The 49274-nt window shown below is 61.8% G+C and carries 34 protein-coding genes and 2 pseudogenes; 14 read left to right on the forward strand and 22 right to left on the reverse strand.

Going from position 1 to position 49274, the window contains the following annotated elements:
- Positions 1-565: 565 nt before the first annotated feature.
- From ssuE to AWB81_RS24570, 9 genes are read right to left on the reverse strand one after another with little or no spacing between them, the layout of a single operon-like run.
- The gene (gene ssuE / locus AWB81_RS24530) at positions 566-1195 is read right to left on the reverse strand and encodes an NADPH-dependent FMN reductase (protein ID WP_235025897.1); all 630 of its coding nucleotides are present in this window, start codon (positions 1193-1195) and stop codon (positions 566-568) included.
- Entirely contained in the window at positions 1189-1470 is a 282-nt protein-coding gene (locus AWB81_RS24535) for a 2Fe-2S iron-sulfur cluster-binding protein (protein ID WP_062639147.1), read from the reverse strand. The genes ssuE and AWB81_RS24535 overlap by 7 nt, the downstream gene beginning before the upstream one ends.
- A gap of 53 nt (positions 1471-1523) precedes the next feature.
- On the reverse strand, positions 1524-2279 hold the full coding sequence (locus AWB81_RS24540; protein WP_062639148.1) for an iron-containing redox enzyme family protein: 756 nt from the start codon (positions 2277-2279) through the stop codon (positions 1524-1526).
- Positions 2276-3640: an ATP-grasp domain-containing protein gene (locus AWB81_RS24545; RefSeq protein WP_062639149.1), complete on the reverse strand. Its 1365-nt coding sequence runs from the start codon at positions 3638-3640 to the stop codon at positions 2276-2278. The genes AWB81_RS24540 and AWB81_RS24545 overlap by 4 nt, the downstream gene beginning before the upstream one ends.
- Before the next feature lie 6 nt (positions 3641-3646).
- On the reverse strand, positions 3647-4891 hold the full coding sequence (locus AWB81_RS24550; protein ID WP_062639150.1) for an ATP-grasp domain-containing protein: 1245 nt from the start codon (positions 4889-4891) through the stop codon (positions 3647-3649).
- Positions 4888-6015, reverse strand: a complete 1128-nt coding sequence (locus tag AWB81_RS24555; protein WP_062639151.1) for a pyridoxal phosphate-dependent aminotransferase — start codon at positions 6013-6015, stop codon at positions 4888-4890. Before AWB81_RS24555 ends, AWB81_RS24550 begins: the two co-directional genes overlap by 4 nt.
- 10 nt (positions 6016-6025) lie before the next feature.
- A complete protein-coding gene (locus AWB81_RS24560; RefSeq protein WP_062639152.1) occupies positions 6026-6901 on the reverse strand; it encodes a phytanoyl-CoA dioxygenase family protein in 876 nt (291 codons plus the stop codon).
- 19 nt (positions 6902-6920) lie between these two features.
- On the reverse strand, positions 6921-8303 hold the full coding sequence (aroA, locus tag AWB81_RS24565) for a 3-phosphoshikimate 1-carboxyvinyltransferase (RefSeq protein ID WP_062639153.1): 1383 nt from the start codon (positions 8301-8303) through the stop codon (positions 6921-6923).
- Between the two features lie 23 nt (positions 8304-8326).
- Positions 8327-9346: an N-acetyltransferase DgcN family protein gene (locus AWB81_RS24570; RefSeq protein WP_235025898.1), complete on the reverse strand. Its 1020-nt coding sequence runs from the start codon at positions 9344-9346 to the stop codon at positions 8327-8329.
- A gap of 469 nt (positions 9347-9815) precedes the next feature.
- Between AWB81_RS24570 and AWB81_RS24575 the strand changes: the two genes are divergently transcribed.
- Together AWB81_RS24575 and AWB81_RS24580 are read left to right on the forward strand one after the other, a co-directional pair.
- Complete coding sequence (locus AWB81_RS24575; protein WP_062639155.1) at positions 9816-10901, forward strand: LLM class flavin-dependent oxidoreductase; 1086 nt, start codon at positions 9816-9818, stop codon at positions 10899-10901.
- Complete coding sequence (locus AWB81_RS24580) at positions 10891-12177, forward strand: MFS transporter (RefSeq protein WP_235025899.1); 1287 nt, start codon at positions 10891-10893, stop codon at positions 12175-12177. Before AWB81_RS24575 ends, AWB81_RS24580 begins: the two co-directional genes overlap by 11 nt.
- Before the next feature lie 172 nt (positions 12178-12349).
- On the opposite strand, the gene argP is transcribed toward AWB81_RS24580, so the two are convergent.
- Positions 12350-13306 (reverse strand): HTH-type transcriptional regulator ArgP, encoded by a 957-nt coding sequence (argP, locus tag AWB81_RS24585; RefSeq protein ID WP_235025900.1) that lies wholly within the window; start codon positions 13304-13306, stop codon positions 12350-12352.
- A gap of 1436 nt (positions 13307-14742) precedes the next feature.
- Between argP and AWB81_RS45825 the strand changes: the two genes are divergently transcribed.
- Entirely contained in the window at positions 14743-14892 is a 150-nt protein-coding gene (locus AWB81_RS45825) for a hypothetical protein (RefSeq protein WP_159938932.1), read from the forward strand.
- A gap of 54 nt (positions 14893-14946) precedes the next feature.
- On the opposite strand, the gene AWB81_RS24595 is transcribed toward AWB81_RS45825, so the two are convergent.
- Positions 14947-16347, reverse strand: a complete 1401-nt coding sequence (locus tag AWB81_RS24595) for an ATP-binding protein (protein ID WP_062639157.1) — start codon at positions 16345-16347, stop codon at positions 14947-14949.
- Positions 16344-18005, reverse strand: a complete 1662-nt coding sequence (locus AWB81_RS24600) for an FAD-dependent oxidoreductase (RefSeq protein ID WP_062639158.1) — start codon at positions 18003-18005, stop codon at positions 16344-16346. The genes AWB81_RS24595 and AWB81_RS24600 overlap by 4 nt, the downstream gene beginning before the upstream one ends.
- Positions 18006-18730: 725 nt before the next feature.
- Here AWB81_RS24600 and AWB81_RS24605 point away from each other — a divergent pair.
- Positions 18731-20143, forward strand: coding sequence for an ATP-binding protein (locus AWB81_RS24605; protein ID WP_062639159.1), 1413 nt, complete (start codon positions 18731-18733; stop codon positions 20141-20143).
- A gap of 394 nt (positions 20144-20537) precedes the next feature.
- Here the strand turns inward: AWB81_RS24605 and AWB81_RS24610 are convergent, their stop codons facing one another.
- Positions 20538-23279 carry an MGH1-like glycoside hydrolase domain-containing protein gene (locus AWB81_RS24610; RefSeq protein WP_062639160.1) on the reverse strand — a complete coding sequence of 914 codons (2742 nt, stop codon included), beginning with the start codon at positions 23277-23279 and terminating at the stop codon, positions 20538-20540.
- On the opposite strand from AWB81_RS24610, the gene AWB81_RS48340 reads away from it, so the two are divergent.
- Positions 23278-23406: a hypothetical protein gene (locus tag AWB81_RS48340; protein ID WP_268811764.1), complete on the forward strand. Its 129-nt coding sequence runs from the start codon at positions 23278-23280 to the stop codon at positions 23404-23406. The two genes, AWB81_RS24610 and AWB81_RS48340, sit on opposite strands and share 2 nt — an antisense overlap.
- Here the strand turns inward: AWB81_RS48340 and AWB81_RS48520 are convergent.
- Positions 23406-23482, reverse strand: a pseudogene (locus AWB81_RS48520) (amylo-alpha-1,6-glucosidase); the annotation flags it as partial. The gene AWB81_RS48340 and the pseudogene AWB81_RS48520 overlap by 1 nt on opposite strands.
- Before the next feature lie 180 nt (positions 23483-23662).
- Between AWB81_RS48520 and AWB81_RS24615 the strand changes: the two are divergent.
- Complete coding sequence (locus tag AWB81_RS24615) at positions 23663-24955, forward strand: D-amino acid dehydrogenase (RefSeq protein ID WP_062639161.1); 1293 nt, start codon at positions 23663-23665, stop codon at positions 24953-24955.
- 650 nt (positions 24956-25605) lie between these two features.
- Here AWB81_RS24615 and AWB81_RS24620 read toward each other — a convergent pair.
- Both AWB81_RS24620 and AWB81_RS24625 read right to left on the reverse strand, forming a co-directional pair.
- A complete protein-coding gene (locus AWB81_RS24620; RefSeq protein ID WP_062639162.1) occupies positions 25606-27765 on the reverse strand; it encodes a response regulator in 2160 nt (719 codons plus the stop codon).
- A 9-nt stretch (positions 27766-27774) separates the two neighbouring features.
- The gene (locus AWB81_RS24625; protein ID WP_200822544.1) at positions 27775-33807 is read right to left on the reverse strand and encodes a HAMP domain-containing protein; all 6033 of its coding nucleotides are present in this window, start codon (positions 33805-33807) and stop codon (positions 27775-27777) included.
- Positions 33808-34637: 830 nt separating this feature from the next.
- Between AWB81_RS24625 and AWB81_RS24630 the strand changes: the two genes are divergently transcribed.
- The gene (locus AWB81_RS24630; protein ID WP_062639177.1) at positions 34638-35117 is read left to right on the forward strand and encodes a low affinity iron permease family protein; all 480 of its coding nucleotides are present in this window, start codon (positions 34638-34640) and stop codon (positions 35115-35117) included.
- 128 nt (positions 35118-35245) lie between these two features.
- On the opposite strand, the gene AWB81_RS24635 is transcribed toward AWB81_RS24630, so the two are convergent.
- Positions 35246-36193, reverse strand: coding sequence for a LysR family transcriptional regulator (locus AWB81_RS24635; RefSeq protein ID WP_062639163.1), 948 nt, complete (start codon positions 36191-36193; stop codon positions 35246-35248).
- 171 nt (positions 36194-36364) lie between these two features.
- Between AWB81_RS24635 and AWB81_RS24640 the strand changes: the two genes are divergently transcribed.
- Entirely contained in the window at positions 36365-37582 is a 1218-nt protein-coding gene (locus AWB81_RS24640) for an FAD-dependent monooxygenase (RefSeq protein WP_062639164.1), read from the forward strand.
- 385 nt (positions 37583-37967) lie between these two features.
- Here AWB81_RS24640 and AWB81_RS24650 read toward each other — a convergent pair whose 3' ends face one another.
- Together AWB81_RS24650 and AWB81_RS24655 are read right to left on the reverse strand one after the other, a co-directional pair.
- The gene (locus tag AWB81_RS24650; RefSeq protein WP_062639166.1) at positions 37968-39857 is read right to left on the reverse strand and encodes a TRAP transporter large permease; all 1890 of its coding nucleotides are present in this window, start codon (positions 39855-39857) and stop codon (positions 37968-37970) included.
- Complete coding sequence (locus AWB81_RS24655; RefSeq protein WP_062639167.1) at positions 39854-40882, reverse strand: TRAP transporter substrate-binding protein; 1029 nt, start codon at positions 40880-40882, stop codon at positions 39854-39856. The genes AWB81_RS24650 and AWB81_RS24655 overlap by 4 nt, the downstream gene beginning before the upstream one ends.
- Positions 40883-41073: 191 nt before the next feature.
- Between AWB81_RS24655 and AWB81_RS24660 the strand changes: the two genes are divergently transcribed.
- The 4 genes from AWB81_RS24660 to AWB81_RS24675 all read left to right on the forward strand — a co-directional run bounded on the left by AWB81_RS24660 (position 41074) and on the right by AWB81_RS24675 (position 44759).
- Entirely contained in the window at positions 41074-41982 is a 909-nt protein-coding gene (locus AWB81_RS24660) for a LysR substrate-binding domain-containing protein (protein ID WP_062639168.1), read from the forward strand.
- A gap of 180 nt (positions 41983-42162) precedes the next feature.
- Positions 42163-43521: an NAD(P)H-dependent oxidoreductase gene (locus AWB81_RS24665; RefSeq protein ID WP_062639169.1), complete on the forward strand. Its 1359-nt coding sequence runs from the start codon at positions 42163-42165 to the stop codon at positions 43519-43521.
- A 36-nt stretch (positions 43522-43557) separates the two neighbouring features.
- Complete coding sequence (locus AWB81_RS24670) at positions 43558-43869, forward strand: putative quinol monooxygenase (RefSeq protein WP_062639170.1); 312 nt, start codon at positions 43558-43560, stop codon at positions 43867-43869.
- Positions 43866-44759, forward strand: a complete 894-nt coding sequence (locus AWB81_RS24675) for an NAD(P)-dependent oxidoreductase (RefSeq protein ID WP_200822545.1) — start codon at positions 43866-43868, stop codon at positions 44757-44759. The genes AWB81_RS24670 and AWB81_RS24675 overlap by 4 nt, the downstream gene beginning before the upstream one ends.
- Positions 44760-44988: 229 nt before the next feature.
- Here AWB81_RS24675 and AWB81_RS24680 read toward each other — a convergent pair.
- The 3 genes and pseudogenes from AWB81_RS24680 to AWB81_RS44875 all read right to left on the reverse strand — a co-directional run bounded on the left by AWB81_RS24680 (position 44989) and on the right by AWB81_RS44875 (position 47254).
- Positions 44989-45562 (reverse strand): annotated as a pseudogene (locus tag AWB81_RS24680) (dihydrofolate reductase family protein).
- Positions 45563-45834: 272 nt separating this feature from the next.
- Positions 45835-46320 (reverse strand): DUF4440 domain-containing protein, encoded by a 486-nt coding sequence (locus tag AWB81_RS24685; protein WP_062639171.1) that lies wholly within the window; start codon positions 46318-46320, stop codon positions 45835-45837.
- Between the two features lie 13 nt (positions 46321-46333).
- Positions 46334-47254, reverse strand: a complete 921-nt coding sequence (locus AWB81_RS44875) for an MBL fold metallo-hydrolase (RefSeq protein WP_143753535.1) — start codon at positions 47252-47254, stop codon at positions 46334-46336.
- A gap of 362 nt (positions 47255-47616) precedes the next feature.
- Between AWB81_RS44875 and AWB81_RS24690 the strand changes: the two genes are divergently transcribed.
- Both AWB81_RS24690 and AWB81_RS24695 read left to right on the forward strand, forming a co-directional pair.
- On the forward strand, positions 47617-48564 hold the full coding sequence (locus tag AWB81_RS24690; RefSeq protein ID WP_235025901.1) for a Vgb family protein: 948 nt from the start codon (positions 47617-47619) through the stop codon (positions 48562-48564).
- Between the two features lie 124 nt (positions 48565-48688).
- Complete coding sequence (locus AWB81_RS24695) at positions 48689-48895, forward strand: hypothetical protein (protein WP_062639172.1); 207 nt, start codon at positions 48689-48691, stop codon at positions 48893-48895.
- The last annotated feature ends 379 nt before the right edge of the window (positions 48896-49274 follow it).

The following is a 49274-nucleotide window of genomic DNA, read 5'->3' on the forward strand; positions in this document are numbered from 1 at the left end:
CCATGGCCCGAATGCTCACGTCCTGCAGTCGTAGGCTTGCGATGGCGAGGCGTTCTTCAGGTTGAAGGTGCTGGTATGAAGTAGTTTTGTCGGGCATTGCAACACCTTATACGAAATAAGTGTTGCACCTCACTTTTGAGGCCGCCTTGTGAAAAACATTTGGAAACCGAAGTCCCTACAGACCTCCCGAAATATGCTCGGAGTATCTACTCGTTGGGATGCTATAGATTGCCGCGCAGCACGGCGTCACCGTGTTGCTGATTCAATAAGGGGTGAGCGACCGACCGCGTTTGATTCTCCCCTGTCCGATGGGAAACTGGAGGAGACGTTCGAGCGTCCGCATTACAACTGGGTCGAAAGCCATCCAGCGGTCATTCGATCGGCTGGTTCACTCCGAAACCCGCCCGATACTTAGCACGCGGTTGTCGGACATTGCCGACATTGGGCCGGGTTCTACGTCAGCGATGTAGCGGATTGCTGTCAATGGCGGCATGGAGGAGCCCGACGGCAGCTTCCTGCATCAACGAATTCACGCGAATACTGCGGTCGTTCCCCCGTTGTCGCCTCAACGCACGAAAAGATCCGCTTCTTGAGCTGGTCTCTCGTTGCTCATGCGACGGCCGTCGCGCAAGCTGCGCAGCGCCGCGGCATCGTCGAGCGCGTGTACCAGCGACTCGATCGCGTCGGCAAGCCGATGTTTAATCGCATCGGTTACCGCGTAGGTGCCGTCGACCAACAGCATGTCGCGCTCGGTCGCGAACACGTTGTCGAGCAAGTGGCGCGCGCCGAGCGAGGCCAGCACCGGCTTCAATGCGTAGTCGAGCGCCAACAGGTGGGCAAGGCTGCCACCGGTCGCGAAAGCCAGTACGGGCTTGTGCGCCAGCGCCCTCTGCGGCAGCAGGTCGAGGAAACTCTTTAGCAGGCCGGAATAGGACGCCTTGTAGAGCGGCGTCGCGATGATTACCGCCTGCGCGTGTGCGACGAGCTCGACCGCTTGGCGCACGGCGAGGTCGTCGAAGCTGGCATGCATGAGGGCCGCCGCTGGCAGTTCGCGGGCATCGATGCGTCGCACCGCCGCGCCTTGCGCCCGCAAGGCGCTTTCGGCGAGGCAAAGTAGATGCGTGCTGCGCGAGCGGGGCGCCGGACTGCCGGATAGTGTCAACACATAGGACACGGTGTGCTCCTTGTTCAGCATTGCCGGATCGTCACGTCACCACGCAACTGGCATTGGCAGGCCAGGCGTCTGGACTCATCGGCGTGGCCGAGCGAGGCGAGCAACAGGCTTTCGTCGTCATCGGGGCGTGACAGGTTGGCCGCGCCGTCCACCACCTCGATGACGCAAATGCCACACATGCCTGCCCGGCAGCCGAAGGTAAGCCCGGCGAGCTGCAGTTCGGCGGCATCGGACAGATAGGCGTCGTGCGGCAGCGAGAAGGCCTCGCCGGTGGTGCTGATCAGTACTTTGTGCATGTTCGCTCCGCTGGAAGGCGGCCGCCGGGTCGCGGTCGCCTTCCGTTGATGGCTTACGCCGTGGCCTTTTCTTCGACGGGCGACTCGACGGTCGCCTCGTAGAGCTCGCGGAAGTACATCGCGAGGATGGTCTGGATGTCGTCGAAGTAGCGCAGCACCTTCTCGACGTCATCCTCGCTCTGGATCAGGTAGCGCAGGATGCGCCACATCTCGCCCGCATGGTCGTCGCCAACATCGGTGTTCATGTGGGCGAGCTGGCCCTTGATCTTCGCCTCACCCAGCGTCTCCTTCATCGATTTGATCTGCCGGGGCGTGAGCTTGGCCGTGGTGTACTCGACGAGATAACTCGATGCGACCACGCCGATCGGGCTCTCATGTTCGCAGACGAAGTAGAAGAAGCCCTGCAGCAGCCGCGTGGCGAGAAACGGCTCGGTGGCCAGCAACTCCTCTTGCGTGACGCCGAGCACCTTGCAGTCCTGCATGAACAGCGTGTCGTGGTTCATCTCCTCCGACTGGTACTCCGCGTAGAGTTGCGCGGCTTCGGGTGAGGTCTTGGTGATCGCGTGCAACGCCTTGCAGTGCGCCGAGCGGCTCAGGCGGATGCGCCACACGTGCTCGATCGTATGACGGCGGTACCATTTGCTGTCGAGCTTCTTGCTCTCCAGGTGATTCGCATACGGTACGGTGGCGGCCCATTCCGCCATCTTCACGTCGAGGTATTGGTCGAGCCGGGCTCGGACGCGTTCGCCATCGGCGAGGGAATAGAAAGGAACAGGGCGTTCGATGCCGCTGTGGGTCACGCGATTCATGGCTTCTCCTTGGATGTCAGATTGGCGGCACCGGCGGCCGCGTCGGAATACCGCACCACGAGCTTCTCGTCGAGCATCGTCGAGAGCGCCTGCAGTTGGCCGGCGATATCGGAAATTCGCACCTTCCATAGTGCGTTCAGGATGAAGATGCCGCGTTCCGAATCGGGTAGTCTGGTTCCTTCGCGCACCGGGGTTTCGGCAATGTCCGGCTGGGGCGCGAGTTGCTCGATCGACAACTTTTCCAGCGTGCGGTTGCGCTCGCCGTAGCGACTGAAGAACACCGTCCCATGTTCCATGCTCTTGTCGCGGCGTCGCGTGCTTTCGCGAAGCGCGCCGAGTTGCGAGCGCAACGCGAGACGCCCGGCGTCGGTCACGCTGCACAGCGTCCTGACCCACAACTCCAGCATCGACAGGCCACCGGTGAACACACCGACGCTCTGGTTGATCAGCGCGCCGCCCATGCGGGCGTTGATCTCGATGATGTCCCAGTGTCCGTCGCGGGCGTCATGGCGCGCCTCAATGTGGTAACAGCCTTCGCGCAGTTGCAATGCCGAAAGACACCCGTCGACGAAGCGCTCGCCGGCAAGCTGCTGCTCGTCGCTCAGACGCGGCGCCGGCAGCGAGTTGCTGGTTTCGAGCGTCGTGCCGCTTGAGTCATCGAGATACTTCGCATGCACCCCGATGACATGGCTTTCGCCGTCGACAACCAGCACCTCAAGGCTGTACTCGTCGCCGAGCACATAGTCTTCCGCGATAAAGTCGAACTGACCGGCGAAGATCGCGCGGAAGGCGAGGTCATCGCGCATCTGCTGCTGCAAGGCTTGCAGCCTGCCGGTGGTGAGCGTGTCATCGAGCCGGAAGCAGGCGAAGGAACCTGCACCGCGACGCGGTTTGACGAACAGCTTTCTCCCGCTCATGCGCAGGGAGCCCAGCGTCTGCGCATCGAGCACGGTCGCCGTGGACCGGCTCAGACCCCGCTCGAACAGGCACTGGCGGCACAAGAACTTGTCCATGCATTTCTTCAACGCCAGAGGGTCTGCATCGATGGCGCCAATCCGCTGGTTGGTCAGCGCCATCAGCACGCGGTAGCCTTCGAACGTGGCAAGCGCTGCGACGATCGTGAAGCCTTCGGCGCTCGCCTGCGCCAGCACCGGCGCCACATGCGACTCGTCGAGGTGCTCGTCGTCGACATCCCAGAGACGCGCGACGCCCAGAGCGGCGAGCTGCTCGAGGTCGCGCACATCGCGAGGTTTTGAACTGAGAACCACCACGGCGACGCCGAGCCGCTCGGTGTAGTCCTTGATCATGGCCGCATAAGAGCGGGCCTGGTGGGCAAGCAGAAGAAGCGCGGGTGTCGTCATGATGTATCAGGGCTCGATGGTAGTGATGGAAAACTCGTTCAGGACGTGCTCGACGTCTTTCACGACCTGGTCAGCCGACGAGGAAGCGAACAGAAAGCGGCCGGACTGCATCGAGCAGTAACCGTCTTCGTGTTCGATGATCTCGCCCTCCTCGGGGACGAGCTGGCGGTAAAGACTTCGTAGTCGGCCGTGAAAGCGCGTTACCGATCGCACGCGCAGGGGCAGGCCGCCGGGGCGAGGGAACATCAGCCAGGCGCCGATCGAGCGGGGCGGCGCGCTCAGCGTTGCCGGTTGTCCCAGGCTCATGTTGAGCCACTCGCCAAACAGGTTGATGCCGGTGGCCTGGTGGATCACCGAAGGCACGTCGGCCCCGCCGACACGGGCACCGACCTCGAGGAACACGAGGTCGTCATCGGTCGTGTGGAACAGTTCGAGGTGGAACGGGCACGCCTTCAGCCCGATTGCCTCGATGCACTGCTTCGAAAAGCGGCTAACCCTGGTATGCAGCGGCGTGCCTGGCTCCAGCATGATCGCCCCCAGCGGCGCGCCGAATGTGAAATCGAGGCACGTATTGACGTAGCGCGAAGGCACGAGCAAGCTGACCTTGCCCGCTGGATCGACCAGGCCGTCGACGTGCAGCAAGGTGCCGGCTATGTACTCTTCCAGATCCCAGCGCTCTTCCGCCGGCAGGGCCGCCATCGCGATGCCCAACTGCGCCTCGTTGTCGATCTTGCACACTCCCTGGCTCGACTGGCCATTGACCGGTTTGAGGATTACCGGGTAGCCCGTGCGGGCGGCGAACGCGAACGCGTGGCCGATCTGCGTAGCCGTGACTGCGGTGTAGCGCGGCGTGCGCAGGCCCGCCGCGGAAACCTTCTGCTTCATCACGAGCTTGTCACGCCCGAGCCGGTTCTCCTCCGGCCACTTGCCCGGAATGCCGAACTCCACGCGCAACTGCGCCCCAAGATCCTGCAGGGACTCGGAGAACACGATGAGCCGGTCGATCGGACCGTGTTCGCGCGCAATCGCGGACAGCACGGGCCGATAGGCGGCCGCGTCGTCCAGCCGGTCGAATTCGTACACGCGATAGCTGTCCGCCGGTGCAGTGATCGCCGAGAGGCCTCGACGACTGGCGATGTAGCTGATCCGGTGCGCGCGGTGATCGATGAAATCCTCGTAGCGAACGAGATCGAAGTCCCATCGCGCGGTTCCGGGAAAGCGCGCGAGGTTGTTGATGATCACGACGTTCATAGACCCTCCACAGTGGCGTGAACCGATGGCGTGGGCCGCAGCAGGTGTTGCATCTCGGTGACGAGTTGTTCGACCTCTCGCGGCGTCCCCACGGAGATGCGGATATGCGTGGGCAGCCCGTACGCGTGCATCGCGCGGGTGATGAAACCGCGCGCCAGCAGCCCTTCGTAGACGCGTCGTGCGGCACGGCCGAAATTGGCCAGCACGAAATTCGCGCTGCCTTTGAGGACGACGATGTTCATCGCGTCGAGGGCATCGACCAACACGCGTCGGCCATCGCGCGCCAGCGCGACGATGTGCTCTACATGGGCGCGATCGTCGAGCGCCGCCGACGCGCCCGCCAGCGCCATGCGGCTGACCGGGAACGGCGGGCGGATCCGGTTAAGCCAGCCGATCAGGCCCGCATCGGCTATGCCGTAGCCGATGCGTAGCCCGGCGAGGCCATAGGCTTTGGAGAAAGTCCGCGTGACGACGACATTCGGATGACGCAACGGCAACTGCTCGGTTTCACGTGGCGCATCGGCGTCGGTGAACTCGGCGTAGGCCTCGTCGAGCACCAGCAGAACATGATCCGGCAGGTAGTCGATGAGGTATCCGAGTTCCCGCGCGGTCAATGCGTGGCCGGAGAGATTCGTCGGGCTGTCGACCAGTACCATGCTTGTGCGCGAATCGATCGTCGTAAGAAGCCGCTCCACGTCGTGCCCGAAATGACGGCCTGATGCAGCGAGCCGCACCGTTGCACCCTGTTCCTTCACGAACTCGGGATAGGCGCAGTAGCCGAACTCGGAGAGCACGACGTTTCGCTCTCTTGAGACAAATGTGCGGACGAGCGAGGCAATCACGTCGATTGACCCGTTTCCGAGTACCAGGTGACCGGCTGGTACGCGGAGATGCTGCCCCAGCTTGTCGAGCAGGTCTTGCGCGTCGGGATAGCGGTTGGCCTGCGCGAGCGCGTCTCGCATCGCAGCGGCTACCGCGGGCGATGGCGGCACAGGCGCCTCGTTGCTGGAGAACTTGAATATCTCGCTCAGGCCGGTGTCGCGCCGGAGCTTTTCTTCGGTGATGCCGGGCCGATAGGGGTTGAGCGAACGCAGTGACGGCACGACGAGCTGCGACCAGTCCATGTGCGTCCCCTCAGTGCGCTGCGGCGTCGGCGACCGCGTATCCGGCCGTCGTCATCGCCGACAGATCCTTGCGCAGATGCGAGCCCTCCTGCAATTCGTAGAGCGACCCGAACTCGCGCTCGGCGATCGGCAGCGAGTGCACGCCGGCTTCCACCCGCGCGACCTTCGCGCGTCGACCGCGCAGCAGTTCGATGCCCGGCTCGTTGTGCGCAGCGTGCGGGCCGAAGTAGATCGGGAAGGCATCGGCGGCGCGGTAGGCCGGCAGGAAGGTGCGGCGCGGCAAATTCGATTCGTTGCGCGCCGAGGCATGCAGCGTCAGGCAGTGCAGGAACACCACGCTGCCGGCCGGCACCTCGATGTTGACCGCGCTCGCCTCGTCGATACCCTGCACCTTGCCGCGGAAGAAGCCATCTACGTCGTGAGACCGCAGCCCGCCGCGATGCGAGCCGGGCACCACGCGCAGGCACCCGTTCTGGGTGCTCGCGTCATCGAGGAACACGAGGGCGCTGAGCAGGTCGGCGTTGGTGTGCGGGTAGTACGAGAAGTCCTGGTGCCATTCCACCACGCTGCCCACTCTCGGCCCCTTCATATTGAGCTTGCTGTAGTGAAACAGGATGTTCCCGCCGATCAGCCGCTCGATGCAGTCAAGAAGCAAGGGGTCGCTCGCCATCTGCCGGAACATCTGGTGCTTTTTCGTCGGCGACCAGATCCGGCGCACCGTGGTGCCGTCGCGTGGCTCGAACTCGTAGGGCTTGTCGGAGTTGCTGGGGTTCAGCAGTTCGTCGATCGCTGCGAGCGCGTGGTGGATCTTCTCGCGCTCGAAGAGTTCTTCGACGATCAGATAGCCGTTGTCGGCATAGAATCGAGCTTGTTGATCGGTGATCATCGTGGTTCTCCTGGTTGGCTCAGGCTTGCTGCAGCAAGGCGTGCTCGCTGTCCTGCGCACGGCTTGCGCCGTCCTCGTGGCACTGCACCCCGAGGCGGGCGAATTGGGCGAAGAAGTCGGGAAAGGAACAGTTGACATCGCGATAGCCTTCGAGCAGGTTCGCGTGCCGGCAGCGCAGCGATGCGACGAACAGCGACATGAAGATGCGGTGGTCGCCCCAACTCGATAGTTCGACGCCGCCGGCGTAGTCCTCGCCGTTGCCGCGGATTTCGAAGCCGTCGTAGACACTGCCCTTGAACAGGCCCCTGATGTCGACGCCAAGCTTGCCGAGCTCGCTCACCATTGCCTTAATGCGGGGTGACTTGTGCAGCCGCGTGATCGATCCGCCGACGACGCGAAAACTCCCTTTCACGTAGGCACCGATGGCCGCCAGCGTCGGCACGATGTTCGGGCAGTCGCTCGCGTCGAACTCGAAGTCGCCGGCGAGCCGCGGTAACCGGTTGATGAGTGTGAGCCGGTTGTACGCATCGTCGAAGTGAACCTCGATGCCCAGCTTTCGCACGACGTCGATGATGGCGTACTCGCCCTGGAGGCTCTGGCTGTTCATGTTCTCGAGCACGGTGGTGCCGGGGAAGATCGCAGCGGCGCCGATCAGGTACGAAGACGAGGTGTAGTCGCCGCTCACCCGGTACTCGGCCGGGCGGTACTCCCCTGGATGCACGCGTATCAGCGAGTGGTCGTCGGCCACGTCGACTCGCACGCCCGCACGCTCAAGCGCCGCGATCGTCTGGCGGATATAGGAGACCGAGAGGATTTCGCCTTCGATCGAGATCTCGGTCGGCAACTCGGCCATCGGCGCGGCGAACATGATCGCGGTGATGAACTGCGAACTGACGTTGCCCGGCACGACGCACCGTCCACCCTTGAAGCCCCCGCCCCAGTTCACGACCGGCGCCTTTCCTTCCTCGCTGACGCAGTCGATGCGCGCGCCGAGTTGCGCGAGTGCGTCGAAGAGCGGCTTCATCACCCGGCCGCGCAGGATCGCGTCCCCCGTGATGACGGACGGCGACGGCGCGAAGGAGGTCAGCGCAGCGAAAGTGCGAAACACCAGGCCGGAGCCGAGTGCGTCGATCACGCGCCGGTCCGAGCGCAGGTCGCGACCTACGCCGTGGATCACTAGATAGCCGTCTTTTTCCTCAATCACCGCACCGACGGCACGGCACGCGTTTTTCATCGTGCTCGTTTCGACGCAGCGCAGGTCGTTGTGCAGCACGGACCGGCCGCGCGCCAGCGTTGCAGCCAGGATGGCCCGTTGCGTTTCCGGTTTGGACGACGGGGTGACGGCACGGCCGGCCAACGTACGGATCGGCTCGACGTGCAACAGGTTCGGGTGACCGTTCATGTGGGGTTGCTCCCTCTGCATAGTTACTGCGGACCCGGCGACGCCAAATCGGCGTCGTCGAGGATGTGATCGGCTCGAGCCGGGCCGGCCGGACACGCCACGCCATCGCGCTCGCCCAGGAGGCGGCGGCGATGCGCCGCTAGCGCGTCGACGAGCTTGTCCGCACCGAAGTGGATGACGTCAGTAGTCGGCAAGCCGGTATCTCTTTCGACGCGTGCGACCACCTCGGCAGCCTGCTCGCGGCTCAGCTGCCCGCAATGCACGCTGACGCCGACGACCTTGGCAGGTCGCAGGTACGACGCCAGCTGCTCGTAGAGCGCGACGAGTTCGTTCAAGGGGCGCAGCGGTGCGTTGGGCCAGCCCTTGTGGTGCTCGAGGTCCGCCTCGTGGCAGAGCACGAGTGCCTGGGGCATCGCACCATGCAGCAGCCCGAGGGTCACACCGCTGTAGGCGGGATGCGATATCGAACCCTGGCCTTCGACGACGATCCAGTCATGGTCCGTGGCCGACTTGAGCACCATCGATTCCGTGACGCCCGCGATGAAGTCGGCGGGCACGGCGTCGACCGCGACACCGGTACCACTGATATAGATGCCGCTTTGGCCAGTGGCCACGAAGCCAGCATTGAAGCCCTTGCGCTTCGCGGCTTCCGTGATCTCTATCGCGCTCGTCTTCTTGCCGACGCGGCAGTCGCTGCCCACCGTGTGCACGACGAAGCTGTCGATGTCGCCGAGGCTGGCCGCGCTGGTGGCCAGCACTTCGGGCGGCTCCTTCGTGTCCCAGATGCGGCTACCGGATACCGCGGCGAGAGCGCTGAATTCAGGGTCCGTTGCGATGCGAAAGTGCAGGCCGCTCACCACGTCGATGCCGCGCTTGAGCGCCAATGCGATCTGCGAGCGCCATGCGACGGGCAAGTCGTTGGAGAACAGACCCACGCCGATCAGCAGGATCTGCGGATCGAAGCTGAGCGCCGATTCGAGCGAGTCGACGAGGGGGATGCCGCGACCATAGCCAAGAATGTCGCCGACATCCTTTCCTGCCATGCGGCTGTCGATGACCGCCACGCAATCGGCGTGGCGATATCGCAAGTAAGAGGTGGCGACTTTGCTCGAAACCGGGCCGAAACAGCCCTCGGCAAATACAACCACACGTTTGTCTTTGAGACACAGCATATGCTCTCGCTCCTGTCATCATTCAATCGATCGCTTACCGAGCGACCGTGAATTCAATGTAGATCAGGATCGATCGAACGAACGTATGTGCCGGTGAATTTGACGGATCGTAAGAAAATGCATCGATAGAAAAATTGTTCTGACGTGAGCGCATCTACGTTGAAGCTTGACCCGTCGACAAGATGATTTGCGCTCCTGAGCAACGACAGCAGGCTCGATTTCTCGTTCAGACAAAGTATCTGCCGGTTAGAGTTTGTCGGATGGGCGACTGGCCGCTTGCCGCCCTGCACCTGTTCCGCCTAAGCTCGTTCCAACCTCAACGATCAAGCGGAGCAAAACGATGCGGCCCTTAAGAATCCACTGGTGCGCCCCGCGGGGCGACGGCAATACCAAGGCGTCGGAAAAGGATCTGGCGAACGAGCTGAATATGGACGGAATGGTTGATTTCGTCCAGGAGGCGGAAGACCTGGGAATCGACTCTCTATTGATGGGTATCGGCTTCCACCTGCCGGACCCTCTGCCGCTGATTGGTGCGCTGGTGCGGGAAACGAGGAAGGTCACGTTCATCCTGGCATATCGACCCGGCCTGCTGCCGCCGACCCTGTTTGCGCAAGTGGTCAACACGATATCGTGGATGTCGAACAAGCGAATTTCCCTGAATATCGTCGCTGGTATTTCCCCGGAGGAACAGGCGTATTACGGCGACTACCTGTTGCACGACGATCGCTACCGGCGAACCGACGAGTACCTCTCGGTGATGCATCGCTTCTGGCGCGGCGAATCGCCCATCTCGCACGAAGGCGAACACTATCGTTTCACGGGCGCAAAGCTCGGCCTGCCCTACAAGGATGGAGTGCGCCCGCGTATGTACCTGAGCGGCGCGTCGCGGCAAGCGCAGCAGTGCGCAATCGACTGGGGCGATTGCTGGCTGCGCTACGGCGACACGCCCGAGGGCATCGCGGCCGCCAGCCGCTTCGTATTGAGTTCAGGGCGCGACGTCGGCATCCGCATGCACGTGCTGGCGCGCGAGACACGTGCCGAGGCCCTGGCCGAGCTCGAGGCGATGATGGCCAACCCGGACGAGCAGCACCGGCAGAACGTCCGCGACTTCGTGAAGAACTGCGACTCCGAGGCAGTCAGGACCTCGTTTCGCCTTGCCGAAGGCTCGACCAACGACTGGCTCTCGCCGATGCTGTGGTCAGGCGCGGTGGCTTACCGTGGCGGTCCGGCGCTCTGCGTGGTCGGCAGCTATCGCGAAGTGGCGCAGTACCTCATTGAATACAAGAAGGCTGGCGTCAGCGAATTCATTTTCTCCGGCTGGCCCACGCGCGGCGAGATGCGGCGCTTCTGCCAGCACGTGCTGCCGCTCGTGCGCGAACTGGAGGCCCACGAAGGACAGCAAGAGGAGATCGCCCTTGTCATCTGATCCTATCGACGTGCGCAGGGCGAGGCGCCTCCGCTGGTTCGCCGCAGGCCTGATGCTCGGCATCGTAGCCGAGCAGACGGTGATGTTTGCGGTCCCTTTGATCATTTACCAGGAAACCGGCAGTGTCGCTTATTCGGGCATCGCGTTCGCCGTCGAGTGGGTCCCGGCGCTGATGGCGTACCCGTTTGCGGGCATGCTGGCCGACCGACTCGGCGGACGGAGGCTGTTCCTCGATGCGAACGCGGCTCGCGCGCTGTGCCTGCTCGTCGCGGCGGCCGCCTGTCAGGCCGCGCCGGCCGTCACGATCGTTGCGCTGATGGTCAACAGCGCCTTCCTGTCCGTGCTGATGGCGCCGATCCGGATGTCGGTCGAGAAGACGGTGCCGGCCCTTGCTGAGGGCGATACGTTATCGCGCCTGCAGTCGCTGGTGCAGAACGGGGAGTTGCTCGCGCGGGCGCTCGGACCCGTCCTTGCAGCAGGTCTGGCGCACTGGCTCGGCAAGTTGCCGCTGTTGCTTGTTGCCGCGACCGCGTTCGCGCTGGCGGCGGTGTGCTGGCGCGACATGCCGTCAGGCGTGCGCAAGGTCGTCGTGACGAGCCGCGTCGGGCAAGACTTGAAGCTCGGCTGGAAGCTCCTGATCGCCAATCGTCCGGTCGTCTTGCTGGCTGTCGTCAACTTCACGATCAACCTTGCGTTCGCAATCGCGATAAGCGCGAATGCGTACCTGATAACCGGCGTCTTCCAGGCATCGGACAGCATCTTCGGCCTGATGAACGCGGGCGCGGGCCTACTGGGTTTCCTCAACTTGCTCCTGATTCCGCGCTTGCTCAAATCATGGTCCATCTATCGCCTCGGTGCTTGCGGCTTCGCGCTGATGTGCTTCGGTCTGCTGTGGATGGGCACGGCGAGCAATGTGTGGATCTATGCGACGTCGTTTCCCGCAGCGATGGCGGGCGTCGCCTGGTTCAACGTCTTCAACCGCACGCAGCGGGTCAAGGCGATCGAACCGGAGCATCTCGGCAAGGTCATCGGGCCGTTCTACCTGATCAACTCTTTGTCGTATCCGATCGCGGGTATCGTCACGGCGAGCCTTGGACCTGTACTCGGGGTCCAGAACATCGTCCTCTTCATGGCGGTACTGCTCGCCTTACCCGGTTCGGCGCTGTTATGGACGACGGCGCGGCACTTCCGAGCGAAGCTCGAAGGCGAGCCGGCACAAGAGAGCGCCGCTGCTTGCCCGATCGCCACCACGCGCAAAGGCCCAGGGCAAGCCTAATCCATCCTTGCATGGCGAACCTTTGCGAAGACGATGCATCGACATGATGCCGGCGAATGGGTTCGCCAGATGAGTGAAGTCGTAAAGCGACATGACGTTCAATCCTTGACGTAACTCTCGACGATGGACCTTCGACCTTCTCATGGTTACGCATTTTGCGTTCAGGCTTCCTCTAACCGGGCCAGGCAATGCAGTGCTGCGCTGACCCTGGCATTGATTGTTGCGTCTGCGGCACCTGCAGGATTTCGCGCCCGCACGCGATGATCTCTGACGAGATCGATTCGCAAATCGGTGGCGCAGCCCGCCAGTGGTGCCAGTACAGCGTCACCGGAAAAGACATGTGGCGCAGTACGTCGACGAGTTCGCCGCTCGCGAGTCGCGACAGCACGGTCTGTTCAGGAAGCAGACCATAGCCGACGCCGGCTATGATCGCCTCGAGTTGCGACGCTGGAGACGGCAGAAAATTCTTTCGATAGCGCCCGACGGACACGCCGAACACCGCATCGAGGTAGCGATCCAGTAAGGCGGTGCGCCGCCCCAGAAGCACCGCAGGCGCCGAGGTGGCGGAATGCAGGCAGAAGCCTTTTGCGAAATGACGCTGGATGAACTCCGGGCTCGCCACACAGCGGTAGGCTATATCGCCGATCGGCGTCGCGACACACCCGCGCGCCGGACGCGGCACGGTAGAGACACAGCCAATGATCTCGCCGCGGGTCAGTGCCGGAAACCCCGGGTCCGCATCGTCTACGACGACCTCCAATTCAACCGTGTTGCGTTCGATCAGGCGCCGCACGACCGCGCAAAACCAGGTGTCGATCGAATGCGCGTCGACGCCAATGGCGAGCGGCATGGCGCCGCGGCCGCTGACACCGTGCGGACGGATCTGCCCGAAGGTGTCCGCTTCGAGGAGCCGCACCGCCGCCACATGCTTGAACAGCACCTCCCCCACCGACGTGAGCGCCAGGGGTTTGTCGCGTACCAGCACGACTGCAGAGAGCGCCTCTTCGAGTGCCTTGATGCGCTGCGAGATCGCGCCGCGCGTGACGTTAAGTTTTTCGGCCGCACGTTCGAAGCTCAGTGTTTCGACGACGGTTGCAAAGGCTTCCAATTGGTGTCGATCGAGCATCATCGATGATCTCCTCTAGGGACGTGCCCGTACGCGGGGGCCTTGCCGGGGCGCGCATCAAGCAGAATGGGGAGCGCCGACCGGCCGAGTCGCAAGGCGAGCATTGCATTGTTCTGCAGGCCCGGATGCTTCGGCGCTTTCTGATAGTCCCGGATGGGATCCGTGCGACCCGGCCGAGGGCCGTGAACCAGCATTGCCGGAGCCGATGCAGGCCACAAATCGAAGACACGCTGTGACGACCCTCTGCTTGTGTTCATCTGCGCTTTCTTGAATCGCATGCTAATTGTTCTGCCACTTTCGCCAGACGCTACCCGTCTCCCCGATACAGCAGCATCGCGCGATTGGTAGCCTTTGATCAACCCCTCACTTTCCGGGTATATCGCGGAGTGCCAGGCGCGGTCTGAGAAGGTGTCGTAGTAGCGGCAGCTGAGGGTACTCGAACGACGCTCGCACACCTGAACATTCATGGAAGACCGACTGTACCGTCGCCGAATAGTGTTCACCCGCCATAACGAGCGCCACATCGTATTGGTCGCGGAAGCGTCGATGAGTGCCGACAGTCTCACGTTGCGGGTGCCTACCTTCAAAAGGGATTCGAGGGGCGACTCCTGATGCCGCCACAGATTCATGCCCGCAAAGGAGGTGTGTTGCTGAACTTCCGGGTACAGGACCCAGCCTGTGCCGGGATCGTGGCTGGGTAGCAGCAGGCGGTAGACTCCGGACATGTGGCGGGAGTGCATGAAGTAAAGCGCATGTTTGAACTGTGCCACAACGGCCGCGGCCGCCTTCGCCCGGGGAAGAGCAGATCCCCACGGCATCTCTTGGAATTCGTGCATCTCGTATGGCATATCGGTGACCGAATATATGAACATCAAACTCAAGCGCTGATCTGACACCGCCGTTCTGAAAACTAAAAGCCGATGCCACGGGTGCAATCCAGGTGTCGTGGGTCTTCGAATGGGACGCGCGAAAGGGTGATGCGCGCATAAGGTGCTGCGCCAGGATTGCATCCGTCGTACATATACATGCAGGAAGGATGCCAGTCGCGGCAAGGCGTTGACCGTCCTGCGCGGTCCCACTTACACGGCAGCGCAGGGGCAGTCCCGTGACCTCTGAAAAGGCTTGTGCGCGGCGCGTGATGGCTTGCGGGATGGGCGCGTCCGAGATGGCGGGGCGTCTTAACTCTTGCGAGGATCTGATGCTTGCCATTGCATGGCGGGATCGCTTTGATCGCCGACGCGCTTTCGACGGGTACGGAGGTGTTGCTGCATCGCAAACATCAACATGCGGGATGTTGGATTTCTGGCGTCATCCGCGCGCCTTCAAGGGATGGTCATGCACCAGCCAGTTTTCGCCGCGAGCGTCGCTCGGATGAAAGAGCAGGGACTGAAGCTGTGTGACTCGTCTTCCCCGTGACTCTGGATCGATACTCAACGCGAGTGGTCAAGCCGATCACGCTCAATGACGCCAACACATTGAATCTTTCACAATTTGCCGACCTCCAGCCGCTTGCCGAACAGCGCTTGATGCAGCGCATGCGCGAAGTGGTGCGTCTGCACAAAGAGCGAAAAACTGTTGCGCCAGCTTAAATCGCTGGGCGCGGTAGACCGAGCATTTTGGCGCCGAGCACTGGCGTTTCTCCTCTACTTGCTCGCCGCGCCTCGCGGCTTAAGCGGCAGGCGGACCTGGAACGTCGTGCGGCCCGGACGCGACTCGACGCGAATCTCCCCACCATGCCGCTCGACCACCGTCTGGTAGGAGATGTCAAGACCCAGGCCCGTGCCCTCACCGAGCGGCTTGGTCGTGAAGAATGGCTCGAACAGGTGCGGCATCACCTCCGGCGCGATGCCGGGCCCGTTGTCGGTGACTTCGATCACGGCATCGTTCGCGTCGCGGCCAGTGCGGATGACAATCTCTCCCTTGCCCTCCATTGCGTCTATGGCGTTGTCGATCAGGTTGGTCCATACCTGATTCAGCTCGCTGCCATACACCACCAGGTTCGGCAGGCTGCGGTCGTATTCCCTGCGCACGGTGACACCGTGCTTGAGTCGGTGGTGCATGATGGTGAGCGTATCGTCGATGCCGCCGTGGAGATCGACCGCCTGCTGCGGCGCCTGGTCCATGTAGGAGTAGGACTTCATCGCTTTGACGATCTCGGAGATGCGCACCGCGCCGCGCCGCGTTTCCTCCACCAGCGAACGCAGCTCCAGGGTTGCCGCGAGCCACCGGATGCCGGCCGCAAATTGTTCCTCGTTCAGGCGGGCCGCAAGCGGTTCGAGGTCCGCGCGCCCGATCCCGATTCGCGCCAGGGACGGCGCCATTAGCCATGGCCTCTCGATGCCGAGCTTCGCCAGCCAGTCGAGAAGCGCGTCTTCGGCCTCGCTTTGCTGCAGCGCGTCGCCGGCGGGGCCGTGCCCCGGTCCCTTGCCCGCGCCGAGGCTGTCGAGCGCGCTCATCGCCTCCGGCGGAATGGTGCTGTGACTGAGCGTGACCGCCGCATGGTTCAGCATCGCGAGTGTCTCGACCGCGCAATCCGCCGTGCGCGCCACCGCCGCCGCCGGATTGTTCAACTCATGCGCGAGCCCGGCCGCGAGGGTGCCTAGTGCGGCCAGTTTCTCCCGGTTGCGCACGGTTGCCTCCAGGGTGGTGAGGCGCTCGAGGGAGCTACGGAAAATCGCGCGGCTAAAGGCCTCGGATGCCAGCAGCAGTTCCTTGAATGCGCGTTCCGGAAGCAGCGCCATGTGGCAGTGAGTGGCGGCAACGACCGTGCCTGGAGCAGGCGTACCCGCGAGCATCGCTGCGCCCCCGAAGAAGCTTGGAGCGATGAACCGGTTAGTGGGAATCTGCTTCGCTCCGGAAAACTTCGTGGCCTGGCACTCTCCTTCCAGCACGACGAAAAAGGCGGGACTCGTTTCGCCTTCCCGTCGGAGAACGTCCCCCGCTTTTACGTGGATTTCCGTCAGGTGCTCGCCCAGCCACCGCAACTGTTCGTCCGACAGATCCGCGAAGGGCAGCACTGCGCGCAGCTTTGCGAGGTCGATCATAGGGTAGCCAGGTATTGATGAACCAGATGCACGGTGGTCGAGCCTTCGCCCACGGCTGCTGCGACACGCTTGATCGAGCCGGCGCGCACGTCACCCGCCGCAAAGATGCCGGGCACGCTCGTCTCCAGCAGGAAGGGGTCGCGAGCCAGTGACCATCCCCGCGGGCGCTTGCCGTCCGTCAGCAACGCCCGCCCGGTCACCACGAAGCCGTTGTCGTCGCGCTCCACGACATTGCCGAGCCATTCGGTGCACGGCTCGGCACCGATGCAGATGAACAGGGCGCCGGCAGGGACGACTTCGATCGCGCCGGTGTTGACATCGCGCAACGCAATTTCCGATAGATGACCATCTCCGTCGACGCTCGCCACCAGGGTGTGAGGACGCACGCTGACGTTCGGCGTCTCGTCGATCTCGTCGATCAGATAGCGCGACACCCCTGCACCGAGCGACGGGCCACGGCACACAATCACGACATTGCGCGCGTACTTGCAGAGGAACATCGCGGCCTGCCCGGCCGAATTGCTCGCGCCGACCACATAGAGGTCCTGATTCGCGCAGCAGACTGCTTCGGTCATCGCCGCGCCATAGTAGACGCCCGCGCCCGTGAGGCGCTCCACGCCGGGTGCGTCCAGCTTCCGGTACGCCACGCCGCTCGCCACCAGGAGCGCATGACAGCTCACCTCCGAGCCGTCAGTCAGGGTGACGAACTTGTAGGGACCTTCCACCCGCGTGCGGACCGCGCGCTGGGTCACGATAATCTCGGCGCCGAAACGCTTCGCCTGGGTGAGCGCGCGACGCGACAGTTCCGCGCCGCTCACCCCGGAGGGGAAGCCGAGGTAGTTCTCGATGCGCGAAGTGGTGCCCGCCTGTCCACCCGGCGCCTGGCGCTCGATGATGGCCGACTTCAAGCCCTCCGACGCGCCGTATACGGCGGCGGCCAGCCCCGCCGGTCCGCCGCCCACGATCAGCATGTCGTAAAAGGGCGTCGTCGAATGGGTGACCAGTCCCACCTTGTCGGCGATCTGCGCGATCGTCGGACGGCTCAGCGCCGAGCCGTCCTCGAAAATGAGCACCGGCAGCTGGCTTGCGGCGGCGTCGAGCGAACTCAGCAGTGCGTCGGCCTCGCTGCCGCTCGCCACGTCGAGCCATTGGTATGGAATATGGTTGCGCGCCATGAAGTCGCGCATTTGGTGGCCTTGCGGAGACCAGCGATGGTCGATCAGGCGAATCCCCTTGAAGCTGCTGCGCCACGCGGTCTGCCAGGCCTCGAGCAGATCGTCGAGCACCGGGTAGAAAGTGAGCTCCGGCGGATGCCAAGGCTTGAGCAGGTAATAGTCGAGCCGCACCTTGTTGATCGCGCGGATCGCGATGTCGGTGTCGGCGTAAGCCGTCAGCAGCACTCGCTTGGCTTCGGGGAACAACGCGATCGCCCGCTCGAGAAATTCGATGCCGCTCATTTGCGGCATGCGCTGGTCGACTAGGAACAGCGCGACCGAGCGGTTCTGCAAGCGCAGTTGATGCGCCGCTTCGAGCGCTGCCTGCCCCGATCCGGCACGCACGATCAGAAAGTGTTCGCCGTATCCGAGGCGCAGGTCGCGCGCGACCGCGTCAACCACTTCCGGGTCGTCGTCGACCGCGATTATGACAGGCTTGTCCATGTTGTTTGCGGACTCGATAGCGGCGCCGGCCGACGGACTGGACATGATCGGACGCGGACGCGGGGTCGGCCTGGAAACGGCCGATCTCATGTGGCCCGCCGCAGTGCAAATATGACTCTACAAGCCTAGCACTTTGATCCGAGCTTGCCAGATCGGTCTTTCGGCTGCGTTCATCGCAGCGCGCAACACATCGCATGTTTTCCGTGCAAAAAGTGGCGGAAGGCGGTCGAGCACTCGCGTGGAACTCAGCCCGTAAGCGCTTGAATAAGTCGGAAGCCCCTTTGTTTATTGGACTGGTTTTGCATGTGGGGAGCTTGCCCGACCACGCAACGACGCGGAGGCCGATTCGGCAGCGAACAGAAGTATTCGAACATGCAGCGATTGATGCACCGCTCACCGCCGGGACCCGCATCAATCCGAGGCCGGCCTACCGTCACTCTGCACTGAAAAAAAATGACCCGAATCGAACGAAGTCCGATGTCAATCGAATATCTGTCATTGCCGAGAATGCATATGATAGGTGCAGGCAGGTGGCTTCCAACACCCAGTATTGGGAGGTTACACGCGGCCATTCGCCTGCTTTTTCGCCGCGAGGCGCAATCAACGGGGCTGACAGGGCAGATGTCGTTCAGGCTGGAGACCTCTGCCGCGCGCTAGCGGGAAACGGCAGATGATGACGGCACCGCTTCCTCGCCTGAATTTCCGTCGCGAGGCGGGAGCGAATCATGATCGAACTCGACGAACTGGCCAGGATGCCGGTGTTTGCGGACCTCCCGCGTGAGCGTCTGCAATGGCTGTGCGACAACCTGACCGAATTCGGTGCCAAGGCGGGGGACGTGCTGCTCGAGGAAAGCGAGATGAGCACCGGTCTGCTCCTTCTTCTTGAAGGAGAGGTCAGGACAACGAGACGTGCCGAAGGCGAGTTTTCTACTGAACGCTATGTCGCACCCGAAATCTTCGGAACGCCGTGCATGGTGGCTTCAATCCCCTACCCGGCAACGCTCAGGGCTGCAACCGATTGCCGGGTTGCGCGGCTTCCGGAAGTGGCCTTTCGCGATTTGTTCGTGTCGTGCGGTTCATTTACGCGCATTGTCGCCCGCGTGATGACCGACTGGCTCACCGCGCTCGAAACGGCTGGGCGCAATCGCGAGAAACTGGCCGCCCTGGGCAAGCTCTCGGCCGGGCTCGCGCACGAGCTGAATAATCCCGCCTCAGCCGTGACACGGGCGCTCGACCACATGCTTGGCGGACTTGCGACGCTCGAGGATTCAGCCTTGGCGCTTGGCTTGCGCGCAGTCCCTCGCGAGGCCGTCGATGAACTGAGAGCCCTGGCCGCGCGCAACGCAACGCCGGCCGGCGTAAGCGCCGCGGACGCGCTGCGGCAAGGCGAAGCGGAGTCGCTGCTTAGTGACTGGCTTGCCACCCATGGCGTGGCAAAGCCGTGGCTGGCGGCTCCATGCCTTATCGCGCATGGGATCACATCGGATGCCCTCGGGCAGCTGGCTGCCCGCCTGAACGCCGAGCAACTCGATGCGGCCGTGTCGTGGATCGCCCAGGTCCTGGAGCTTCGCTCGGTGATGCATGAGGCGATGCGCGGCGCGGCCCGGATCTCCGATATTGTGAAGGCCGTGAAGTCCTACTCGTACATGGATCAGGGTCCGCGGCAGGAAGTCGACATTCACAACGGCATCGAAGATACGCTTACCGTGATGGCGCATGAACTCAACCCGGGCATTGTGGTTATGCGTGACTACGACCGCAGCCTGCCGAGGCTTCCGGTGTATGGCAGCGAACTCAACCAGGTATGGACCCGGATCATCGAAAATGCCGTCGAGGCGATGAACGGACACGGCGAACTGACTGTCCGCACGCGCCGCCATGCGGACCACGCGGTGGTCGAGATCACCGACACCGGGCCCGGTATTCCTCAGGAAGCCATGCCGCACCTGTTCGAGCCTTTCTTTACGTCGAAGTCAGCCAGTCAGGCGCAGGGGCGCGGCCTGGGGATGGGGCTGCACGTCGCCTATCGTATCGTGGTCAACCGGCATGGCGGTACGATCGAGGCCGGCTCACGTCCCGCCGAAACAGTTTTCCGCGTGAGGTTGCCGTTGAGGAGGTCCGACTTCACAAGTCGCTAGGGACGGCCCGCTGCTCACGCGCCATCACCGCTACACGCCTGAGTACGCCCGAGCCGGCGAAGGCATCATATGCGGGGCGGGGCAGGTCATCCGCCGGTTCCGCACCGGCCCCACGATTTGACTCGGTCGCCGAAGGCCGGTGCCGATAACCCAAAGCGCGCGCCGAACTGCTACCGGCGCCTCGGTCGGCAGTCTACTTTTCGATAAGCCTGCGAGGTCCGCTCTTCTACCGCCAGACAGGTTCAGCCGTCGGTTGCGGGCAGCGAAAGCGCGGGCGCGGCAACGCCAAGTTCGCCTGCGGGAGATTCGGTAGCCATCGGTTGCTCGCTGACTCACGGAGTCGAACAAAATTCATCGTGCATTGTGCGCAAGTAGCCTTCCCGCAGCCGAAACGCTACCGCGCCATGGCCGGTGCGGTGTCTTCGGCCACTGGCGCGGCCACCGACGCAGAATCAGACGCTACGTGGGACAGCTTCATCATGCGCGGCTGGAGCAGCAGCGCGACGAGCCCGCTCCAGCCAGTCTGATGTGAAGCTCCGACGCCACGTCCGTTGTCGCCGTGAAAGTACTCGTGAAATAGTATGAGATCCCTCGAACGCGGGTCGGCTTGCAGCATTGGATAGGCCGCCATCACGGGACGCACGCCTTGTGCATCTTTGAGAAACAGCGTGGTGACACGCCGTGCAAGGTCGTCGGCAATTTCGCTCAGCGAAAAACTGTTGCCCGATCCCGTCGGATATTCGACGCGAAACTCATCGCCGTAGTAGCGATAGAACTCATACAGCGATTCGATCAGCAGGTAGTTGACCGGTATCCAGACCGGTCCACGCCAGTTCGAATTGCCACCGAAAACACGCGAGTCCGACTCGCCAGGCTGGTATTTGATGCAGAAGCTCACGCCGTCATGGTCAAAAACGTACGGTGCATCGCGATGCACACGGGACAGGGCCCGCACGCCGTGCTCCGAGAGAAACTCGTTTTCATCGAGCGCGCGGCGCAATAGCGATTTCATCCGGTGTCCGCGCAACAGCGAGAGCAGCGTGGTCCCGCCCTTGCCGGGTTCGGTCCAGCGCGACACCAGCTTTGCCAGATTCGGCCGATGATCGAGAAACCATACCAGCCGTTCGCGCAGTCCGGGCAGATGGCCGTACACCTGGTCCTCGAGCACGTGAACGGCGAAGAGCGGAATCAGCCCGACGATGGAACGAATGCGCATCGGCACACGAGTTCCATTCGGAAGGTGTAGTACGTCGTAGAAGAATTCGTCGCGCCCGTCCCATAACCCTGTGTTGCAGCCTTCGCCACAACTGACCGCTTCCGCGATATACAGAAAGTGCTCAAAGAACTTCACCGCGATTTCGACGTACGCGCTGTTCGTCATCGCCAGTTCGAGCCCGATCTGCATCAGGTCAAGCGCGTACGATGCCATCCATGCAGTGCCGTCGGCCTGATCGATGCGGCCGCCGGTCGGAAGCGGCGAAGACCGATCGAAGATGCCGACATTGTCGAGCCCAAGAAAGCCGCCCTGAAAGATGTTGCGATCATCGGCGTCCTTGCGGTTGCCCCACCACGAGAAATTGAGCAGCAGCTTGTGGAACATGACTTCGAGAAACTCGTGATCGCCAACACCCGTCACTTCACGGTCGAGTTCGTACACACGCCATGTCGCCCACGCATGAACCGGCGGATTCGCATCGCCGAACGCCCACTCGTAGGCGGGCAGTTGCCCGTTCGGATGCATGTAGCGCTCCTTCACGAGCAGCAGCAATTGCTTCTTCGCGAAGTCGGGATCGATCATGGCGAGCGCGGCTGCATGAAACGCGAGGTCCCACGACGCGTACCACGGGTACTCCCACTTGTCGGGCATCGACACGATGTCGCCGTTGCACATGTGCCGCCAGTCCGCGTTGCGGCCGTTCCTGCGGCCTTTCGGCGGCTTCGGTTGGCCGGGGTCTCCATCGTGCCAGCGCGTCACGTCGAACTGGTAGTACTGCTTCGTCCACAGCATGCCGGCGAGCGCCTGGCGCTGCACGAGCCGCGCATCGGCGTCCGTGATGTCGTGCTGAAGCGCCGCATAGAATTCGTCCGCCTCCGCTTGCCGGTGCGCGAAGAGCTCGTTCATGTCGAGCGGCACGGCATCCGGAGCCGGTTCGGGACGCCAGCGCAAATACAGCACCGAGCGCTCGTGAGGCGCTAACTGCAGGTACACGTGCGCGGCGGCGCGGGTGCCCTTGTCGCGCCGGATTGCCTGCTCGTCGCCGTCGACGACGTAGTCATTGATGCCGTCCTTGAACGGCCCCGCTCCATCGATGCCGAAAATGCGGCGCACATTCGTTTCGTTTTCGCAGAAGAGCCACTCGACCGGCTGTTGTGCCGAGGCCGTCACGATCATCGTGCCGAGCGCGGGATTCTGCGCGACGACGCGCACGCCTTCCTCGGAATCCGGCTCCAGCGTGAGCAACGGCTTGCCGGGCTTGCCGGACCACGCCCATCTGTTGCGGGCCCAGAATTGCGGCAACACATGAAGCGCCGCGCGCTGATCCGCGCGGTTTTCGACGGTAACGCGCATCACGATATCGTCGGGTGTGTGCTTCGCATACTCGACGCAGACGTCGAAGTAGCGGTTATCGTCGAACACGCCCGTATCGAGGATCTCATATTCGGGCTGATCCGCGCCGCGCCGCCGGTTCTCGTCGATCAGATCCTGGTACGGGTACGCGTCATGAGGATACTTGTACAGCATCTTCATGTACGAATGTGTCGGCGTGCCGTCGAGATAAAAGTAAAGCTCCTTCACGTCCTCGCCGTGATTGCCTTCCGCATTTGTCAACCCGAAGAGCCGTTCCTTGATGATCGGATCGTGCCCGTTCCAGAGCGCGAGCGATACGCACCAGTCGAGCGGATCGTTGCCGAATCCGGCAATGCCGTCCTCACCCCAGCGATACATGCGACTACGCGCATGGTCGTGCGGAAAGTAGTCCCATGCGATGCCGTACTCGCTGTAGTCTTCGCGGACTGTGCCCCATTGCCGCTCGCTCAGATAAGGACCCCAGCGGCGCCATTGGTCGAGTTCCGGACCATGAAGACGGAAACCTTCCTTCGACTGGAGCAGATTGGTCGCGTGCAGCGGTGGCATGAAACCTCCCGACCCGAAATCGACTATCCATCACGAGCGCCGTGTGCGCGACGCGCATCAGGTGCTCAACATCCGCTCGATGCGCACGGTCCGCCGGGCGACCACGCTGCGTCGCGCGCGCAATTAGGCTTCGACGAACGGCCCCATCAACCATCCCAGACCGTACCTTGATGATAGGCGCCATCTCGCTGCATCGGCGATCCGGGGAAGGACCGTCGATAGCGGCACAAAGCGGTAGGATCGTCAGTTTTTTCAACTAAAACGCCCGGCTCAAACAATATAAAAAACTATTTCACCGCGGATAGCATGGTGCTATCAACTGGGTGTTTTGAGAACCGAAGTACTTTTTGATTGTTCAACGCTCAATCGGTCATGGAGTCCGTATGCGAGTCATTGTTCTAGGCAGTGGCGTGGTTGGTGTAACTAGTGCGTTCTACCTTGCGCGGGCCGGCCATGAAGTCACCGTCATCGACCGGGAACAAGGGCCCGCGCTCGAAACGAGTTTTGCCAACGCGGGGCAGATTTCCCCTGGCTACGCGGCACCTTGGGCTGCTCCCGGCGTGCCGCTCAAAGCGGTGAAGTGGATGTTTCAAAAGCACGCGCCACTGGCAATTAGGCCCGATGACGAAGACAAGCAGTTTCAGCTTCAGTGGATGTGGCAGATGCTGCAGAACTGCACTGCCGAGCGCTATGCCATCAACAAAAACCGCATGGTGCGGCTCGCGGAGTACAGTCGCGACTGCCTGAAGACGCTCCGCGGCGAAACAGGCATTCAATACGAAGGCCGCACGGGCGGCACCTTGCAGGTTTTCCGGACGCAGCAACAATTTGACGGTGCAGCCAAGGACATCGCTGTCTTAAAAGACGCGAACGTTCCGTATGAATTGTTGACTGCAAGCGAGCTTGCTCGCGTCGAACCTGCGCTCGCGGCTACCTCTCATAATTTGACCGGCGGACTGCGCTTGCCCAGAGACGAGACCGGCGATTGCCAATTGTTCACGACGCGACTCGCTGCTCTTGCCGAGCAAGCAGGCGTGACCTTTCGATATAACACGCAGGTAGACGGTCTTGTGGTCGAGGACGGCAAGATAGTCGGCGTTCGGCATGGCGCCAAGCTCATCCATGCGGATGCGTTTGTCGTTGCGTTCGGCTCTTATTCGACGAACTTCCTCTCCGGCCTCGTCAAAATTCCGGTGTATCCGCTGAAAGGTTATTCCATCACGGCTCCTATCGTCGACGAATCAAAGGCCCCAGTTTCGACGGTGCTCGACGAGACGTACAAGATTGCCATCACACGCTTTGATAAGCGCATCCGCGTGGGCGGAATGGCTGAAATTGTAGGGTTTGACAAGCGCTTGCGCGAAGCCCGACGCGAGACACTCGAAATGTGCGTAAACGACCTCTTTCCGGGTGGTGGCGATACATCTCGCGCTACGTTCTGGACCGGGCTGCGTCCAATGACGCCCGATGGGACGCCGATTGTCGGTCACACTGCGATTCCTAACCTTTATCTGAACACGGGTCATGGCACGCTGGGTTGGACCATGTCGTGCGGTTCGGCGCAGCTTCTCGCCGACTTGGTTTCAGGTCGAAGGCCCGCAATTCAGTTTGATGACCTTAACGTATTTAGGTACGCCAAGGAGTCTTCCGCACCGGCTGACTTCGCTCTCGATTGACCAACTGATTGCAAATCCCAGCGCGCAACCGGCGAAGGCCCCACTTTGCTTCCAAAGCCCAGAATGCCCTGTCGCACTTTACCTTCAAAGAACGATGCCGCGCCCGATTAACGCTCATATCCATCCCGATGCTGTAAGGCACAACCTGCAGATGGTCCGCTGGCGCGACCCGTCGCACTTGACCCTGGACGTCAACTGTCGACGTGATAGGACCGTACGTCGGCGGGTGTCGGCTTTGCAACGCCACGGTCAACCGCGCTCACCGTAAGGACACCATTCATGTGGGCCGGGCGGTCCGCGCTGTTTTGCAGTCCAGTACCCTCGCACCTGCAACCCGCGATTTTTCGCCGGAGACGCTTAGGAATGGGCTCTTCTGTGCCGTTATGGAGGAGATGGAACCCACGGCTCACTCTCGCATCGTGAGAAGCGACCCGCTGCCCGTCCGTTGGCACCCCCCGACTCAACGCTTAGCGGAGGCCGGCCCAGGTCGAATCTCTGACTGCAAACCGTCCGACTAAGCGGGTCAATCTCAGTTCGCGTGTTCGCGTTGTTTGCGCGCCAATTGCAATCCTGAGTAAACCGTCGTTTCTGGCGTTACTTCCACCTGCCCCTTGCAGCGTTCATCCCAAGCGTACCCTGCATATCGAAACTCAGGCCCCTTGCCGTCCTTCCATCGCTTTGTTCGCGTCGTGCGGCATCGCGTGTCGTCCTATCAGTTCGATTAGTGAATTCAGATTAGCCGGCTTGATAAGATGATGATCGATGCCCGCGGTAGCCGATCTGCGGCGATCTTCTTCCTGGCCATAGCCGCTAAGAGCCACGAGCAAACAATGGGTTAGAACTGGATCCTTTCGCATCGCCTTCGCCACCTCGTACCCATTCATGCCTGGAAGGCCAATATCCAAAAGCGTTACGTGTGGCAAGAAGGTATGTGCCAGAGTAAGTGCTGCCGCGCCGTCGAATGCACATCGCACCTCGTAGCCCTGCATCTCGAGAAATAGCTTAAGGCTCTCGGCCGAGGCCACGGAATCATCGACAACAAGCACTCGTACCGCACTCTTGCAATGGAGGGGAACAACATCCGCGACATGTGCAATTTTCTCACTTGCGACCCGTGCTGGTAGCTCAACTATGAACCTTGCGCCACGGCCTCGGCCGGCACTCCAGCACTGTATCGAGCCACCGTGCAGTTCAGCGAGGTGGCGCGCGAGGGTAAGCCCAATGCCCAAGCCCCCCTGCGCGCGGTCGAGGGAACTGTCGCCTTGCGCGAACAAATCGAACACGTGCGGCATCAGGTGCGCGTCGATCCCCTCACCGTCATCGGTCACCGTCATTACGGCGGTGCCGTCCGCGAAGTCGGTCGCAAGCGAAATGTGTCCGCCCGGCGGCGTGAACTTTGACGCATTGTTGAGCAGGTTGGCAACGATCTGTGTTAGTCGAACGACGTCGCCATCGACTATCACGTCGCGAGCACCGAGCTCGCATTGGAAGATCTGCGAGCGCGCGGCAAAATGCGGTCGGCTCGTTTCCACGGCGCGCTCGACGACCGTGCGCAGGAGCGTCGGCTCGCGCCGCAACGACACCGTGTTTCGCGCGATCCGGGAAACGTCCAGCAGATCGTCGACGATGCGCACCATGTGCTCGATCTGCGTGCCAATGATCTCGCCCGCCCACGCGGAAACGGCTGCATCGCCCGGCGGCGCCGCCTTCATCACGCTCACCGCATTGGCGATCGGGGCGAGAGGATTGCGAAGTTCGTGTGCCAGCATCGCGAGGAACTGGTTTTTTCGCAGATCCTCGTCGCGCACGGCGGAATACAGGAACGCGTTCTCCAGCGCGATTGATGCGCGGCTGACGAACTCGGTGACGACGGGAGCCGGCTGACGGCTGTCATCGTGGCTAATTACGCCCAAGGCTAACGCCGCCTTCCGCTGCGCGCCGCTCAGCAACGAGTGAAAGCTGACCTCCTCGAGCTTGAGCAATTGCGGAGCAGCGAGGTCTTCGCTAGCGGAAGGGGCAAAGATTCCCGAGGTATCGTCGCGGCAGATCACTCGTTCGGCCGCTTGCATCGCCCGGTCTGCTAACTCGAAGAACCTGTCGAGCGGCACTACGGAGGCCACGCCCGGCGAAGTTGCGCCCCCGAGGGCCGCAGGCGCGCAGCGAATCGCCGTGCGGGAAGCCGATTCACCGTCTGCGACCAAAACTACACATGCCACGTCGGCCAATGCGGGCACTGCAGTATCGAGAATACGTTCCACGGTCGCTTCCACGTCGAGCGAACGCGTCAGCACATGACTGACATGCGCGAGAAAATCGGCACGCTCACGCGCCTGATCGGCAGCGGCCCTTCGCGCCTCCGCTCTCGCGACTTCCTCGCGTTGTACCGCCCTCGCAAGCAGCTCGCGATTCATCCGGTGCATCTGCACAAATACGCCGACCTTCGCGCGCAGGATTTCGGGCACGACGGGCGACGAGATGTAATCGACAGCGCCCAGTGAGTACCCTCTCGCCATTTCTGCATCGTCTACATAAGCGGTTACAAAGATAATTGGAGTCGCAGCGGTTCGACGGTACGAACGCAGCATGCTGGCCGTTTCAAAGCCATCCATATGGGGCATGTTCACGTCAAGAAGGATCACGGCGAAGTCCTGCTCGAGAACCGCCTTCAGCGCCTCTCGCCCCGACGAAACGGTAATCACGTCATGACCTGGTGCTTCGAGTACCGTGCGCAGTACGACCTGCTGGCTGGGCAGATCGTCGACGATCAAAATGCTCACCTGGTCTTCAAAACGCGTGTCCTGTGAAGGCATTGGCTGCTCCTAGCGATGCAGCCACGCGTGCAGCACGGCGAGCAAGTCGTCGCGGTTAACAGGCTTCGACAGGTAGTCCCACGCGCCGGCCTCGATGCACTTCTCGCGATCGCCTTTCATCGCCTTTGCAGTGACCGCGATGATCGGCAGCGCTTGACCGACCGGCCGCCGCCGAATTTCGCGCATCGTTGTAAGCCCGTCCATCTCGGGCATCATGATGTCCATCAGGACGATTTCGATGTCGGCGTCCGCTTCGACCTGACGGATGGCATCACGTCCGTTGTCTGCCCATACATGACGCATGCCGAGGTCTTCCATGATCGTCGCGAGCGCGAAAATATTGCGCATGTCGTCGTCGACAATGAGCGCTTTCCTGCCCTGCAATGCGCGCTCCGGAGCATGCAGTGCTTGGAGCATCGCCTGCGGTTCGGGAGGCAGCCGCTTAGCGTCGATGTGAAGTGCGGCCACGACCAGATCGAGCAAACAGTCCGGACGCCCCGCATGCTGCACGACGTATTCTTCGCGTCTAGATTGCCAACGCTCGGGCGCCACTTCGCCTGTCGCGCTCACGATCACCGGAAGCGGCGCAAACGGACTGCGTGACACGAGCGCTGCCTCGATGTCTTCCGGCCCGATCCACGGCACGCTGTCATCCAGCACCAGCGCATGTACGGCGGGAGACGCAAGATGCGTCACCAGTTCATCACGGGAATTCGCAAATACGAGCGCGACGAGATCGCCCTGCAAAGCGCTCGTTAGCATTTCGCGTTCGTTTCCTGGAGGCAACACCGCGACGAGCACGCGACGCGGGGCTTCGATATATTTCGCCATCGAGGCGACCGCGTGATCGAGGATCTCGCGCGACTTTATCGGCTTCGGAAGGAACGCGAAAGCGCGTGAGCGCAGTGCACGCTCACGCGATTCATCGGTCGAGATCACGCACACCGGGATATGCCGCGTCGCCATATCGTGCTTCACCCGTGCAAGCACACGCCAACCCTCCATGTCTGGCAGGAACAGGTCGAGCGTCAGCATGTCTGGCTTGAACTGATCAGCCAGCGTCAAGGCGGCAGCGCCGAGCGCGGTGGCTAGCGTCTTGAATCCCTGCTGGCGCGCTGCCTCGACCATTACGCGCGCAAACGCGGGATCGTTCTCCACGATCAGAAGCACTCGGTCGCCGGGCTGGATGCTATCCCGGTCGTCCATGATTAGCGGATACGCGACTTCGTGCGCGACCGGGTCCGCGAATTCCGGGTCAACTACGGGAGCGTCGATCACAGGGGTTGTGCGCGACGCAGTATCCGAGAGCGCGTTAGCCGCGCCGTCCTGCCTGGCCGTCGACCTGCGGCTCGCTCGGGCGAGATCGTTCTTGCGCGGCAGATAAAGTGTGAAGGTGCTTCCCTCGTTTGGCGTACTCATCAGACGCATTTCGCCGCCCAACAGCTTCGAGAGCTCGCGGCTAATTGCTAGGCCGAGCCCTGTGCCGCCATATTTCCGGCTCGTGCTCCCATCGGCCTGCTGGAAGGCTTCAAACACGATCTGTTGCTTGTCGGCCGAGATTCCAATGCCCGTATCCTGGACCGAGAACGCGATGACCTGCACGGCGCGGTTGAGTGCCTCGTTGTCCGCACTCCAGCCACCCAGCGCTTCGTCGATAGATAGCGTGACATGTCCTTGATGCGTGAACTTGAACGCGTTGGAAAGGAGATTTTTCAGGATCTGCTGCAGGCGCTTGAGGTCCGTATGAATGGATGCGGGCAATTCGGCACGGAGGTGGATAAGGAACTCGACGCTACGAGCCTCGGCCACATGCCGGAATGTGCGCTCCACATAAGTCGTGAGATCGGCAAGCCGGTGTTCGGCCACATCTACGACGACGGTCCCGGATTCGATCTTTGATAGGTCGAGAATGTCATTGATCAGCATAAGCAGATCGTTGCCCGAGGAATGGATCGTTCTTGAAAACTCTATCTGCCTTGTTGACAGGTTGCCTTCCGGATTCTTGCAAAGCTGGTCGGACAGAATGAGCAGGCTGTTAAGCGGCGTGCGCAATTCGTGCGACATATTGGCGAGGAACTCGGACTTGTACTTCGACGTCAGCGCAAGCTGCTTGGCTTTTTCTTCGAGCGCCTGCCGAGCCTGTTCGACCTCCGCGTTTTTGCGCTCGACTTCCTGGTTCTGGTGCGCGAGCAGGCGCGCCTTTTCCTGGAGTTCCTGGTTCGTCTGCTGCAGTTCTTCCTGACGGCTCTGAAGCTCCTGCGCAAGCGATTGGGACTGCTTGAGCAGATCCTCCGTGCGCATGTTCGCTTCAATCGTGTTGATGACAATGCCGATGCTTTCGGTGAGCTGGTCGAGAAACGCCTGGTGGGTCGGATTAAATCGTTCGATCGACGCTAGTTCGATCACGCCCTTGACTTGCCCTTCGAATACGATCGGCAACACCAACACGTTGTGCGGCACGACGCTGAGCAGCCCGGAAACGATTCGGTAGTCACTCGATGCGGACGGCGCGAGCAGTATTTTGCGCTTCTCCACAGCGCACTGGCCGATGAGCCCCTCGCCGAGCTGCACGAGCTTGCCATGCGAGCGGTGGCCATCGGACGCATAACTTGCGACAAGCCTCAACGACGCTGCCTGCGCGCTCGCATCGAACACGAAGAACTCCGCCTGTTGAACACCGACGACCGGGGCTAGCTCCGAGAGAATTAGATGGCCTACCGCCACCAGATCCTTCTGGCCCTGCAGCATGCGGCTGAACTTCGCCAGATTGGTCTTGAGCCAGTCCTGTTCAGTGTTGAGTTCAGTCGTGTCCTTGAGGTTGCGGATCATCTCGTTGATTGTGTCCTTAAGCGCGGCCACCTCGCCTAGTGCCTCGACAGTGATCGAGCGTGTCAGATCGCCTTGTGTGACGGCGGTCGCCACCTCCGCGATCGCGCGTACTTGCGTGGTGAGATTTGCAGCGAGCTGATTGACATTCTCGGTCAGTCCTTTCCAGGTTCCCGCCGCGCCCGGCACCTTCGCCTGTCCGCCGAGTTTTCCTTCGACGCCCACTTCGCGCGCCACCGTGGTGACCTGATCGGCGAAGGTCGCGAGCGTGTCCGTCATGCTGTTGATCGTGTCTGCGAGCGCCGCGATCTCGCCCTTTGCTTCCACTGTGAGCTTGCGCGCGAGATCACCGTTCGCCACGGCGGTTACAACTCGCGCGATGCCCCGCACCTGACTGGTCAGATTGCCCGCCATGAAGTTGACGTTATCGGTCAAGTCCTTCCAGGTGCCGGCGACGCCCTGAACATCGGCCTGCCCACCGAGCTTCCCTTCCGTGCCGACTTCACGCGCGACGCGGGTCACCTCCGACGCAAACGAGCGTAGCTGATCAACCATCGTATTGATCGTGTTCTTCAGTTCGAGGATTTCACCCTTGACGTCGACGGTAATCTTCTTCGACAGGTCGCCGGCGGCGACGGCTTTGGTCACGTCCGCGATGTTGCGCACCTGGCTCGTCAGATTGCCCGCCATGAAGTTCACAGAATCAGTCAGGTCCTTCCAGGTGCCGGCGACACCCTGCACATCGGCCTGACCGCCAAGCTTGCCAAGCGTGCCGACTTCGCGTGCAACCCGCGTCACTTCGGATGCGAACGAGCTCAACTGGTCGACCATCGTGTTGATCGTGTTCTTGAGCTCCAGGATCTCGCCTTTCACGTCCACCGTAATCTTCTTGGACAGGTCGCCCGCAGCCACGGCCTTCGTCACGTCCGCGATGTTGCGCACCTGGCTTGTCAAATTGCCGGCCATGAAGTTGACGTTGTCGGTCAAATCTTTCCAGGTGCCTGCCACGCCTTGCACGTCCGCCTGCCCGCCCAGCTTCCCCTCGGTGCCGACTTCACGGGCGACGCGCGTAACTTCGGATGCGAACGAGCGCAACTGATCGACCATCGTATTTATGGTGTTCTTGAGCTCTAGAATTTCGCCCTTCACGTCGACCGTAATCTTTTTAGAGAGGTCGCCGGCAGCAACAGCCGTCGTTACCTCGGCGATGTTGCGAACCTGTGCAGTGAGGTTGCTGCCCATTGAATTGACCGAATCGGTGAGGTCCTTCCATGTACCGGCGACGCCCTGCACATCGGCCTGCCCGCCGAGCTTGCCTTCGGTACCGACCTCTCTCGCCACGCGCGTCACCTCGGAGGCGAACGAGCGTAACTGATCAACCATGGTGTTGATGGTGTTCTTGAGTTCGAGGATTTCCCCCTTCACGTCGACAGTGATCTTCTTCGACAGGTCACCCGCCGCCACCGCAGTGGTCACTTCAGCGATGTTGCGGACCTGCCCTGTCAGATTGCTGCCCATCGAATTGACGGAATCGGTGAGATCCTTCCACGTACCGGCGACACCCTGCACCTCGGCCTGCCCGCCGAGCTTGCCTTCGGTACCGACCTCTCTCGCCACGCGCGTCACCTCGGAAGCGAACGAGCTCAACTGGTCGACCATCGTATTTATGGTGTTCTTGAGCTCCAGAATTTCGCCCTTCACATCGACCGTGATCTTCTTTGACAGGTCGCCCGCGGCCACCGCAGTGGTGACATCGGCAATGTTGCGAACCTGCGCAGTGAGGTTGCTGCCCATCGAATTGACGGAATCGGTGAGGTCCTTCCACGTTCCCGCGACACCCTGCACGTCGGCTTGGCCGCCGAGCTTCCCTTCGGTACCGACCTCTCTCGCCACGCGCGTCACTTCAGAGGCAAACGAGCGCAACTGATCAACCATCGTATTGATGGTGTTTTTAAGTTCGAGAATTTCGCCCTTCACGTCAACGGTGATCTTCTTCGACAAGTCGCCCGCGGCGACAGCTTTTGTCACCTCCGCGATATTGCGCACCTGGCTGGTCAGGTTTCCAGCCATGAAGTTGACGTTGTCGGTCAGGTCCTTCCATGTACCCGCCACGCCCTGCACATCCGCCTGTCCGCCGAGCTTTCCCTCGGTGCCCACCTCGCGAGCGACGCGTGTCACTTCGGAGGCGAACGAACGCAACTGGTCCACCATCGTGTTGATTGTATTTTTCAGTTCGAGGATCTCGCCTTTTACATCAACCGTGATCTTCTTCGACAGGTCGCCAGCGGCCACTGCCTTCGTCACTTCGGCGATATTGCGCACCTGACTCGTGAGGTTGCCCGCCATGAAGTTGACGGAATCGGTGAGGTCCTTCCAGGTGCCCGCAACGCCTTGAACGTCCGCCTGGCCGCCCAGCTTGCCTTCTGTGCCAACCTCGCGCGCCACGCGCGTAACCTCCGCGGCAAAGGTACCCAGTTGCTCGACCATGCGATTGATGATCTTCGCCGTGCGTAGAAATTCGCCTTCGAGGGCACGGCCGTCCGCTTCGAGCGCCATGCTCTTGCTGAGATCGCCCTGTGCGACCGCACCTATGACGCGTGCGACCTCGCTCGTCGGATGGACCAGATCGGCGATCAGCGAATTGACCGAGTCGATCGACTGGCGCCAGAAGCCTCGCGGATGCGGTATCACCGCGCGCTCGTTGATGCGTCCTTCCTTGCCTACCGCCTGGCTGAGGCGCGCTAGCTCGTCGGACATCCGTATGTTCTGGTCGACAACGTCATTGAAGACATCCGCGACTTTGCCGTGCAACCCGGTCCAATCGGCAGGCAGAGTGGTGCCCTCGCCCTTTTTGAGGGCCGTCAGCGCGGTGTGTATCGCCTTGCTGCAGTCGTGCGCCGTTTCGAAAGTCTCAACGTGTCTATTGATCTGAAGCGCCTGCTGCAGCCAGAAACCGCTCAGACCGTCGAGGTCGACGCGTTCGACGGCGCCCGAGCGTCCCCTCAGACCGCTTGTCGCCTGCTCCACGGCTTCCGTCTGCCGTAGGCATCGGTCCGCTAGCATGTTCAGTTCCGCCGCGAGCCGCCCCTTGTCGCCCTTCCAGTCAGTGGGCAATCTTTCGGTCATCTCGCCGCAGCGCAAGGCGGCGACCGCTTTGATCAATAGGCCGAGCTCGCTGTCGGCTACCCTGCCGTCTTCAACCACGATCGTGTCCATCCGAGCCTCGCCCATAAGGTTCACAACTGCTGCTTGGTTTTGAGGGTAGCCGCTGCGTGGATTCTAGGGATCATACATTCGGCTCCTCGTAAATTTCCCCGATGGTGGCGTAGACCGCCACACGAGGTCAACGAACTGATGCGAGTTTGGCAGTTTCGTGAGTCGCTAACCCCTTCGCGGCGAATGGCCCTTGGTTTGCACGAGTCGGCTTCCGAAGCTAAATCTTTCCACTAATAAAGCTAATGTTGTAGTCGCTTAAAAAAGCGGAAATCGCCCTTTGCTCGATTATCGAGGCTTTTCAGCCACTGACCGTCAACGAAGACGTTGGGTTGATTGACGCGCTCGTCGCGACAGGCGCAACGGTTTCGCGGACCAATAAGCTCCGTATGAAAACGAGCGCACGCACCGATTCGCGCGCACCCTGGAGATTTGGCGCCACGCTCTTTGCTGCCTCTTAGCGGCTCGCGAGCGCTCCGTCGAAAGCGACTTCGAGTCAGCAACGACCCGCTGAAACGTCGGACGGCAGTGACGAGGCCCCAGCCGACTCGGCTGCGGCTTCAGCAAAAGTGCAGACGATATTTTTTGGACCTTCATTCAATTTGCGAGGAAAGCGCGCTACCGGTAACGTTCAACCTTTCCAGCAATGTCAGGTCAGCTCGGTGTGTAAGCGACGAAGCACCTTTGTCTCTCGCGCCACCGTTCATTTGTGTTTCTACCCGATGACGGCATCGACGAAGGTAACGTCCATGAAATGTCGACGTAAGGGAACGCGTATTGCTCTTCGGCTCGTTAAACCATGAAGGAGCAGAGCCGTGCGCAACAATCCGCCCATGTCCACTGACGAACTCGACACGGTACCCGACACGTCGAGTCCCGCCTACGCTGCGGGCCATCCGCTCACACGCGCCTTCGATGCGTTTGCGAGCGCCGTTACTCGCTGGGCCGGCTCGCCGATTGCGTTCGCGCTAGCGGTGACGTCGGTCGTTGTCTGGGCCTTCACAGGTCCGTTCTTTCACTACTCCGAGAACTGGCAACTCGTGATCAACACCGGCACGACGATCGTCACGTTCGTGATGGTTTTCCTGATCCAGCAGAGCCAGAACAAGGACAGCGTTGCCTTACATCTGAAGCTCAACGAGCTGATCGCTTCGCATCGCGCGGCGAGCGATAAGCTGATCGGCATCGAGGACGCGAGCGAGGACGAGTTGCGGCGGCTTGCGGCGGCATATCTGCGCATGGCGAGCGGCGACACAACGGTCTTCGCCCCGCCCGAAGGAGGCAGTCTGGCGCAGGCATCGGAAGGCCCTTGAGGAGCCGACGTCTGTATAGCTGAACCCGCCGGTTTGTTCTGACCGGAATTCAGTCATCTGGTTCTCGCTATCGGCCTCCATCCGCCACACCGAAGCGGATCAGGTCTATCGACCTTCAGTCGTTTCAGTCACGACCTTTTCTTCACGGACCGCGTTTTTCGCATTTGCATCGCCGTGTCCGCGAACAGATCGATCACCACTTCGCGCAGCCAGCGATTGCCTTCGTCCTGCTGGACTCGCGCGTGCCAGAGCAAATGAATCGGCGCGGCGGGCAACGTCATCGGCAACGCGCACAGGCTAAGCGAGAACGGTAGAGCCAATTGCAAAGCGAGTCGTTCCGGTACCGTGGCGATTAGATCGGTGCGTTGCAGGATGTAGCCGACACTCATGAAATGCGGCACCGTCAGGCGCACCTGGCGCCGCACGCCCTGTCGTTTAAGCCAGTCATCGACTTGGCCGTGTCCTGTGCCGGCGGACACCACCACCAGATGTTCGGCCTCACGCCAGGCAGCGAGCGTAAGCGGCGCTTCCTCCAGTGCATGGCCACGCCTGAATAAGCAGACATAGCGCTGATCGAACAAGCGGCGCTGATAGAAGCCGCCTTTGAGCTGCGGCAGCAAGCCGATAGCGAGATCGACCCGGCCGTCGGCCATCTCGTCGCCTAAATTGATGCTCGTGTTGCGAACAGTATTCAGAGCGATGCCTGGTGCCTCACGCGACAGTCGTTCGACCAGCGAGGGCAGGAAGACGACCTCGCCGATATCGGTCATTCCGATCGTCACCGTGCGCGCGGCAAGCAGTGGATCGAAACCGGCCGCAGGGTTAAGTGCAGCGTGGAGGGTCGCGAGCGCCTGCGATACTGGCTCTGCAAGACGCAACGCAAACGGCGTGGGCACGACACCCCCCGGCCCACGTACGAACAGCGGGTCACCGAGCCGACGACGCAGTTTGGCGAGCGCATTGCTGACGCCAGGCTGACTCATGTTCATTTGCTCGGCGACGGTCGAGACACGCCGCTCCTGCATCAATCGCTGAAAAAGCAGCAGTAAATTAAGGTCGATGTCGCTCAGTTCCATGACGCTGGCCTCTCTGATCATTCAACCCAGTGATGAAGCATATTCCCGTCATTTTATTGCGGAATGACTCTCCATTGCTGAGAATAAAGACACGACGCACGCATTCGACTTGCGAACAGTACGCATGCCGCGCCGACTCGACACACATCAATTAAAGATCGGAGACACACCATGGAACAGCTGGATCTGAGGATCGCCATCGTCGGTGCTGGCATCGGTGGACTTACGCTCGCGCTTGCGCTGCGAGACCAAGGAATCGACGTGCAACTCTATGAGCAGACCGACGAACTGCGCGAGGTGGGAGCGGCCGTCGCGCTGTCAGCGAACGCGACGCGGTTTTATGAGCGCATGGGTCTGCGCTCAGCCTTCGATGCCGTATGCGCAGAAATACCGGCGCTGATCTATCGGGACGGGCGCAGCGGGGAGGTCATCGGGCAACATCGCGGGGCGCCGAGCTATCGCGAGCAGTTCGGCGGGTCGTACTGGGGCATCCATCGTGCGGATCTGCAAGCCGTGTTGTCGAAAGCGGTCGGGCTTGAGCGCATCAATCTCAGCCATCGGCTTATCGATCTCGTGCAGCATCAGGATCGTGTGAGCTTGAGCTTCGCCAATGGCAAGCAGATCGAGGCCGACCTCGTGATCGGAGCAGACGGGGCACGCTCGATCACCCGGCGCTGGATGCTTGGCTATGACGACGCCTTGTATTCGGGCTGCTCAGGCTTTCGCGGTGTAGTGCCGGCGGAGCGCATGGACCTGCTGCCCGATCCCGAAGCCATTCAGTTCTGGGTTGGACCGCAGGGCCATCTGCTTCACTATCCGATCGGCGACAAAGGCGACCAGAACTTTTTGCTCGTCGAACGTCATCCCTCGCCGTGGCCTTCACGCGAGTGGGTCACGCCGGCTAGTGAGGGGGAGCAGCTGCGCATGTTCGGGCATTGGCACCCTGCCGTGGTGCAGATGATCACGGCGATGCCCATCAGTCAACGCTGGGGTCTCTTCCATCGCCCGCCGCTCGGGCGCTGGAGCAAGGGCCGCGTGACGCTCATCGGTGATGCCGCGCATGCGCTCGTACCGCACCATGGCCAGGGCGCCAATCAGTCGATCGAGGACGCCGTGGTGCTGGCCGCGCAATTGGTCAAGGCGGGCCCGGGCCGTTGGCGCGAGGCGCAAGAGGCCTACGAGAGGCTGCGCCGGGGCCGCACGCGCAAGGTGCAATATGCATCGATTTCGACAGCCGACGTGTTGCATTTGCCCGACGGGCCCGAGGCGCAGTCGCGCAACGCTCGGCTTGGCGCGCGCGACAGCCTGCTGCATCACCTCGACTGGATTCACGATTTCGACGCCCTTGAACAAGAGCCAACCGAACGTCAGGGAGGCACGTGGCTTTAAATCAGCCGTGCGCGAGCGCTTTCTGCGCAGGCTCGAAAACCGTAGACGTGCATTTCAAACTCTGGTTATGACCTTTGCGCATGGTTCGTCCGGCCATTTCCGAAGTGATGCGGTCGTTCCAACGGCACTGAGACTGTGCTCGACGAATGGCCGCTCTTGGCCGAACCCGCTCCGACGATCGCTGCGCATCGGAACCATGGCGTCCGCTCCGAACGTTGCGACTTCGGCTTATCTGGGCGATTTCGAAGCGACCTAACTTATCGCGCTGTGCGATTCCAACGATCGCTTGAGAAATGACACAGATCGCTGCTCGCACAAGGGCGAAACCACACCGCCGCAATCAGCAAGTGTGCTCAGCCCTAAACGGCACATCTACTCCATAAGTTCAAAGAAAGCAGATCGAGATCCAAGGAACGAAGGCTATCGCGATCAGCCCGAGAAGCAGCATGCCCAGATAAATCCAGATGCGCTTGAGTCCCGCTTCCGGCGATACCTCACCGATGATGCACGCCGCGTAGTAACACAGGCCGAACGGCGGCGCGAACACCCCGAGCCCCATTGCTAGCACGACGACCATCGCGTAGTGCACTTCGTGTATCCCGAGCTGATGTGCAACCGGGAACAACAGCGGCCCAAACAGCACGATGGCCGGAATGCCCTCCAGCACGCTACCGAGGACGATGAACGCAACGATCGATACCAGCATGAAGCCCGCGGCACCGCCCGGGACTCTCGTCATCATGTTCGCGAGATCGTGCGAGAAACCCGACTGCGTCAACGCCCAGCCCATCGCGCTCGCCGCCCCGACAATGAACAGAATCGCACCGGACAACGCCGCCGTCTGCAGCAGCATCGGCATGATGGCTTTCCACTTCAGGCCGCCGCGATAGATCAATAGGCCGATTACGAGCGAGTAGGCGATCCCGATCGTCGAGACCTCCGTCGCGGTCGCAATTCCCTCCACCACGGCACTGCGGATCAGGAACGGCAGCAGCAGCGCGGGCAAGGCAATCACGAAGGTGCGGCGCACCTGGGACCAGGGTGCCCTCACCGCTCCCGCGCGGCTCTCGTCCGTCTCATCCTCGCGTCCCGCACGCCACCACGCAACGACGCCGAGCACGAAAGCAAGCACGATCGCCGGCAGAATGCCCGCGGTAAAGAGCGCAGCGATCGATATGCCGGTCACCGACGCGATCGCGATCAGCACCAACGACGGCGGAATCGTTTCGCTCATCGCGCCGGAAGCGGCGAGCAGCGACACCAGCTCGCCGTCCTTCATTCCGCGCTTGCGCATCTCGGGGAAGAGCACCGGCGCCACGGCCGCCATGTCGGCCGTCTTGGAGCCCGAGATACCCGAGATCAGCAGCATCGCGCCGAGCAGCACATACGACATGCCGCCCCGAACGTGACCGAGCAGCGACGCGAGAAACGCGACCATCACGCGCGCCACGCCCGTGACGTGCACGAGCTGTCCGAGCAGCACGAACATCGGCACGGCGAGCAGGATCAGCGTGCTCATGCCCTCGTCCATACGTCCGACTACGACGCTGAGCGGCGTCGACGTGGTCGTCAGCAGATAGGCGCTGGTCGCAAGCGAAAACGCGAAGGCGATTGGCACGCCCGCCATCACCGCCGTGCCAAGCATGCCGACGAAGAACACCAGCAGCGCGCCCTGCCCCATGTGCGTCAATGGCGCCTTGGCGAGATAGCAGCCGAAGGCGATCAGCAGCATGAGCGCCAGCGCACCAACGATATGCCGCCGGTCATGCCGCGCGAGCCGCAGCCCGCAACTGACCAGCGCCGCCGCGCAGCCGAACGGAATCGCCAGTGCTCTGACCGAGCCCGACCAGCCGAGTGCAGGCGTCTCCACGAACGCCTGGTCCTGCACGTAGTCGAACGCGGGATGCATGACCAGCGCGAAGAACGCGGCCGCAGCGGCGACCGCCAGCGTCTCGGCCCATGCCTGCGCGCGCGGTGTCATGTGCGATACGAAGAAGGTCAACCGCATGTGACACGAACGCTGCACCGCGAGCGCGCTGCCCAGCATTGCAAGCCAGAGGAACAGGATCGACGCGAGTTCGTCCGACCAGATCAGCGGTTGGTGAAACACTGCACGCGCAACGATGCCGACGAACAGCAGCGCAACCTCTCCCACGACTGCCGCCGCGGCGAGCACCTCGATCCCGCGTCTCAACCAGCGTTCGATGCCGCTCTCGCCATGCGCATTGCGTACGAATGTCGGCCCCGGCACCTCCAGATTGTGTGCCGCGCTCATGATATTTTCCCCGTCACCGCTTCGAGGGCACTCCACGGACCGGCACCGAACTTGTCCCGCCACTGCGTATAGAAGCCGGCTTTCGATAGCGCAGTGCGAAACGCCTCCCTGTCCGCGGGGACGAACGTCAACCCCTTGCCGGACAACTGGGACTTCAGCGATGTATTCAAACGCGCGACGTCCGCGCGCTGCTCGACGCTCGCCCGGTCGAATTCGCGCCGCACGATAGCCTTGAGATCGTCCGGGAGTGCATTGAAGGCGCGCGGGTTACCGAGCAGCCAGAACGGGTCCCAGATGTGATTGGTCTCGGCGACGTACTTCTGCACTTCATACAGCTTGCCCGCCTCGATCGTGACGAGGCCGTTTTCCTGACCGTCCACGAGATGGGTCTGCAACGCGGTGTAGAGCTCGTTGAAGTTGATCGACGTAGGGTTCGCCCCTAGCGTCTGAAAGAGCGACGTGAACATCGGCGAGACCGGCACGCGGATCCGGTAACCGCGCAAGTCGTCGGGCGCCTTGATCGGTTTCGTCGCGGACGTGATCTGCCTAAAGCCGTTGTCCGCCGCCTTCGACACGGAGACGTACCCGCTCTTGTCGATCTGCGCGCGGATGATCTTGCCGAGCTCGCCATCGACGCCGCGCCAGACCTGGTCATAGTCCGAGAACGCAAAGCCGAGATTGGTGATTGCCGCGAGCGGAATCACGGTCGACATCACCGAGCCAGAGATGTTGAGGAACTCGACGGCGCCCGAGCGCGTCTGCGACAGCAGGTCAGTGTCCGAGCCCAGTTGCGATGCGGGGAAGAAGCGGATCTCGAGCCTGCCGCTGCTTGCCTCGCGAATGCGGTCGATGGCTTCCTTGAGTCGTGTATTGATCGGCTGATTGAGGGATTGCCCAGTGGCGAGCTTGTAGGTGAACTCGGCAGCGCGTGCTGGCCGGGTCCATATCGTTACCAACGGAAGGGCGGCCGCAGCCTTCAACACCGCGCGTCGCGAGATGCGGCGCGGCAAGTTCGACGTGCTCATGATGCTGTCTCCTGTTATATGAACTTACCGTGGCGCGCCACTTTGTCGGTATGGCGTCGGGGCACGTTGCGGCGCTTGTTCGACTCTTGTCGAGGCGCCGCCGGTCCTGCGTGTGCAAAATATAAGAGGCTTGTTGGTGAAGGACAATTCAATTATTTTGCGCAAAGGTGTAGCCAATCTAAAGGGTGATCATGTATCTGCCATTGCGGGCCATCAGTGTTTTTCATGCTGCCGCGAGTTCGGGGAGCATTTCTCGCGCAGCAGCAGAATTGAACGTGACGCCATCAGCCGTCAGCCAGCAAATCCAGTCGCTCGAGACGCACTTGGGCACGGCGTTGATGACGAAGGTCGGACGAGGCGTGGCATTGACCGAAGCAGGCGAGCGCTACTTCGCGATGATTGCAGAGGAGATCGACCGCATCGCGGACGCGACTCAGCGTATACGCGGGTTGCGGTCCGTCACGCTCCTGACCGTGCGCGCGACGCCGACGCTCTCAACCAAGTTTCTCTTGCCTCGGTTACGCTCGTTCCTCGACGGTCATCCCGATCTCGAAGTGCGCCTGAACGGCACCAACGAAATGACCGACTTTGCGCAGGAAGCCGTTGATATAGAGATCCGTCACGGCACCGGACAATGGCCGGGCGTGTATGTGGAGGCGCTGACCGAGGAATCGTTCCTGCCGGTCTGCTCGCCCGCGTACTGCGCGCCAGCGAGTCTCGATGCCGCCGATCTGCAGCGGCATCGCCTCATCTACTCGATAAAGTCGCAAGTCCAGTGGCCGCACTGGTTCTCGGTGGCGCGTGCGGCGCCGCTCGATCCGGGGCAGCGAGTGCTGTTCGACCGCAGCCATATGGCGATCGATGCGGCCGTCGATGGCATGGGCATCGCGCTCGAAAGTACGCTCATGATGTGGCGCGAGCTGCGCGACGGCACATTGATCTGCCCCGTGCGCGAGCCTCCCGCGATCCGCCTGACGACGCAGTGGATCGTCTGCCCGTTCGAGCATCTGCACAAGAAGAAGGTGATCCTGTTCCTCGATTGGCTGCGCGCCGAGCGTGCCGCCTGGCTATCCGTATCCCAACAACCCGCCGCCCGCTGATGGTGAAGCCTGGCTAACAAATCGCCTCGGAAATGTTAATTGTTCTGGCAGAAACCCCTGACTACACTTGCTCGCAAGTAAGGCGCACCGCTGCTATGCCTTCGATCACGCCACCCCGGCCACTTACCGCGCGCCGCTCTCGCGGCCACGATCCATAGTCTCGACCACAAAGGATTGCACATGAATCTCTCCAGTCTGCTCCAGGCACGCAACGCCTCTGGACGTCCCGTTCGCGTCGGCCTGATCGGTGCCGGCAAGTTCGGCTCGATGGTGCTGTCACAGGCCCGCCATATCGAAGGGCTGCACGTCGTGGGCGTTGCCGATCTCGACGTCGGCAAGGCGCGCGCATCGCTTGCACGAGTCGGCTGGTCGGCCGAGCAATATGGCGCACGCTCGCTCTCCGATGCCGTGAAGACCGGCGCAACCTGCGTGCTCGACGATGCAGCCGCGCTCGCCGCCTGCGATGAAATCGAGTGCATCATCGAAGCGACGGGCCACCCGATCGCCGGCGTGCGTCACGCTTTGGCCGCGATCGAAGGCAACAAGCATGTGGTGATGGTCAACGTCGAGGCCGACGCGATGTGCGGCCCGCTGCTCGCCGCGCGCGCCCGCGAGCGCGGTCTCGTCTACAGCATGGCGTACGGCGACCAGCCCGCAATCATCTGCGAACTCGTGGACTGGGTGCGCTCTTGCGGCTTCGAACTGACCTCGGCTGGCAAGGGCATGAACTTCGAGCCGCGCTACCGCTATTCGACCCCGGACACGGTCTGGAGCTTCTTCGGCTGGACCGACGAAGAAGTCGCCAAGGGCGATTTCAACCCGAAGATGTACAACTCGTTCACCGACGGCACCAAGGCCGCAATCGAAATGGCGGCGGTCGCGAACGGCACGGGCCTCGATTGCCCGGACAACGGTCTCGCGTTTCCTCCCGCAGGCCTGCATGATCTCGCGCGCGTCTTCCGGCCAGCGGAAGATGGCGGACGCTTGTCGCGCAGCGGCCTCGTTGACATCGCCGCCAGCCAGGAACCGGACGGCCGCGAAGTATTCAACAACATTCGTTATGGCGTCTTCGTCACGTTCAAGGCGCCGAACGAATACGCGCGTGCGTGCTTCAAGCAGTACGGCCTGCTCGTCGATCCGACCGGCTGGTACGGCTCGATGTGGCGCCCGTTCCACATGATCGGCCTCGAAACCAGCGTGAGCGTGTTGTCGGCCGTATTGCGCGGCGAGGCGACAGGCTCGTCGAAGGAGTTCCGCGGCGATGCCGTCGCTACCGCCAAGCGCGACCTGAAGCCGGGCGAGATGCTCGACGGCGAAGGCGGATACGCGGTCTGGGCTAATGCGATCCCGGCATCGAAGAGCCTTGCTATCGGCGGTCTGCCGATCGGGCTTGCGCACAACGTCAGGCTGAAGCGTCCGGTCGCCAAGGACACCATCGTGCGCTTCGAGGACGTCGAACTCGAGCGCGATCTCGATGTCGTCGCGCTGCGTCGCGAGATGGAGCAAAGTGCGCTCGGCAAGCCGGCGAAGGCAGCGTGAGGCGTGCACATCATGGCATCGATAGGGGAGTCCAGCATGGATAGCGGAACCGAAGCATTCGTGGTCGTTGCCGAGTTCGAAGTGAAGCCCGACTGCGTTCGCGACTTCCTCGCGCTCGCACGCGACGACGCACGGCACTCGCTCGCCGACGAGCCCGGCTGCCGGCAGTTCGATATCGTCCAGCTCGACGAGACGCCGGCGCGCGTCATGTTCTACGAGGTATACGACGATCGCGCCGCGTTCGACGCGCACTTGCAGACGGCGCACCTCGATCGCTTTCGTGCCGGCTTTCCGGCGCTGATCGTGGCGGAGCGCCCGGTGCGCTTCGGCCGCCGCGAGCCTGCATGATGCGCGCGAGTCTTGCTGTGGGCTTTATCGGCACCGGCATCATGGGCTTGCCGATGGCCCGGCGCGTGGCCGGCGCCGGCTACCGGGTCGCGGCGTGGAACCGCACCCGGGACAAGGCGGCGCCGCTCGTCTCGGCGGGAATCGAGGTGGTCGGTCATGCAAGCGAAGCCGCGCGCGACGCGGATGTCGTCATCTGCATGCTCAGTTCGGGCCCCGCATGCGACGACCTTCTGCTGGGCGAGGACGGGATCATCGCCAAGATGCGTGCGGGCAGCGTGCTGATCGTGATGAGCTCGATTCCTGTCGAGACGGCGCAATGCCACGCCGGGGCCGCGGCGGCGCGCGAAATCGGCTATCTCGACGCGCCCGTTTCCGGCGGCGAGAAAGGCGCGCAGGACGGCACGCTCGCGATCATGGCCGGCGGCGAGGCGGAGGTCTTCGAACGCGTGCGCGCCGTCCTGCAGACAATGGGCCGTCCCACGCGCATCGGCCCAGCGGGCACGGGCCAGCTCGCGAAGCTCGTCAACCAGATGATGGTAGCAAGCACGATCGCCACCGTCGCCGAAGCGATGCTGCTCGCGGAACGTGGTGGCGCCGATCCCGCGCAAGTCCGCGCGGCGCTGCTCGGCGGATTCGCCGACTCGACGATCCTCCGCCAGCACGCGGCACGCATGATCGCGCGAGACTTCGTGCCGGGCGGCCCGGCCAAATATCAGATCAAGGATACGAAGACCGCCCTCGGTTTTGCGCAGAGCTTGGGGCTGGAGTTGCCGGTACTGGGGCTCGTCGATGGCCTCTTCATCGACATGGTCGAACACGGCGACGGCGAGTTGGACCACAGCGCGCTAATTCGGGAACTGCGCAGGCGCAACGGCTTGCCGGTGTCGTGACGTTGGTACGAACGGATCTTTGATTCGACACGCACCATGCGTCGTGCGACGCCATCTTCCGGGAGGCCGTAAGAGATCAGGCCGGTATTGATACATACTATGCTGTAGTCGGACGCTTGCGCCACGCACCGCGCGCGCGGTTTCTCATTGAACATTGGCGCCTCAATCAAAGAAAAACCCACAACGTTCCGGTTCAGCGGGGGCGCCGTCCGCTGCAACCGGTTGTCAGTTAGGCGTCGCTGTGCCCTTGGCGCCGGAGTACAACATGGGTGGCTTTCTCCGACGCAACGAACTGAACGCATTTGTATCCCAGAGCGCGTGCGTCAATCCCCTCGAACAATCGCTCTCCCCCGCCCAGCAGGACCGGCGAGAGAGCGACGTGCAACTCATCGATGAGGCCCGTACGAAGATATTGCTGGATCGTGCTAGGTCCGCCGCCAATGCGTACATCCATTCCGTTGGCTGCGTCGCGCGCCCGGTCAAGCGCCTCGGTGATAGGGCGGGTTGTCCCCCCACCAGCCTTTCCAGTTCATGTCCGGCCAGGAACCGCGAACCGGTCCGAACATGTTTCTTCCGAGAATCCATGCGCCAACATTCTTGAAGCCCCGCGCAGCGAAGTCGTCATCGATCCCAGTTGTGCCACCGTCGGCGCCAAACAGGGTCCGTTGGAACGTGCGTGTCGGGACTAACCACTGGTGCAAATCTGTCCCGCCCACGCCGAGCGGATTCCTGATGTCCTGATCCGGACCAGCTCCGTATCCGTCAAGCGAGATGGTAAAGCCCTCAACTCGGACGCGTGTCATTTTCATGCCTTCCTTTCGATTGATGCTGTCACCTGCAAGACCTGCGGCTTATATCGGTCACTGCGGATAGAAATCAGCCAAATAAAACCGCCCGCGGAACCCGCACTCGACAACGCATATTCCGGCAGTAGTTGGTTCTATCCGTTGAATAGGCCGACGTGCCTATCTGCCACGTTGGCGACACCTGTTCCTTCGGGCGCCTCGAACGCCTGGCCGGAGAATCAACGACGAGACTGCCGTCATTGAACAGATTTCAGCAGCTCATACCCCTGTCACGGCTTCTCCGGCATGGCCGATGAGTGATGACTTGTAATTAGCCATTGCGCCCCATCCCAGTGATAGGTATAGGTATAACGGGCCTTAACAACCGCTCCAGTTCTTGCGAAGGTGAATGTGTAAAGCCCGGCGTCCACAGCAGTATTGCAACCCTGTTCGATATAGCTGAAATTAATCTTTCCGGACGGACGATCTTGCAGAAAATGACGGAAGTAATCCTCCTTTTCGGCGACCGTCAAACGTGGAGCGTTGGATACCGTTGGGAGAAGAATTGAACGCGCCGCATAATTGGCGACTACCTGGTGCGGATCACCGGTTTGCAGTGACTGATTCCATCGCTCAAACAACGCCGCAATCTCTTGATCTGATGCGACCTTACAAGTTTCGGTGCGCGACGCCGGCGCATTGTTTGACATGCCTTGATTCGCGGCGCATCCGGTGAGCACGGCAGCAAGCAGCGCAGAGATGGTAAATAGCTTCATGGCGGCTCTCCAGTCAGGAGGTGGGAGGACGGCACACCGGAAGTATGGGCCGTCTTGCGCGTATGATCCACACCGGAATGACGACTTCCAGGCCGACCGACGTCGCTGCCGCACTCAGGTTGCGCTGCACCACGCGCATCGGACGATGGCAGCCGAAGGACAAACCGCGCATTTGGTGAAGGCCCCTTTTGCGGGAGCGGGTTCCCGTGGGCAGCCGCCAGCAACAAACGGCACTTTCACCTCGCCGTTCGAGGCCACTTCGTGCAGGGGTACTGGCCGGCCAAACACGCAGTGCTTCACACGCTATCGATCCGAGACGAACCGCTAAGACGCAGAACGCATCGGAATATAGTGCGCGTGGCGCCAGGTTCCAAGACGTACCGACTGCCCGCATAAGATCGAATGAATTTCTCGGGCATTCCTTTTGCGTCACCTCGATGAATGTCTCCCCGGTGCAATGCATTGGAATGACGACATCGGGATTGATTTCCTTAAGTGCTGCAACAGTTTCGCGTACGTAGTCGGCCTTTTGGGGCGCCAGATGGAATCCACCAATCACCGCATGCACTCTGTCGATTCCCGACACCTCGACAGCGCGCCTGACCGAATTCACGACACCGCGATGGCTGCATGACGTGATCACGATCAAGCCGCGATTCTTGACGTTGAAGCAGGTCGCCAGTTCATGTTGAAAGTCGTCGGGCACGACCTTGGCGGTTTGCTTTTCTGCTGGAAGTTTGTCGGGATAGCAACCGATGCCGTCTCTGACGCCGACTGTCATGCGGGTTGGCGCCAGTACTTTCTCGAACGATATGGTCGGAATTGTGCCAGCGGTGAAGGCGTGGTCCGCCACGGCAGACGGCGTTGGCGCGAAGACAATCTTTACTCCGGCGCCGAGTAGTGCATTTCGATCAAGGTATCCGAAGTCTTCCACTCTGCCGACGGTCCATTCGCGAGTGCAGAAGGTCTCTTCGCCTCCGACGTACGACTCGCGCGAGACTCGTCTGCATTTGCTTCAGTGTCGCGAACAGTTCGGTGATTTCATCCTTTCCGCGGGTGTCGAATTAGAGCGACAGGTTGCGGGTCGCGCCGTACCTCGATTTACACATCGAAGCGGACCCCTCGATGCTCCATTCCGCAGCAAGTGCCACAATAGGCTGCTGTCACAAATGCAGGCCTGTTCCTGTCACGGAGGCGGACGTGATTCACATCGCAATTGCAGCGGTTTCGGCGACGGTGAACGGAATTCTCGCATCCCGGCTCTTCCGGTATTTTGCGCCGGTTCTTGCTGGCGCAATGGTCGCAATAGGTTCCGCGCAGGCCCAGCCTGCATCGTTCGACTCATTCGCCGTGCCCTCCGGCAGCGCACCGCACGATGTCGCGCCAGCGCCTGACGGCACCGTCTGGTACACCGCGCAGGCGCAAGGTGCAGTCGGACGGCTGGACCCGCGCAGCGGCAAGATCGACCGGGTCCCGCTCGGCAACGGGTCGGCACCGCACGGCGTGATCATCGGTCCGGATCGGGCCGCATGGATCACGGATGGCGGGCTGAATGCAATCGTTCGCGTGGATCCCAAGACACTCGCCGTCACGCACTTTCCGTTGCCCAAGGACCGAAAGAACGCCAACCTGAACACGGCCGTCTTCGACAAACGAGGGCACCTGTGGTTTACCGGCCAAGTCGGAATCTACGGTGAGCTTGACCCGGCGAGCGCCAGCATGCGCGTGTTCGATGCGCCGCGCGGGCCCGGCGCCTACGGCATCTGTGTCACCCCTGACGGTAGCCTGTACTTCGCTTCACTGGCTGGCAGCTACCTCGGCCGCATCGATCCGGTGAGCGGTGCGGCGCAGGTCATCGAGCCGCCAACACCGGAACAGGGAGCACGCCGGGTATGGTCGGACTCGAAAGGACGCGTCTGGATCAGCGAGTGGAACGCGGGAAAGGTGGGCATGTTCGACCCGGCGACGCATCGGTGGCGCGAATGGAAGCTGCCGGGCTCTGATCCGCATGTGTATGCGATATTCGTCGACGACCAGGACATCGTCTGGCTCAGCGAATGGAGCGCCAACGCGTTAGTACGCTTCGACCCACGAACCGAACGATTCGAGACGTTTGCGCTGCAGCGGCCACACGCGAACGTGCGTCAGATGATGGGCCGGCCGGGAGAGGTCTGGTTGTCCGAATCCGGTACGGACCATCTGCTGCGCTACAGATCTGGTGCAGCGACTGTCGACAGCAAGTGACGCCACAGCAACCGTGACGCACGTATCCGGCGTCGCGCAGTGACCTGGCGGTACCTGATTTTGCGAGAAGCTGAGAACTCCCTTCGAGACGCGCACTTACCGTTACCCTCGCCAGGCAACTCCAATGACCGACAATTCCGATCGCGATCCTGATTCCGATCCCGACAAGCTAAAGGGCCCTGGTGGCATGACGTTGCGGCAGATTCACGAACAGGTGCAGAAGTCCGTCCAGCGAGACTGCGAGGCGCAGGCCGTGCACAACTCGCCCACGCAGAAGAGCCGATGGCAGCGGTGGGTGAGATACGTATGGGGCCGCAGCGGGCGGCGCTAGCAGGCTCTAGCAGCAGCTGACCTTGATGTCGGTTGCCACGGTGAAGCATTTATGCGTCGCGAGCCGGGTTAAAAATCGATAGCACCAAAACTTGGTTTGGCGCATGCGAATCGCTGTTTACACTCGGTCATAAGGTTATATCAAATGTCGTCAACTTTCCAAGACCGCCCATCCAGCCATCTGACTGATTGCGCCGGAGCGTACTGCGGAATGGGCCGCGTACCCGCTCGAGACCAGGTTTTCCAGAAAACCGCCCCTACATCCCTAGATAGTCGGACCTGCAAAATTGGGTTTTGTTCGTGGACGCCTCGGGGCGTTCATCAGGTGGCCTTGTACTTTTCGAACTCAGGCAGTTGTAGGAGGTGCGAGCAAGGTTCCT

Source organism: Caballeronia arationis, from assembly GCF_001544975.2.
GTDB lineage: Bacteria > Pseudomonadota > Gammaproteobacteria > Burkholderiales > Burkholderiaceae > Caballeronia > Caballeronia arationis.

Excerpts from the sequence above, each read along its gene's own strand:
- ssuE (WP_235025897.1), bottom strand. The coding sequence starts at position 1,195 with ATGCTGAACAAGGAGCACACCGTGTCCTATGTGTTGACACTATCCGGC.
- AWB81_RS24535 (WP_062639147.1), bottom strand. The coding sequence starts at position 1,470 with ATGCACAAAGTACTGATCAGCACCACCGGCGAGGCCTTCTCGCTGCCG.
- AWB81_RS24540 (WP_062639148.1), bottom strand. The coding sequence starts at position 2,279 with ATGAATCGCGTGACCCACAGCGGCATCGAACGCCCTGTTCCTTTCTAT.
- AWB81_RS24545 (WP_062639149.1), bottom strand. The coding sequence starts at position 3,640 with ATGACGACACCCGCGCTTCTTCTGCTTGCCCACCAGGCCCGCTCTTAT.
- AWB81_RS24550 (WP_062639150.1), bottom strand. The coding sequence starts at position 4,891 with ATGAACGTCGTGATCATCAACAACCTCGCGCGCTTTCCCGGAACCGCG.
- AWB81_RS24555 (WP_062639151.1), bottom strand. The coding sequence starts at position 6,015 with ATGGACTGGTCGCAGCTCGTCGTGCCGTCACTGCGTTCGCTCAACCCC.
- AWB81_RS24560 (WP_062639152.1), bottom strand. The coding sequence starts at position 6,901 with ATGATCACCGATCAACAAGCTCGATTCTATGCCGACAACGGCTATCTG.
- aroA (WP_062639153.1), bottom strand. The coding sequence starts at position 8,303 with ATGAACGGTCACCCGAACCTGTTGCACGTCGAGCCGATCCGTACGTTG.
- AWB81_RS24570 (WP_235025898.1), bottom strand. The coding sequence starts at position 9,346 with ATGGCAGGAAAGGATGTCGGCGACATTCTTGGCTATGGTCGCGGCATC.
- AWB81_RS24575 (WP_062639155.1), top strand. The coding sequence starts at position 9,816 with ATGCGGCCCTTAAGAATCCACTGGTGCGCCCCGCGGGGCGACGGCAAT.
- argP (WP_235025900.1), bottom strand. The coding sequence starts at position 13,306 with ATGATGCTCGATCGACACCAATTGGAAGCCTTTGCAACCGTCGTCGAA.
- AWB81_RS24595 (WP_062639157.1), bottom strand. The coding sequence starts at position 16,347 with ATGATCGACCTCGCAAAGCTGCGCGCAGTGCTGCCCTTCGCGGATCTG.
- AWB81_RS24600 (WP_062639158.1), bottom strand. The coding sequence starts at position 18,005 with ATGGACAAGCCTGTCATAATCGCGGTCGACGACGACCCGGAAGTGGTT.
- AWB81_RS24605 (WP_062639159.1), top strand. The coding sequence starts at position 18,731 with ATGATCGAACTCGACGAACTGGCCAGGATGCCGGTGTTTGCGGACCTC.
- AWB81_RS48340 (WP_268811764.1), top strand. The coding sequence starts at position 23,278 with ATGAAACCTCCCGACCCGAAATCGACTATCCATCACGAGCGCCGTGTG.
- AWB81_RS24610 (WP_062639160.1), bottom strand. The coding sequence starts at position 23,279 with ATGCCACCGCTGCACGCGACCAATCTGCTCCAGTCGAAGGAAGGTTTC.
- AWB81_RS24615 (WP_062639161.1), top strand. The coding sequence starts at position 23,663 with ATGCGAGTCATTGTTCTAGGCAGTGGCGTGGTTGGTGTAACTAGTGCG.
- AWB81_RS24620 (WP_062639162.1), bottom strand. The coding sequence starts at position 27,765 with ATGCCTTCACAGGACACGCGTTTTGAAGACCAGGTGAGCATTTTGATC.
- AWB81_RS24625 (WP_200822544.1), bottom strand. The coding sequence starts at position 33,807 with ATGGACACGATCGTGGTTGAAGACGGCAGGGTAGCCGACAGCGAGCTC.
- AWB81_RS24630 (WP_062639177.1), top strand. The coding sequence starts at position 34,638 with ATGTCCACTGACGAACTCGACACGGTACCCGACACGTCGAGTCCCGCC.
- AWB81_RS24635 (WP_062639163.1), bottom strand. The coding sequence starts at position 36,193 with ATGGAACTGAGCGACATCGACCTTAATTTACTGCTGCTTTTTCAGCGA.
- AWB81_RS24640 (WP_062639164.1), top strand. The coding sequence starts at position 36,365 with ATGGAACAGCTGGATCTGAGGATCGCCATCGTCGGTGCTGGCATCGGT.
- AWB81_RS24650 (WP_062639166.1), bottom strand. The coding sequence starts at position 39,857 with ATGAGCGCGGCACACAATCTGGAGGTGCCGGGGCCGACATTCGTACGC.
- AWB81_RS24655 (WP_062639167.1), bottom strand. The coding sequence starts at position 40,882 with ATGAGCACGTCGAACTTGCCGCGCCGCATCTCGCGACGCGCGGTGTTG.
- AWB81_RS24660 (WP_062639168.1), top strand. The coding sequence starts at position 41,074 with ATGTATCTGCCATTGCGGGCCATCAGTGTTTTTCATGCTGCCGCGAGT.
- AWB81_RS24665 (WP_062639169.1), top strand. The coding sequence starts at position 42,163 with ATGAATCTCTCCAGTCTGCTCCAGGCACGCAACGCCTCTGGACGTCCC.
- AWB81_RS24670 (WP_062639170.1), top strand. The coding sequence starts at position 43,558 with ATGGATAGCGGAACCGAAGCATTCGTGGTCGTTGCCGAGTTCGAAGTG.
- AWB81_RS24675 (WP_200822545.1), top strand. The coding sequence starts at position 43,866 with ATGATGCGCGCGAGTCTTGCTGTGGGCTTTATCGGCACCGGCATCATG.
- AWB81_RS24685 (WP_062639171.1), bottom strand. The coding sequence starts at position 46,320 with ATGAAGCTATTTACCATCTCTGCGCTGCTTGCTGCCGTGCTCACCGGA.
- AWB81_RS24690 (WP_235025901.1), top strand. The coding sequence starts at position 47,617 with ATGGTCGCAATAGGTTCCGCGCAGGCCCAGCCTGCATCGTTCGACTCA.
- AWB81_RS24695 (WP_062639172.1), top strand. The coding sequence starts at position 48,689 with ATGACCGACAATTCCGATCGCGATCCTGATTCCGATCCCGACAAGCTA.